The organism is Pseudoxanthomonas sp. X-1 (genome assembly GCF_020042665.1).
GTDB lineage: Bacteria > Pseudomonadota > Gammaproteobacteria > Xanthomonadales > Xanthomonadaceae > Pseudoxanthomonas_A > Pseudoxanthomonas_A spadix_A.
On sequence record NZ_CP083376.1, the window covers coordinates 1320613 to 1377276 of the forward strand.

General features: G+C 65.8%; 51 protein-coding genes, 1 tRNA gene and 1 pseudogene (2 of these 53 cut by a window edge). 11 read left to right on the plus strand and 42 right to left on the minus strand.

Annotated features, from left to right (window positions below; genetic code table 11):
* Positions 1-504: the 5' portion of a glutathione S-transferase gene (locus tag LAJ50_RS05790; protein WP_138652309.1), read on the minus strand. The gene continues 204 nt to the left of window position 1, outside the view; only the first 504 of its 708 coding nucleotides appear in the window; its start codon is at positions 502-504; the stop codon falls past the left edge of the window.
* Between the two features lie 73 nt (positions 505-577).
* Complete coding sequence (locus LAJ50_RS05795) at positions 578-841, minus strand: GIY-YIG nuclease family protein (protein ID WP_130550958.1); 264 nt, start codon at positions 839-841, stop codon at positions 578-580.
* Positions 842-969: 128 nt separating this feature from the next.
* Here LAJ50_RS05795 and clpB point away from each other — a divergent pair, with 128 nt between their 5' ends.
* Positions 970-3555, plus strand: a complete 2586-nt coding sequence (clpB, locus tag LAJ50_RS05800; RefSeq protein WP_138652307.1) for an ATP-dependent chaperone ClpB — start codon at positions 970-972, stop codon at positions 3553-3555.
* Positions 3556-3695: 140 nt separating this feature from the next.
* The gene (locus LAJ50_RS05805; RefSeq protein WP_138652305.1) at positions 3696-4988 is read left to right on the plus strand and encodes an O-acetylhomoserine aminocarboxypropyltransferase/cysteine synthase family protein; all 1293 of its coding nucleotides are present in this window, start codon (positions 3696-3698) and stop codon (positions 4986-4988) included.
* Between the two features lie 97 nt (positions 4989-5085).
* Here LAJ50_RS05805 and LAJ50_RS05810 read toward each other — a convergent pair whose 3' ends face one another.
* Positions 5086-5835: a glucose 1-dehydrogenase gene (locus tag LAJ50_RS05810; RefSeq protein WP_138652303.1), complete on the minus strand. Its 750-nt coding sequence runs from the start codon at positions 5833-5835 to the stop codon at positions 5086-5088.
* A gap of 97 nt (positions 5836-5932) precedes the next feature.
* On the opposite strand from LAJ50_RS05810, the gene LAJ50_RS05815 reads away from it, so the two are divergent.
* Both LAJ50_RS05815 and LAJ50_RS05820 read left to right on the plus strand, forming a co-directional pair.
* Positions 5933-6307 (plus strand): helix-turn-helix domain-containing protein, encoded by a 375-nt coding sequence (locus LAJ50_RS05815; RefSeq protein ID WP_130550962.1) that lies wholly within the window; start codon positions 5933-5935, stop codon positions 6305-6307.
* Between the two features lie 125 nt (positions 6308-6432).
* The gene (locus tag LAJ50_RS05820) at positions 6433-7533 is read left to right on the plus strand and encodes a sterol desaturase family protein (protein WP_138652301.1); all 1101 of its coding nucleotides are present in this window, start codon (positions 6433-6435) and stop codon (positions 7531-7533) included.
* A gap of 35 nt (positions 7534-7568) precedes the next feature.
* On the opposite strand, the gene ybaL is transcribed toward LAJ50_RS05820, so the two are convergent.
* Complete coding sequence (gene ybaL, locus LAJ50_RS05825) at positions 7569-9296, minus strand: YbaL family putative K(+) efflux transporter (RefSeq protein WP_138652299.1); 1728 nt, start codon at positions 9294-9296, stop codon at positions 7569-7571.
* A 238-nt stretch (positions 9297-9534) separates the two neighbouring features.
* Complete coding sequence (locus tag LAJ50_RS05830; RefSeq protein ID WP_130550965.1) at positions 9535-10446, minus strand: oxidoreductase; 912 nt, start codon at positions 10444-10446, stop codon at positions 9535-9537.
* Between the two features lie 79 nt (positions 10447-10525).
* Between LAJ50_RS05830 and LAJ50_RS05835 the strand changes: the two genes are divergently transcribed.
* Positions 10526-11140 (plus strand): TetR/AcrR family transcriptional regulator, encoded by a 615-nt coding sequence (locus LAJ50_RS05835; protein ID WP_138652297.1) that lies wholly within the window; start codon positions 10526-10528, stop codon positions 11138-11140.
* 493 nt (positions 11141-11633) lie between these two features.
* On the opposite strand, the gene LAJ50_RS05840 is transcribed toward LAJ50_RS05835, so the two are convergent.
* The 26 genes from LAJ50_RS05840 to LAJ50_RS05965 form a co-directional block, all read right to left on the minus strand.
* On the minus strand, positions 11634-11894 hold the full coding sequence (locus tag LAJ50_RS05840; RefSeq protein WP_074546736.1) for a DUF2274 domain-containing protein: 261 nt from the start codon (positions 11892-11894) through the stop codon (positions 11634-11636).
* On the minus strand, positions 11891-13174 hold the full coding sequence (locus tag LAJ50_RS05845) for a TrbI/VirB10 family protein (protein ID WP_074546735.1): 1284 nt from the start codon (positions 13172-13174) through the stop codon (positions 11891-11893). Before LAJ50_RS05845 ends, LAJ50_RS05840 begins: the two co-directional genes overlap by 4 nt.
* Positions 13175-13176: 2 nt before the next feature.
* The gene (gene trbG, locus LAJ50_RS05850) at positions 13177-14163 is read right to left on the minus strand and encodes a P-type conjugative transfer protein TrbG (protein WP_074546734.1); all 987 of its coding nucleotides are present in this window, start codon (positions 14161-14163) and stop codon (positions 13177-13179) included.
* The gene (gene trbF, locus LAJ50_RS05855; protein ID WP_062737838.1) at positions 14160-14864 is read right to left on the minus strand and encodes a conjugal transfer protein TrbF; all 705 of its coding nucleotides are present in this window, start codon (positions 14862-14864) and stop codon (positions 14160-14162) included. Before trbF ends, trbG begins: the two co-directional genes overlap by 4 nt.
* A gap of 12 nt (positions 14865-14876) precedes the next feature.
* A complete protein-coding gene (gene trbL, locus LAJ50_RS05860) occupies positions 14877-16235 on the minus strand; it encodes a P-type conjugative transfer protein TrbL (protein ID WP_074546733.1) in 1359 nt (452 codons plus the stop codon).
* The gene (locus LAJ50_RS05865) at positions 16232-16525 is read right to left on the minus strand and encodes a hypothetical protein (RefSeq protein ID WP_074546732.1); all 294 of its coding nucleotides are present in this window, start codon (positions 16523-16525) and stop codon (positions 16232-16234) included. Before LAJ50_RS05865 ends, trbL begins: the two co-directional genes overlap by 4 nt.
* Before the next feature lie 11 nt (positions 16526-16536).
* Positions 16537-17265: a P-type conjugative transfer protein TrbJ gene (gene trbJ, locus LAJ50_RS05870; RefSeq protein WP_074546731.1), complete on the minus strand. Its 729-nt coding sequence runs from the start codon at positions 17263-17265 to the stop codon at positions 16537-16539.
* Positions 17262-19712: a conjugal transfer protein TrbE gene (gene trbE, locus LAJ50_RS05875; RefSeq protein ID WP_074546730.1), complete on the minus strand. Its 2451-nt coding sequence runs from the start codon at positions 19710-19712 to the stop codon at positions 17262-17264. The genes trbJ and trbE overlap by 4 nt, the downstream gene beginning before the upstream one ends.
* A 12-nt stretch (positions 19713-19724) precedes the next feature.
* On the minus strand, positions 19725-19994 hold the full coding sequence (locus LAJ50_RS05880) for a VirB3 family type IV secretion system protein (RefSeq protein WP_074546729.1): 270 nt from the start codon (positions 19992-19994) through the stop codon (positions 19725-19727).
* Positions 19991-20374 (minus strand): TrbC/VirB2 family protein, encoded by a 384-nt coding sequence (locus tag LAJ50_RS05885; protein ID WP_074546728.1) that lies wholly within the window; start codon positions 20372-20374, stop codon positions 19991-19993. Before LAJ50_RS05885 ends, LAJ50_RS05880 begins: the two co-directional genes overlap by 4 nt.
* Positions 20371-21396 (minus strand): P-type conjugative transfer ATPase TrbB, encoded by a 1026-nt coding sequence (gene trbB, locus LAJ50_RS05890; protein ID WP_074546727.1) that lies wholly within the window; start codon positions 21394-21396, stop codon positions 20371-20373. The genes LAJ50_RS05885 and trbB overlap by 4 nt, the downstream gene beginning before the upstream one ends.
* Complete coding sequence (locus LAJ50_RS05895; protein ID WP_074546726.1) at positions 21393-21857, minus strand: ribbon-helix-helix protein, CopG family; 465 nt, start codon at positions 21855-21857, stop codon at positions 21393-21395. The genes trbB and LAJ50_RS05895 overlap by 4 nt, the downstream gene beginning before the upstream one ends.
* Positions 21854-23857, minus strand: coding sequence for a conjugal transfer protein TraG (locus LAJ50_RS05900; RefSeq protein ID WP_138652295.1), 2004 nt, complete (start codon positions 23855-23857; stop codon positions 21854-21856). Before LAJ50_RS05900 ends, LAJ50_RS05895 begins: the two co-directional genes overlap by 4 nt.
* Before the next feature lie 221 nt (positions 23858-24078).
* Positions 24079-24354, minus strand: coding sequence for an EexN family lipoprotein (locus tag LAJ50_RS05905; RefSeq protein ID WP_074546724.1), 276 nt, complete (start codon positions 24352-24354; stop codon positions 24079-24081).
* The gene (locus LAJ50_RS05910) at positions 24351-25280 is read right to left on the minus strand and encodes a LysR substrate-binding domain-containing protein (RefSeq protein WP_074546723.1); all 930 of its coding nucleotides are present in this window, start codon (positions 25278-25280) and stop codon (positions 24351-24353) included. Before LAJ50_RS05910 ends, LAJ50_RS05905 begins: the two co-directional genes overlap by 4 nt.
* 96 nt (positions 25281-25376) lie before the next feature.
* Positions 25377-26306: a copper homeostasis membrane protein CopD gene (gene copD / locus LAJ50_RS05915; RefSeq protein WP_110301525.1), complete on the minus strand. Its 930-nt coding sequence runs from the start codon at positions 26304-26306 to the stop codon at positions 25377-25379.
* A gap of 4 nt (positions 26307-26310) precedes the next feature.
* Complete coding sequence (gene copC, locus LAJ50_RS05920; protein ID WP_074546722.1) at positions 26311-26697, minus strand: copper homeostasis periplasmic binding protein CopC; 387 nt, start codon at positions 26695-26697, stop codon at positions 26311-26313.
* A 134-nt stretch (positions 26698-26831) separates the two neighbouring features.
* The gene (locus LAJ50_RS05925) at positions 26832-29318 is read right to left on the minus strand and encodes a heavy metal translocating P-type ATPase (RefSeq protein WP_074546721.1); all 2487 of its coding nucleotides are present in this window, start codon (positions 29316-29318) and stop codon (positions 26832-26834) included.
* A 276-nt stretch (positions 29319-29594) separates the two neighbouring features.
* Positions 29595-32771: a CusA/CzcA family heavy metal efflux RND transporter gene (locus tag LAJ50_RS05930; RefSeq protein WP_138652293.1), complete on the minus strand. Its 3177-nt coding sequence runs from the start codon at positions 32769-32771 to the stop codon at positions 29595-29597.
* Positions 32768-34069 carry an efflux RND transporter periplasmic adaptor subunit gene (locus LAJ50_RS05935; RefSeq protein ID WP_138652291.1) on the minus strand — a complete coding sequence of 434 codons (1302 nt, stop codon included), beginning with the start codon at positions 34067-34069 and terminating at the stop codon, positions 32768-32770. The genes LAJ50_RS05930 and LAJ50_RS05935 overlap by 4 nt, the downstream gene beginning before the upstream one ends.
* Positions 34066-35337: a TolC family protein gene (locus tag LAJ50_RS05940; RefSeq protein ID WP_138652289.1), complete on the minus strand. Its 1272-nt coding sequence runs from the start codon at positions 35335-35337 to the stop codon at positions 34066-34068. The genes LAJ50_RS05935 and LAJ50_RS05940 overlap by 4 nt, the downstream gene beginning before the upstream one ends.
* Before the next feature lie 80 nt (positions 35338-35417).
* Complete coding sequence (locus LAJ50_RS05945) at positions 35418-35837, minus strand: hypothetical protein (RefSeq protein ID WP_074546968.1); 420 nt, start codon at positions 35835-35837, stop codon at positions 35418-35420.
* Between the two features lie 185 nt (positions 35838-36022).
* On the minus strand, positions 36023-38065 hold the full coding sequence (locus LAJ50_RS05950) for a DUF4396 domain-containing protein (RefSeq protein ID WP_138652287.1): 2043 nt from the start codon (positions 38063-38065) through the stop codon (positions 36023-36025).
* A gap of 123 nt (positions 38066-38188) precedes the next feature.
* Positions 38189-39307, minus strand: coding sequence for a c-type cytochrome (locus tag LAJ50_RS05955; protein ID WP_130531513.1), 1119 nt, complete (start codon positions 39305-39307; stop codon positions 38189-38191).
* 11 nt (positions 39308-39318) lie between these two features.
* Entirely contained in the window at positions 39319-40602 is a 1284-nt protein-coding gene (locus LAJ50_RS05960; RefSeq protein ID WP_224096492.1) for a copper resistance protein B, read from the minus strand.
* Positions 40599-42371: a copper resistance system multicopper oxidase gene (locus LAJ50_RS05965; RefSeq protein ID WP_138652285.1), complete on the minus strand. Its 1773-nt coding sequence runs from the start codon at positions 42369-42371 to the stop codon at positions 40599-40601. The genes LAJ50_RS05960 and LAJ50_RS05965 overlap by 4 nt, the downstream gene beginning before the upstream one ends.
* A 260-nt stretch (positions 42372-42631) precedes the next feature.
* On the opposite strand from LAJ50_RS05965, the gene LAJ50_RS05970 reads away from it, so the two are divergent.
* Both LAJ50_RS05970 and LAJ50_RS05975 read left to right on the plus strand, forming a co-directional pair.
* Positions 42632-43315, plus strand: a complete 684-nt coding sequence (locus LAJ50_RS05970; RefSeq protein WP_074546714.1) for a heavy metal response regulator transcription factor — start codon at positions 42632-42634, stop codon at positions 43313-43315.
* Entirely contained in the window at positions 43305-44741 is a 1437-nt protein-coding gene (locus tag LAJ50_RS05975) for a Cu(+)/Ag(+) sensor histidine kinase (protein WP_130552206.1), read from the plus strand. Before LAJ50_RS05970 ends, LAJ50_RS05975 begins: the two co-directional genes overlap by 11 nt.
* Positions 44742-45037: 296 nt before the next feature.
* Here LAJ50_RS05975 and LAJ50_RS05980 read toward each other — a convergent pair whose 3' ends face one another.
* The 9 genes and pseudogenes from LAJ50_RS05980 to LAJ50_RS06020 all read right to left on the minus strand — a co-directional run.
* Positions 45038-46999, minus strand: coding sequence for a relaxase/mobilization nuclease and DUF3363 domain-containing protein (locus tag LAJ50_RS05980; protein ID WP_130531515.1), 1962 nt, complete (start codon positions 46997-46999; stop codon positions 45038-45040).
* A gap of 436 nt (positions 47000-47435) precedes the next feature.
* The gene (locus LAJ50_RS05985; RefSeq protein ID WP_130531517.1) at positions 47436-48023 is read right to left on the minus strand and encodes a S26 family signal peptidase; all 588 of its coding nucleotides are present in this window, start codon (positions 48021-48023) and stop codon (positions 47436-47438) included.
* Positions 48020-48553, minus strand: a complete 534-nt coding sequence (locus LAJ50_RS05990; protein ID WP_130531518.1) for a DUF2840 domain-containing protein — start codon at positions 48551-48553, stop codon at positions 48020-48022. Before LAJ50_RS05990 ends, LAJ50_RS05985 begins: the two co-directional genes overlap by 4 nt.
* Entirely contained in the window at positions 48550-48801 is a 252-nt protein-coding gene (locus LAJ50_RS05995; RefSeq protein WP_074546966.1) for a chromosome partitioning protein ParB, read from the minus strand. The genes LAJ50_RS05990 and LAJ50_RS05995 overlap by 4 nt, the downstream gene beginning before the upstream one ends.
* Positions 48798-49454, minus strand: a complete 657-nt coding sequence (parA, locus tag LAJ50_RS06000) for a ParA family partition ATPase (protein ID WP_138652281.1) — start codon at positions 49452-49454, stop codon at positions 48798-48800. The genes LAJ50_RS05995 and parA overlap by 4 nt, the downstream gene beginning before the upstream one ends.
* Positions 49455-49707: 253 nt before the next feature.
* Complete coding sequence (locus tag LAJ50_RS06005; protein WP_171044563.1) at positions 49708-50544, minus strand: replication initiator protein A; 837 nt, start codon at positions 50542-50544, stop codon at positions 49708-49710.
* A gap of 26 nt (positions 50545-50570) precedes the next feature.
* Entirely contained in the window at positions 50571-50852 is a 282-nt protein-coding gene (locus LAJ50_RS06010) for a helix-turn-helix domain-containing protein (RefSeq protein WP_199535268.1), read from the minus strand.
* 125 nt (positions 50853-50977) lie between these two features.
* Positions 50978-51730, minus strand: a complete 753-nt coding sequence (locus tag LAJ50_RS06015) for a DUF2285 domain-containing protein (RefSeq protein WP_138652277.1) — start codon at positions 51728-51730, stop codon at positions 50978-50980.
* A 323-nt stretch (positions 51731-52053) separates the two neighbouring features.
* Positions 52054-52188, minus strand: a pseudogene (locus LAJ50_RS06020) (DUF2958 domain-containing protein); the annotation flags it as partial.
* A 128-nt stretch (positions 52189-52316) separates the two neighbouring features.
* Here LAJ50_RS06020 and LAJ50_RS06025 point away from each other — a divergent pair.
* Complete coding sequence (locus tag LAJ50_RS06025) at positions 52317-52868, plus strand: 3'-5' exoribonuclease (protein ID WP_130531477.1); 552 nt, start codon at positions 52317-52319, stop codon at positions 52866-52868.
* A gap of 92 nt (positions 52869-52960) precedes the next feature.
* A tRNA-Ile gene (locus LAJ50_RS06030) sits at positions 52961-53063 on the plus strand.
* 3 nt (positions 53064-53066) lie between these two features.
* Here LAJ50_RS06030 and LAJ50_RS06035 read toward each other — a convergent pair.
* The gene (locus LAJ50_RS06035; protein ID WP_138652275.1) at positions 53067-53693 is read right to left on the minus strand and encodes an SEC-C domain-containing protein; all 627 of its coding nucleotides are present in this window, start codon (positions 53691-53693) and stop codon (positions 53067-53069) included.
* A gap of 42 nt (positions 53694-53735) precedes the next feature.
* Positions 53736-54788 carry a DNA-binding protein gene (locus LAJ50_RS06040; protein ID WP_138652273.1) on the minus strand — a complete coding sequence of 351 codons (1053 nt, stop codon included), beginning with the start codon at positions 54786-54788 and terminating at the stop codon, positions 53736-53738.
* A 274-nt stretch (positions 54789-55062) separates the two neighbouring features.
* On the opposite strand from LAJ50_RS06040, the gene LAJ50_RS06045 reads away from it, so the two are divergent.
* Complete coding sequence (locus LAJ50_RS06045) at positions 55063-56643, plus strand: AAA family ATPase (protein WP_130531480.1); 1581 nt, start codon at positions 55063-55065, stop codon at positions 56641-56643.
* On the plus strand, positions 56621-56664 hold the 5' end (the start) of the coding sequence (locus LAJ50_RS06050) for a UvrD-helicase domain-containing protein (RefSeq protein ID WP_130531481.1). The gene runs 1054 nt beyond the window's last position; 44 of the gene's 1098 nt are visible here — the first part of the coding sequence; it begins with the start codon at positions 56621-56623; its stop codon lies off the right edge, out of view. Before LAJ50_RS06045 ends, LAJ50_RS06050 begins: the two co-directional genes overlap by 23 nt.

Consider the following 56664-nt stretch of genomic DNA (forward strand, 5'->3'; position numbering starts at 1 on the left):
CAGGTCGACATAGGAATGCTGGCGCAGCGCATGCCGGCCATCGGCCTGCGCGAGCACCTGTTCGAAGTAGCCCAGGAACTTGGGCAGGCGCTGCGCGCGCAGGTCCGCGGCGCGCCGCTGCGCCTCGGCCTGCTGGTCCTGGTAGTACAGCGAGGAGGCGATGGGGTGGTGGGTGTCGTGCACCTCGGCGACCAGGTCGGCGATGGTCAGCTGCAGCTGCAGGGCCTGCAGGCGGCGCGACTCGGCCTCGGGTACCAGTTCCAGCGTCGGGCCGAGGTGATGCAGGATCGCGCTCACCTGGGCCAGCACCAGGCGCCCGGCCTTGAGGAAGGGCGGCGCGAACGGCCGCGCGCCGTCATGCTGGCCGGACAGGAACGGCTCCATCGCCGCATCGCCCTGTTCGCGCACCACGTCGGTGTAGTCGGCGCCGGCATCCTCCAGCGCCAGCCGCACGAATTCGCCGCGCCCCTGAATGCCGCTCCAGTAGTACAGCTCGTAATGCATCGCATGCGCTCCTGTCTGGCCTCGACCTTCAAGCCTAAGCGGAGGCGGGCGAGGATCGGGTGAGTCGCCGTGCCTAAAGGCCGGCCTGCTCCAGCCAGGCCCGCTTGCGCGCGCGCGGCAGCTGCTTGACCTGCCACTCGGCGCGCGCGGCGCTGGCGCGGTCGGGATAGGCGCGGCTGGCCAGGATGCGCAGCGGCGGATGGGCGCGGGTGTAGCGCGCGCCGCGGCCCTGCTGGTGGGCGGCGAAGCGCGCGGGCACATCGGTGGTGATGCCGCAGTAGTAGCTGCCGTTGCGGCATTCGAGCAGATAGACGAACCAGGGCGCGGGCGCAGGCATCGGCGCCGATTATGCCGTGCCCACCGGCGCCTGAGCGCCACGTCTCAGCGCCCTTGAAACACGCTGCCTGAACGCCATGTGGAAGACATTGCCGGCCTCGCCGGCCCCGATTCCCGAGAGGATTTCCCATGCGAATGGACAAGCTCACTTCGCGCTTCCAGCAGGCCCTGGCGGACGCGCAGTCGCTGGCCGTGGGCCGCGACCACAACTTCATCGAGCCGGTGCACCTGATGGTGGCGCTGATCGACCAGAACGGCGGCAGCACCAGGGCGCTGCTGCAGCAGGCCGGTGTCAATGTGCCGCTGCTGCGCGAGCGGCTCGGCGAGGCGCTCGACGCGCTGCCCAAGGTCACCGGGCAAGCCGGCAACCTGTCGGTCGGCAACGACCTGGGCCGCCTGTTGAACGTCACCGACAAGCTGGCCCAGCAGCATGGCGATGCCTTCATCGCCAGCGAGTGGTTCGTCCTGGCCGCGGTCGAGGACAGCGGCCCGCTGGGCCTGATGCTGCGCAACGCCGGCGCCGACAAGGCGCGGATCAGCGCGGCGATCGACAAGATCCGTGGCGGGGAAAGCGTGCAGAGCGAGAACGCCGAGGACCAGCGCCAGGCGCTGGAGAAGTACACCATCGACCTGACCGCGCGCGCCGAGTCCGGCAAGCTCGATCCGGTGATCGGCCGCGACGAGGAGGTGCGCCGCACCATCCAGGTCCTGCAGCGCCGCACCAAGAACAATCCGGTGCTGATCGGCGAGCCCGGCGTCGGCAAGACCGCCATCGTCGAGGGCCTGGCCCAGCGCATCGTCAACGGCGAGGTGCCCGAGAACCTGCGCAACAAGCGCGTGCTGAGCCTGGACATGGGCGCGCTGATCGCCGGCGCCAAGTTCCGCGGCGAGTTCGAGGAGCGCCTCAAGGGCGTACTCAACGACCTGGCCAAGAGCGAAGGCCAGATCATCCTGTTCATCGATGAGCTGCACACCATGGTCGGGGCCGGCAAGGCCGACGGTGCGATGGACGCGGGCAACATGCTCAAGCCGGCGCTGGCGCGCGGCGAGCTGCACTGCATCGGCGCCACCACGCTGGACGAGTACCGCAAGTACATCGAGAAGGACGCCGCGCTGGAGCGCCGCTTCCAGAAGGTCTACGTGGGCGAGCCCAGCGTCGAGGACACCATCGCCATCCTGCGCGGGCTCAAGGAGCGCTACGCGCTGCATCACGGCGTGGAGATCACCGACCCGGCCATCGTCGCGGCCGCCACGCTGTCCAACCGCTACATCACCGACCGCCAGCTGCCCGACAAGGCCATCGACCTGATGGACGAGGCGGCCAGCCGCATCCGCATGGAGATCGATTCCAAGCCGGAGGAGCTGGACCGCATGGAGCGCCGGCTGATCCAGCTCAAGATCCAGCGCGAGATGCTGAAGAAGGAGAAGGACGAGGCCTCGCGCAAGCGCCTGGCCGACCTGGAGAGCGACATCGAGGCGCTGGAGCGCGAATTCTCCGACCTGGAGGAGATCTGGAAGTCGGAGAAGGCCGCGCTGCAGGGCACGACCAAGATCAAGGAGCAGATCGAGCAGGCCAAGCTGGACCTGGAAGCCGCCCAGCGCCGCCAGGACTACGCCAAGATGAGCGAGATCCAGTACGGCCTGCTGCCGCAGCTGGAGAAGCAGCTGGCCGCCGCCGACGCCGCCGAGCGCACCGAGTTCAAGCTGGTCCAGGATCGCGTCACCGCCGAGGAGATCGCCGAGGTGGTCAGCCGCTGGACCGGCATCCCGGTCAACCGCATGCTCGAGGGCGAGCGCGAGAAGCTGCTGCGCATGGAGGACGTGCTGCACCAGCGCGTGGTCGGCCAGGAAGAGGCCATCCGCGTGGTGTCCGATGCGGTGCGCCGCTCGCGCGCCGGCCTGGCCGATCCGGACAAGCCCAGCGGTTCGTTCCTGTTCCTGGGGCCGACCGGCGTGGGCAAGACCGAGCTGTGCAAGGCGCTGGCCGAGTTCCTGTTCGACAGTTCCGATGCCATGGTGCGCATCGACATGAGCGAGTTCATGGAGAAGCACGCCGTGGCGCGGCTGGTCGGCGCGCCTCCGGGCTATGTGGGCTATGAGGAAGGCGGCTACCTGACCGAGGCCGTGCGCCGCCGGCCGTATTCGCTGATCCTGCTGGACGAGGTCGAGAAGGCCCATCCGGACGTGTTCAACATCCTGCTGCAGGTGCTCGACGACGGCCGCCTGACCGATGGCCAGGGCCGCACCGTGGACTTCCGCAACACCGTCATCGTGATGACCTCCAACCTGGGCTCGCACCAGATCCAGGAGCTGTCCGGCGACGATTCGCCGGAGGCCTACACGCAGATGAAGGCGGCGGTGATGGGCGTGGTGCAGGCGCACTTCCGCCCGGAGTTCATCAACCGGCTGGACGACATCGTCGTGTTCCATCCGCTGGACAAGGCGCAGATCAAGCAGATCGCGCGCATCCAGATGAGCGGGCTGGAGAAGCGCCTGGCCGAGCGCGGCCTGAAGCTGGAGGTGTCGGACAAGGCGTTCGAGCTGCTCGGCAATGTCGGCTTCGACCCGGTCTACGGCGCGCGCCCGCTGCGCCGCGCGATCCAGGCGCAACTGGAGAACCCGCTGGCTTCGAGGATCCTGTCCGGCGAGTTCGCCAGCGGCGACACCATCCAGGTCGACGCCCAGGGCGGCCACCTGGTCTTCAGCAAGGGCTGAGGCCGACGACGCGGGGGCGGGCACATGCCGCCCTCGCATCGGCTGATGACGCAAGGTGATGACGGCGGCCGCGCATGCGCGGCCGTTGTCGTGCCGCCTGCACTATCTTGCGCGGCACATCGACCCACGCGAGCCACGCCATGCCCGAGCAGAACCCCCACTGGAAGCCGGAAACCCTGGCCGTCCACGCCGGCTGGTCGCCGGACCCGACCACCCACGCGGTGGCGGTGCCGATCTACCAGACCGTGGCCTACGCCTTCGACAGCGCCCAGCATGGCGCCGACCTGTTCGACCTCAAGGTGCCGGGCAACATCTACACCCGGATCATGAATCCCACCACCGACGTGCTGGAAAAGCGCGTGGCGGCGCTGGAAGGCGGCCTGGCCGCGCTGGCCGTGGCCTCGGGATCGGCGGCGATCACCTATGCCATCCAGACCATCGCCGAGGCCGGTGACAACATCGTCTCGTCCGGCGCGCTGTATGGCGGCACCTACAACCTGTTCGCGCATACGCTGCCGCAGTTCGGCATCCAGGTGCGCTTCGCCGACTACCGCGATCCGGCGGCGTTCGAGCGGCTGATCGACGGCAGGACCAAGGCGGTGTTCGTCGAATCGGTCGGCAACCCGCTGGGCAACATCACCGACCTCGAGGCCATCGCCCGGGTCGCCCACGCGCACGGCGTGCCGCTGATCGTGGACAACACCGTGCCCTCGCCCTACCTGCTGCGGCCGATCGACCATGGCGCCGACATCGTGGTGCATTCGTTGACCAAGTACCTGGGCGGGCACGGCAACAGCCTGGGGGGCGCGATCGTGGACAGCGGGCGCTTCCCCTGGGCCGAGCACGCCGCGCGCTTCCCGCGCCTCAACGAGCCCGATGTGAGCTACCACGGCGTGGTCTACACCCAGGCGCTGGGGCCGGCGGCCTATATCGGCCGCGCCCGCGTGGTGCCGCTGCGCAACACCGGCGCGGCGCTCTCGCCGTTCAACGCCTTCCTGATCCTGCAGGGCATCGAGACGCTGGCCCTGCGCATGGACCGGATCAGCGCCAATGCGCTGGCGGTGGCCGACTACCTGCGGCGGCATCCCAAGGTGTCCTGGGTGCGCTACGCCGGCCTGGCCGATGATCCCGAGCACGCCCTGGCGCGGAAGTACCTGCCCAGGGGCGCCTCGGGCCTGCTGACCTTCGGCCTGCCGGGCGGCCGCGAGGCCGGCGCCGCCTTCCTCGATGCGCTGCAGCTGTTCACCCGCCTGGTGAACATCGGCGATGCCCGTTCGCTGGCCACCCATCCGGCGTCCACCACCCACCGCCAGCTCTCGCCCGAGGAGCTGGCGCAGGCCGGCGTGGGGCTGGACACGGTGCGCCTGTGCGTGGGCATCGAACACCTCGACGACCTGCTGGCCGACCTGGAGCAGGCGCTGGCGCAGGCCTGAGCATGCGCGCCACGGGCGCATCAGGGAGCGCCAGGCGCCGTCCAGGTCCGGCGCGCCCGGCGCCACGCGTGCGCCGCCGGGCGCGGCGGTCGCGCGCTCAGGCCTGGGCGAAGCCGCCGTCGACGAACACCTCGCTGCCGGTCATGAAGCTGCTCTCGTCCGAGGCCAGGAACAGCGCGGTCGCCGCGACTTCCTCCACGCGCCCGATGCGGCCCAGCGGCAGCTGCGCGGTCATGCTCTCCATGATCGCGTCCTGCTGGCCGGTGGTGGACAGGGCCTGGTCCAGCCCCGGGGTCGCGATCGGACCGGGCGAGAGCACGTTGACGCGGATGCCCGTGCCTTTCAGGTCCAGCGCCCAGCTGCGCGCGAAGTTGCGCAGGGCGGCCTTGGTGGCGCTGTAGACGCTGAACGCCGGGGTGCCCATGACGCCGGCGGTGGAGCCGGTCAGGACGATCGAGCCGCCGTCGCGCATCAGCGGCAGGGCCTTCTGCACGGTGAACAGCGTGCCCTTGACGTTGACGCCGAAGGTGCGGTCGAACGAGTCCTCGGTGATCGACCCGAGTGGCTCGAAGTCTCCCGCGCCGGCGTTGGCGAACAGGACATCGATCCGCCCCTTGCGCGCCTTGATCTGATCGAAGACGCGGTCCAGGTCCTCCAGCCTGGAGATATCGCCCTGCAGCGCGATGGCGTCGCCGCCGATCAGGCCCAGGGCCTTGTCCAGCTCCTCCTGGCGACGTCCGACGATGACGACGCTGGCGCCTTCAGCCGCGAAACGGATGGCGCTGGCCAGTCCGATGCCGCTGTTGCCGCCGGTTACCACTGCGATCTTGCCGTTGAGCCTGCTCATGATCCTGTCCACGAATGAGGGAGGCGCGACTGTAGATCCGGGATATTTTTTTGAATAGTATGCACCTTTAGGTAAGTACCTTCGGAGCAGCATCCTCATGGCCGACAACGGCAGCTTCACCTGTGGACTCGAGGCCGCGCTGGCCATGGTCAGCGGCAAATGGAAGCCCCTGGTGCTGTACCACCTGGCCAAGGACGTGCACCGCTACGGCGAACTGCGCCGCGCGATCGGCGGCGTCACCGACAAGGTGCTGATCCAGCACCTCAAGGAGCTGGAGCGCGACGAAATCGTCGAGCGGCGCGATTTCCAGGAAATCCCGCCGCGGGTCGAGTATTCGCTCACCCCGTTCGGCCAGTCCCTGGCCACCGCGCTGGTCGGCCTGTGCGTCTGGGGCACCGAGCACATGGCGACGGTCGAGCGCATCAGCGGACGCCGCGCAGCGGCTGGCGCGCGGGCAAGCGCGACGGGCTGAGCGTCCGGAGCGGCCCGCGCGGGTCGCGGCCTGGATCACGTCGGGTCCGGCGTTGCGGACAGCTGGGTGAAAGCCAGCGGCGGGATGCTGTGGCGCCGGCCGTCGCGCCCCATCGCCGTCTCCGCATGTCCGTTCCCGTCCTGTTTTCGTCCGTCGCCCACGCCTGGTCCACGCTGGTCGATCTGCTGGCCCGCCAGGCCGTGGCGCCGCTGCTGTCCGCGCTGCATCTGGCCGGGCTCAGCGACGATCCGCACGACATCGCCGCCTCGCTGCTGATCGCCTGCCTGCAGCTGGCCGTCATCGGCCTGGTCTTCCGCCCGCTGGAGCGCCTGTGGCCGGCCGAGCGCTGGAAGCACCGGCGGCTGGCGCGGATCGACTTCCACTACACCTGGGTGATGCTGGTCGGGGTCTTCCCGCTGTTCTCGTTCCTGGTGCTGACGCCGCTGGCCAACCTGGCCGGCGGCGGCGTGGACGCCGGCACCCCCGGCCACGGCCTGCGCGACGCCTGGCCCTGGCTGGACCGCCATCCGGCGGTGCTGTTCGTCGCGTACTACGTGGTCTACGACTTCACCTACTATTGGATGCACCGCGTGCAGCACTGGATGCCGTGGTGGTGGGCGATGCATTCCATGCACCACAGCCAGCGCCAGCTCAGCTGCTGGGCCAACGACCGCAGCCACTATCTGGACGGCGCGCTGCAGTCCTTCGTGCTGGCCGGCGTGGGCGTGGCCTTCGGCATCCGCGCCGACGAGTTCGCCTGGATGATGCTGCTGGGCGAACTGGTGCAGAACTTCTCCCACGCCAACGTGCGCATCGGCTTCGGCCCGGTGCTGGAGAAGGTGCTCGTCGATCCGAAGTTCCACCGCCTGCACCACATGGTCGTGGACCCGCAGCGGCCCGACCTGCACAACTGCAACTTCGGCCAGGTGCTGGCTGTATGGGACGTGCTGTTCGGCACCGCGCTGTACGGCGAGCCGGTGCGGCCCACCGGCGTGGCCGATCCGATGGTCGACCGCGACAACGAGCTGGGCCTGGTGGCGATGCAGTGGGAGACACTCAAGCGCTTCTGGGGCGCGGTGCGCTGCCGCGCCGGCTGGACGCCGGGGGAGGTGGCCTTCGACCAGGACTATCGGCCGGTGCCGGTGCGCCACGAGGCGCATGCGCCCGCGCCGGCGCAGGGCGCGGAAGACGTGCCGGTGCTGGAGGGCGAGCGCGTCCGCTGCTGATCCGGCCCGCGGTGTCGGGCGGAGGCGCCGCCGCCTCAGGCAGGCGGCGCGGCCGGCGTGGCGGCGGGCGGGCGCCCCTGCCGGTACGGCGGCATGGCCATGATCATCTCGGCCAGCGAGAACGCCAGTTCGCGCTCGGCCAGCACGGCGGCATCGGCGCCGTGTTCGAGCAGGTGTTCGACCTCGGCCTCGCTGTGCGCGCGCGCCAGCACGGTCAGCTCGGGATTGAGCGCGCGCAGCTTGGCGATGGCCTCGCCGGCCTCCAGCGGCTGCGGGATGGCCAGCACCGCGATGCGCGCCTTGTCCGGTTGGGCCTCGGCCAGCACCGCGTCGGCCGCCGCGCTGCCGCGGATGGCGGGGATGCCGGCCGCGTGCGCCTTGTCGACGTTGTCGCGGCTGTCGTCGATCACCACCACCGGCACGCCGCGCTCGTGCAGCACGTGCACCAGGTTGCTGCCCACGCGGCCGTAGCCGATCACGATGGCGTGCTCGCCGGCGCGTAGGGGCGGGCCCGGCAGCGGTTCGGGTTCGGCCGCCTGCGCGCCGGGCGTGTCCTCGGCGTGGCGCCGCAGCCAACGGTCCAGCGCGGCGAACAGGAAGGGATTGGCCACGATCGAGAGCAGCGCGCCGGCCAGGATCAGGTCGTGACCCTCCTGCGGCAGGATCTTCAGCGCCAGGCCCAGGCCGGCCAGGATGAAGGAGAACTCGCCGATCTGCGCCAGGCTGGCCGAGATGGTCAGCGCCGTGCCCTTGGGATGGCCGAAGGCGCGCACGATCGCGTAGGCGGCCAGCGACTTGCCGACCACGATGATCAGGAAGGTCGCCACCAGCTGCAGCGGATACTTCACCACGATGGTCGGGTCGAACAGCATGCCGACCGAGACGAAGAACAGCACCGCGAACGCATCGCGCAGCGGCAGCGAATCGTTGGCCGCCTTGTGGCTCAGCTCGGACTCGTTGAGCAGCATGCCGGCGAAGAACGCGCCCAGCGCGAAGCTCACGCCGAACAGCTTGGCCGAGCCGAACGCCACGCCCAGCGCGATGGCCAGCACCGACAGGGTGAACAGCTCGCGCGAGCCGGTGGCGGCGACCCGTTCCAGCGTCCAGGGGATCACACGGCGCCCGACCAGCAGCATCACCGCCACGAACGCGGCCACCTGCAGCAGGGTGGCGCCCATGGCCTTGGCGATCTCCACCCACGCGCCGCCGCCGGCCCTGGCGCCGGCCTCGCCTTCGCCCAGCGCGCCGGCCAGCGCCGGCAGCAGCACCAGCGCCAGGACCATCGCCAGGTCCTCCACGATCAGCCAGCCGACCGCGATGCGGCCGCGGCTGGTGTCGAGCATGCGCCGCTCTTCCATCGCCCGCAGCAGCACCACCGTGCTGGCCACCGACAGTGCCAGGCCGAACACGAAGCCCTGGATCGGGTTCCAGCCCATCCACCAGGCCAGGCCGAAGCCCAGCAGCGTGGCCACGGTGATCTGCACGACCGCACCGGGGATGGCGATCTTCTTGACCGACATCAGGTCTTCGAGCGAGAAGTGCAGGCCCACGCCGAACATCAGCAGCATCACGCCCAGTTCGGACAACTGCGTGGCCAGATCCTGGTCGGCGACGAAGCCGGGGGTGAACGGCCCGACGATCATGCCGGCCACCAGATAGCCCACCAGCGGCGAGAGCTTGAGCTTGTTGGCCAGCGCGCCCAGCAGGAAGGCCACGGCCAGGCCGACGGCGATGATGTCGATCAGGCTGGTGTCGTGATGCATGGGCGTCCTTCGTGTTGCGCTCGATCCGTCATTCGAGTTTCGCTCAGCATGAACAGGCTGCGCAAATCGAAAATGACCAAACGGTTCATGCGGCCTATCGATGATGACCGAACCGACAGCTGTGATGCCCCGACCTTACGCCGATCGGGCGAGCCCGGATGTCGCGGTCTCGGGCGTGCAGACGGCCAAGGCACTCCGCGATGCGGGGCGGCTGCGATGGCGCGCACCCTGCATTGGGTCAGAACGTCGTTCCTGTCAGCGCCTCGGACGTCGACCACAGCCGCGCCGCCGTCGTCGCATCCAGCGCCTGCGGGGGAATGACGGCGGTGGCTGGATAGCCCCGCGTCTCGCTGAGCCTGCCCGGGCCGTAATAGGCCCCGCCATGCGCCTGCGGCGACGTCGCCGCGAACAGCGTCGGCAACGCGCCCTGCGCCGCGGGCTGGAACAGGAACCACATGAAACGGCGCAGCATGCCGGGCACGCTCCATGCCCCGGCGCCATTGGGCAGCAGATCGGTACGCGAGATGCCCGGATGGGCCGCGATGCTCTGGATTCCCCAGCCGGCGGCATCGCTGCGACGCTGCAGCTCGAGGGCGAACATCAGGCAGGCCAGTTTGGACTGGCCATAAGCCTGCATCGGCTTGTAGCCCTGCCGGGCTTCCAGATCGTTGAAGTCGATGGCCGCGGCGCGCGCGGCAATGCTGGAGAGGGTGACCACGCGCGCCTGGCTGCTCTTGCGGAGCAAAGGCAGCAGCAGGGCGGTCAAGGCGAAGTGCCCCAGGTAGTTCGTGCCGAGCTGCAACTCGAAGCCGTCGGCGGTGGACTGACGCTGAGGCGGCGACATCACCGCGGCGTTGTTGATCAGCAGATCCAGGCTGTTCCGCGAACTGCGCAGGCCTTCGACGAACGACCGGATGGAAGTCAGGTTGGCCAAGTCGACGAGGCCAAACTCCACGCGTGCGCCTGGAACGTCCTGGCGGATCCGATCCACGGCCACGTTTCCCTTGGAGGGATTCCGCCCCGCGATGATCACGTTCGCACCCGCGCGGGCGAGCGCCAGCGCCGTCTGGAATCCCAGGCCGCCGGTGCCGGTGACGACCGCCGTGCGACCGCGCTGGGAAGGAATGTCGGACGCTGTCCAATGGCGCATGGTGCTGCCTCAACGAAGGGTGGGATACACTGGGTGTCAAAAATAATGCACTAAGTGCAATTTTTCAATGGGTAGTGGAATGCCAGGAAAATCGAATGCCGAGGGAGCAGCCCCGCCGTCGGGGGGGCTGCGGGAACGCAAGCAGCGCGAGACCCGGCAGCGCATCGCGGAGGCCGCCCTGCGCCTGTTCCTGAGCGAGGGCTACGAGCGCACCACGCTGGACGCGATCGCGGCCGCCGCCGGTATCTCCCGCCGCACGTTCTTCTCTTACTTCAAGTCCAAGGACGACATCATCCTGTTCGGAATGGAGGCCGATTGGGCCGAGCTGATCGTCGAGCTGCTCAAGACATCGCCCGACGTGCCGCCGCTGGATGCGGTCCAGGACGTGATGGTCAGGCGGATCGCGCGCTATACGACCGAGGAGATGGCGGCCATCGACCATCTCATGCTGTCGAGCGCGTCGCTGCTCGCACGCAAGCAGGCGTCCTACGCGAAGCAGGAGCAGGCGCTGTTTCTCGCGCTGTGCGAAGTCTGGCGGCAGCCCGAGCGGCAAACCGCGCTGCGGATGGTGGCCATGGCGTCCATCGGCGCCATGCGGCTGGCATTGCAGGCCTGGCGGGAGCAGACCGGCCGGCGAAAGCCACCGGCGCAGTTCCTGCGCGACGCGTTCGAAAGTCTCCGCGCGGGGCTTTGATCGCGCCTCGCTGCGGCCGGCAAGGCAGGCCCGGACATCGGCGAATCCGGCGCTCATTGCCTCCGAATGGACCGTACGGGCGCGAACCAGCTGATGCGTGCGAGGCCGGTAAACCCCACTTCGCCGACCAGCCTCAGCCCGGCCGGACCACTGCCCCTTCGAAGGCGAAGAACGCCCACGCGCAAAACCAGATTCCTTGATCGGGAGAAGCACAAAAAAAGGCCGATGTCAAGCACTCCAAAAACGGCGGCGCATCGGCTGAAGTCTAAGTATGACAAGGGTTTGGGCGGTTGCGCCAACTCCTCGGCCAATCCGGCTCTTGGAGGCTAGGAGCCACATAGGAGCAACGCGGCTGCGAGTCTGAGCCTACCCGAGCGAGCCTCTGACAAGGCTTGTTCGAATGGTACGACAAGGCTATCGCAAACCATAGCCTAAAACGCGAAAGCGCAGGTCGGTGGCCTGCGCTTTCGTGGCTGTGGCAGCTGTGGCCCGCCTACGTGGGGGGCGTATCCCGCCGGGGCGCTGTCGGCGCTTTCGCAGTCGAGCCCTTCCTGAATCCTCGATCCCGTGCGATGAATGCTTCCAGCATGTGCGGGATCAGCGCCAGCGCATCGACTGGCTCACCGTAGGTCTGCGCGTGCACCGCTGCGTAGCGATCGAGGTCGGCCTTGAGCGTGGCCGGGCACGCGAAGGTCAGCTTGACGCTCTCGGTCCTGGGCAGCGGCCCGAGCCGCAGCTTGCGCGGCGCGCTCATCGTGAAGCCCCTCGGTTGAAGAACAGCGGCTGATACGGCCGTAGCACCAAGTCGCGGTTGACGATGATGCGCACCGGCAGGCCCGGCCGCTCGGTCAGCGTCGGCTGAATGTTGAGGTTGCGCCGGGTCATTTCTTGCCCGACCTGGTTCACGCTGTCCTGCAAGCTGTCGCGCCCGGCGATGATGACGCGATTACCATTCTGGCGGTTCTCCGGCGCAGCCAGCTCGGCGCCGACACCCAGCAGCGTCGTCATCGCCGCACCAGCGAACAAGCGGCTCCAATGGTAGTCCACGTCGTCCTCCAGCCCGGCATAGCCGGCCGGGTCGGCGCCGGCAAGGTTGTCCAGCGTCAGCGAGGACGTGTCGGGCAGGATGATGCGGTTCCAGACGACTTGAACCCGGCTCTGTCCATAGGCGACTTGGCTGTTGTATTTGCCGAAGATGCGTGAACCCTGCGGGATCAGCAGGTAGCGGCCGGTTGCGGTGTCGTATACCGGCTCCGTCACGGTACCGATGACGTCGCCCGGCAAGTCGGACTTGATGCCCGTGACCAGCGCCGCCGCGATCACCGTCCCGGCCATCACCTGATACGGCGAGGTCGGCATTTGCAGGTTGCCGGAATTACGGGTTTCCGTAGCTCCAGCTTTCTGGAACGCCTCTTTTTGGTCCTGCCGGTTCTGCACGGCGGTCGGATCGGCGGGCTGGGCCGCCGTGGAGGCCGGCCCGGCGGCTTGCGGGTCGAAGCCCGCGAGGCCAGACGGCGGTGTAGCCGAAGCGGTCTGCGCGGGCACAGCCGCGGTGTGCTGATTACTGGAGCGAAAGAACACCGACGAACCCGCCGCCGCCTCGGCCTCCTTGCGCAGCGCATCGCGTTCGGCCGCCGCCGCATCCTGGCCGGGCGGCGTGTAGCTGGCCACCACCGGCGGCTGCGACTTCACGATGGCCGGCCCCAAGTCTCCCGGCAGCGGCGGCCCCAGTTCCGGCACCTTCGTCGGCAGCTTGGAATAGTCGGCGGGAAGCTGGTTAAGTTCTTCGGACTTCGAGACGCGATCGACGTTGTAAAGCTCGGTCGCATCGTTGCCGCTGCGCGGGTGTTTCGGTTGCAGTGACCAAAGCGTGGCGCCCAACACGGCGACGCCAAGGCCGCCGGTCAGGAGCGCCAGCGTGCGCCGGTTCAGGCGCGTCACCGGGCGCGGCTGCGCGCGCAGCGCCACGTTCTCCGGCGCGACCTTCGGCGCCGCGTCGGGAATGGGTACGTCCGGGGTGTCGTCCTGGCTCATGGTCAGTTCCCCCGCGTGCCATCCGTGCGCTCGATGCGCACCACGTCGCCCTTGTCGCCGCCCAAGCGCAGTTCGGCCGCGCCGAACAGCCGATCCACGATGTAGTACGGCGAGCGGAAGCGGTAGTTGACGAGTTGGCCGTCACCCTGCGCGCCGATGACGAACAGCGGCGGCAGCTCGCCTTGGGCGATGCCCGGCGGGAACTGGATGTAGACCTTCTCGCCGTCGTCGAAGGCGCGCAGCGGCTTCCACGGCGGATTGTTGCCGCTGATCGCGTAGCGGAAGCGGATCTTCTCCAGTGACAGTCCGGTATCGACCGGCGCGGCGGCTTGTGCGGCCCGATCCTGACGCTGCAACGCGAGCATCTGGTCTTTCGGGTACTCCCAAGACACCGACGCCATCCACGCCTTGTCCGTCGAGGTCAGCTCGATCAGGTAGGTGCGCCGGCTGGTGGTGATGACCAGGTTCGTCTTGAGGCTCGAACGGATGGGCTTCACCAGCACGCTCACGCGCAGCGCGTCCCCGGCGCCGCTGGACGTATCGCCGACGATCCAGCGCACGGTGTCGCCGGCGGCAACCGTCACCAGCTCCTCGCCGGGCTGGAGCGAAATCACGGTCACGCGCCCCGGCGCGGCATAGACCTGATACAGCGCGCCATCGGTGAAGGGCCAGACCTGGATCGCGTTGACGTAGCCCTCGCGCGTGGGCGCGATGCGCGCCTCGGCGTTGGCGCGCGAGACGCGCACAGTTTCATCGGCGGGTTCGGGTGCGGGCTTGACGTCGTCCGCCTCCGGCAGCGGCTTCATCTGCGCCGGCATCGGTAGCACCTTCGGCACCTCCACCACTGCGACCGGCTTGGGCGGCTCGGGTTGCGACTGCGCCTGCACCGGCTCGTCGAGCGAGATGCGCGGCGGCTTGCCCTGCGTGGCGCAGCCCGCCAGGGCCGCCAAGGTCAGCACGGAAGCGTAAAAGCGGAAAGACGGGTTCATGGCTTGGCTCCTTCGGACGCATCCAGCTCGCGGCTCCACGACAGGCCGTTGACGTAGATACCCAGTGGGTTCTTGCGCAGCCGCTGCTCGGTGCGCGGGGTTTGCAAGACGATGGACACCACGGCGTTCCAGCGCTCGGTGCCTGCCGGCGCGCCGTTGACGAACCGCTGCTCCGTCCAGCGCACGTTGAACGACGCGTCGCTGGCGCGCGTGACGCTCGTGATCTGCACCGTCACCGACTCCTTGCCGACGCGGGCGAAGGGATCGTTCTTGCTGGCGTAGTCGTTGAGCACGACTGCGCCCTTGTCGGTGGTGTAGTCGTAGGCGTCGAGCCAGTTCTGCCGCACCACGATCGGGTCGATGGAAAGCGAACGAACCAACGTGATGAAGTGCGCGAGGTGGTAGGCGATCTGCGCATCGGCCGGCCGGTACGGCGTGGCGGCTTCGCCGACAGCGCGTACCTGGCCGGTCTTGTCCACCTCCACCACGTAGGGCGTGACGATGGACTGCGCCGAACGCCAGACTAGGCCGCCCGCCATCAGCAGCGCGAGCACGAGGCAGCCGAAGGCCATCAGCCGCCAGTTCTTCGCCTGCACGCGCGCCGAGCCGATGCGCTCGTCCCACGCCTGCGCGGCGGCTTGGTACGGGGTGGCAGGCTGCGGCGTGTCGGCGTAGCGCACCTGCGGTCGCTTGAATCGCATGGCTCGTTCTCCTTAAGAATCGGAATCGCCCAGGCGTGGGCCTTGCGCCGAGCCGCCGCCGTCACCGCCGCGCAGCGTATGCGCAGCGGTGGTGGCGGCATGCGCGATCTGCTGGCGGCGATGCAGACGCTTGGCCCAGGCGGGTTGCTTTTGATCGGCGGAGGACGGGCCAGCTTCGGATGCGCCGGTTTGGGCAGACGCACCAGCGGCCGTGCCATCCCCACCACGGAATGCACCGGCAACCCGCTCGCCAAACGCGCGTGCGCCGGCGGCGACTTTCTGCCCAGCGGCCTGTGCGCCAGCTCTGGCGACATTGCCCATCCCCGCGGCAGCACCCTTGAAGCCACCGCCCGCCGCCGCGGAGCCAGCTTGGAACGCCGACCGCGCGCTAGTGGCGGTCGAAGCAGCGGCACGCGCTCCGCTGCCGATGGCGCCAGCGGCTGCGGGCGCCATACGAGCGCCGGCGGCGACGGCGCCACCGACGCCGGTGGCGGCAGCACCGATCGCGACGGCGGTTCCCGCCGCGCCCAATGCCGCGCCAGCCATCGCACCGGCCCCGAGCTGAGGCCCGCCGGAAATCAGTCCGGTGGCGATGCCTGGCCCAAAGATGCCGAGCGCGAGCATGGCGAGTGAGGCCAGCATCACGACCAGCGCATGGTCGATGGAAGGCTCGTCGGGCGTTACCGGGAACTCGGCGAACAATCCCGTTCCGATGCCGACGATGACGGCCAGCACCAGTACCTTGACGCCAGACGACACCACGTTGCCGAGTACCTTTTCGGCGAGGAACGCGGTCTTGTTCCAGAGTGCGAACGGCACCAACACGAAGCCGGCGAGCGTGGTCAGCTTGAACTCGATCAGCGTGATGAAAAGTTGCACCGCCAGCACGAAGAAGCAGACGATGACGGTCAGCCAGGCGAGGAACATCACGACGATGGGCGTGATGTTGATGAACACCTCGGGAAAGCCGGCCATCTCGCTGATCTGTTCGAGGATCGGCATACCGGCGTCGATGCCGGTCTTGGCGAGATGTCCCGGTTGCAGGAACGTCTCCATACTCACGGCCGAGCCGGTGGCCGTCAGTCCGAGGCCCGCGAACGAGCGGAACACGATGCCGGCCAGCAGGTTGAAGTTGCCGATGATGTAGGCGAAGGCGCCGACATAGAGCACTTTGCGGATGAGCTTCGCCATCACGTCTTCGCCTTGGCCGGTCGCGTGGCCGAGCGCCCAATACAGCCCAGCGAGCGTCATGTCGATCGCCACCAGCGTCGCAGTCAGGAACGCGACTTCGCCGCGCAGCAGGCCGAAGCCAGAGTCGATGTAAGTCGAGAAGACGTTGAGGAAGTGGTCAATGATCGAAACATCGTTCATGGCCGTTCCTCCGTCGGCACATCGGGGCCGTCGAAGCTGGCCGGGATAGAAGGCAGGTCCGCCAGCGTTTGGTATTCGTCGGGTCCGGACTGCCCTGAGAGGAACCGGCGTAGGTCCGCTTGGTTCACACGCGCGCAGAACGCGCCGTCGTGTTCGCCGCTGCGGCACTGCGTGCGCAGCGCATGCAGCTGTACCGGATCGGCGGCCAGTGCATCGACCGAAAGCGCCAGCGGCCGATCGCAGCCGGCCAGCAGGCACGCGAAGGCGAACAGGACGGACGCGCGTTTCATGGCCGTGCCGATCAGTTGCCGTAGAAGTTCACTGGCTGCGGCGTGTACGCCGTGCCGGTGCCGAGAAAGCGTTGCGTCACCTCGCGGCCACGTTCGACGGCGGCGGCCTGGCGCGCGAGTTCCAGCGACACGGCGCGTCCTTGCGTGAGTTGGAGCTGCTGACCCTGGATGGACTGCTTCGCCTGCAAGGCGAGAAGCTGGTTAGTTGCTTGCATCGCCTGCAGAGCGCCGGTGGCCGACTGACTCCGACCGACAAGATCGGTCAGCACGCTCTCGTCCTCGGTCACGTTCTGCGAGACCTGTGCTTGCATCCGCATCGCGGTCTGCAAGCCTTCGAGCGTGTTCTGCCATCGCTGATGCGCGTCCTGATACATCTGATTGCCGCTCACGGTCGCGGCGTACTGCTCGGGGTACAGGCGCGCGAACTGCTGATCCATGTTCTGCACCTGGAACGCGAGCCCTTGCGCCTGCGCAATGAGCTGCTGAGTGGTCGCCAGGTTCGTGCGCAACTGGCTGACCACGTTGAACGGCAGGCTCTCCAAATTGCGCGCCTGATTGATCAGCGACTGCGCCTGGTTCTGGAGTTGCCGGACTTGGTTGTTGATCTGCTCCAGCGTGCGAACGGCCGTCAGCGTGTTCTGCACGAGATTGGTCGGATCGACGACGACCCATTGCGCGTGCGCAGCGGGCATAACGCCGATGAACGCAGCAACAGCAAGGGCGAGAAGGCGAATCTTCATAGCGAAATCTCCTGTGGTTGTGAAGCAAGGAAGGACGCGGCGGATGGCGCGGACGGCAGCAGGTCGGCCGCCCAATCGAGGCCGCGGTGGCGCAGCCAGGCGCCGGCGAAGCCCGGTGCTCCAGCGTCGTTCAGCACGCGGTCAATGGCGCGCTGGTCTTGGGGCGTCGAGGCGCCGGCGAACGCGAGCGCGACCGGCCCCAGGTCGAGGTCGAACAGGCGATTGCCTGCGCGGGATTGGTAGTAGTAGTCGCGCTTGGGCTCCGCGGTGGCGACGATCTCGATCTGTCGGCTGTTGAGGCCGAAGCCTTCGTAGATCGCGCGAATCTGCGGCTCGGTCGCCTGCGGGTTCGGCAGGAAGATGCGGCCGGCGCAACTCTCGATGATCGCCGGCGCGATGCTCGAATCCTTGATGTCGGCGAGCGACTGCGTGGCGAAGATGACGCTGACGTTCTTCTTGCGCAGCGTCTTGAGCCACTGGCGGATGCGCGCCGCGAACACCGGGTCATCGAGGAACAGCCAGGATTCGTCGAGGATCAACAGCGTCGGCGCACCGTCGAAACGCGCCTCGAAGCGCGCGAACAGATAACCCAGCACGGCCAGCACCGCGGCCTTGCTGTGCATCAGTTCTTCCATCTCGAAGCACTGCACGTCGGCCATGCCGAGCCGGTCGTGGTCGGCGTCGAGCAGCTTGCCGTGCGCGCCACCGAGCACATACGGCGCAAGCGCCTGGCGCAGCGCGTTCGATTGCAGCAGTACCGACAGGCCCGTGAGCGTGCGTTGTTCGAGCGGCGCACCGGCGAGACTGCCGAGCGCCGACCAGATGGCCGCCTTCTCGTCGGGGCCGACCGCGACGCCTTCGTGCGTCAGGCGGCCTTCGACCCATTCGGCGGCCCAGGTGCGATAGCCCTCCTGGTCGATGCGCGCGAGCGGCTGGAACGCGATCGCGCCATCCGCACCGAGGTCGTAATACTCGCCGCCCAGGCCCAGCGCCGTGGCCCGCATCGAGCGACCCATGTCGAAGGCGAAGATGCGCGAGCCGGGATAACGCCGGAACTGCATCGCCAGCGTGGCGAGCAGGACGGACTTACCCATGCCGGTCGGGCCAGCGATCAGCGTGTGGCCCACGTCGCCGATGTGGGTCACGAGCCGGAACGGCGTCGCGCCTTCGGTTCGGGTGACGATCAGTGGCGGACCGTCGAGGTGGTCGTTCTTCTCCGGCCCGGCCCACACTGCCGACACCGGCATCAGATGTGCCAAGTTCAGTGTCGAAACGATGGGCTGGCGCACGTTGGCATAGGCGCTGCCAGGGATCGACGACAGCCACGCCTCCACCGAATTGAGGGTCTCGGGAATGGTGACGAAGCCCCGGCCCTGGATGACGCGCTCCACCATGCGCAGCTTCTCGTCGGCCGTGTCGGCATCGTCATCGAGCACCGTCACGGTGGCGGTGACAAAGCCGAAGGCAACTTGATCGCTGCCCAGCTCCTGCATCGCGGCGTCCGCGTCGGCCGCCTTGTTGCTCGCGTCGGTATCGACCAGCGGGCTTTCCTGCTGGAAGATCGTTTCGCGCAGCAAGGCGAGGACGTTCTTGCGCTTGGCGAACCACTGGCGCCGCAGCCGGCCGAGTTCTTTTTCGGCCTCGGCCTTGTCCATGCAGAGGAAGCGCGTGCTCCAGCGGTACGCGAAGCCGAGCCGGTTGAGGTCGTCCAGAATCCCCGGCCAGGTCGAGGTCGGAAAGCCGCGCACGGTCACGACTCGCAGGTACGCATCGCCCAACATCGGCGCAAGGCCGCCGATCAGCGGCATGTCGGCCAGCAGCGCATCGAGGTGGAACGGCACCGCCGGTACGCCGATGCGGTAGCGCCTTGTCGAGACGGTTGCGTGCAGGTAGGTCAGCGTTTCGGCGTCATCGAGCCAGTCGATCTCCGGCATAACGCCATCGAGCAAATCGAAGATGCGTCCGGTTTCCGCAATAAACGCGGTCAGGCGTTCGCGCCAGTCAACGCCGGCGGTCGGCGTGTTCTCGTACAGCAGCTTGGCCGCGCGGGCGCGAGATTCCTCCGGCGGCAAGTATTGCAGCGTGAGGTGATAGCGGCTCTCGAAGTGATTGCCGGCTTCCTCGAAGGTCGCACGGCGTTCTTCGTCCACCAGCCACGACAGCGGCTCGGGAAAATCCGAGTGCGGATAGTCCGCCGCCGGCCGTCGTTCGGCTTCGACGAACAGCGCCCAGCCGGCGCCGAGCCTACGCAGCGCGTTGTTCAGGCGTGCGGTGGTGGCGATCAGCTCGCCTTGGGTTGCGCTATCGAGGTCGGGGCCGCGGAATCGGGCCGTGCGTTGGAAACTGCCGTCCTTGTTGAGCACGACGCCGGGCGCAACGAGGCCCGCCCACGGCAGCCAGTCGGCGAGCAGGGCCGGACGCTGGCGATATTCGGCGAGGTTGAGCATCGCGTTCTCCCGTCACACGTCCAGCAGCGGCTTGTGCTTGAGGTGTTTGGCGAACACCTGCATGAACTGCGGATCGACGCGCGCTCCCCACACGGCCAGCGAATGGCCGACGATCCAGAGCACGACGCCGGGAATCCAGAGCTGCAGGCCCAAGCCCACGGCAGCGGCGAGCGTGCCGTTGGCGATCGCCACGGTGCGCGGCGCGCCGCCCAGCAGGATCGGCTCGGTCAACGAGCGATGCAGCGGCACCTCGAAGCCCGGCAAGTCGCTGGCCGCGCTCATACGACGGCGCCGCCGGAGAAGCTGAAGAACGACAGGAAGAAGCTCGACGCCGCGAACGCGATGGACAGGCCGAACACGATCTGGATGAGCTTGCGGAAGCCGCCCGACGTGTCGCCGAAGGCCAGTGCGAGGCCGGTGGCGATGATGATGATGACCGCGACGATGCGCGCGACCGGCCCTTGGATGGATTCGAGGATGGATTGCAGCGGCCCTTCCCAGGGCATCGAGGAACCGGCAGCCTGCGCTGTGCCGGCCGTCATCAGCATGACGGCTGCCGACAACAGGCCGTGGTGCGCCGGCCCGATCAGGCGGCGCAGGCGTGTGGGGATGGAAACCGGATTTACGGAGAAGCGGAAATCAGGGGCATGTGTCTGCGTCATGACAGTTCTCCAGGGTGGTTAGGGGACGAGGAAGACAGCGGCAGTTCGGGAGGCGACGGCTCCAGCGCATCCGCCAGGCGATAGCCGCCGCGGTCGAAGCCGACGACGCGGGCGATGCTCTCGATGCGACGCCGCTGGCCGCGGCCAGCGATGTGGATGACGACGTTGACGGCCTCGGCGACGAGCGCACGCGGCGGGTTCACGGCCACTTCGAGAATCAGTTGCTCCAGGCGCAGCAGTGCGCCGAGCGCGGAACCGGCGTGGATCGTGGCGATGCCGCCGGGATGGCCGGTGCCCCACACCTTGATGAGATCCAGCGCCTCGCCGCCGCGCACTTCGCCGACGATCACGCGGTCGGGGCGCAGGCGCATCGTGGCGCGCACCAGCTCGGTCATCGACACGACGCCGGCGCGCGTGCGCAGCGGTACGTGGTCGCGCGCCGCGCATTGCAGCTCCACCGTGTCTTCGAGTACCAGCACGCGGTCGCCGGTGGCTGCAATCTCCGCGAGCAAGGCATTGGCGAGCGTGGTCTTGCCGGTACTGGTGCCGCCGGCGATGAGGATGTTCTGCCGATCGCGTACAGCGACGCGCAGGAACGCGGCCTGTTCGACGGTCATCATCCCGTCGGTGATGTAGCGATCCAGCGGAATCACGCCGACCGCACGCTTGCGCAGCGCGAAGGCCGGACCCGGCGCGGCCGGCGGCAGGATGCCCTCGAAGCGCTCGCCGGTTTCCGGCAGCTCGGCCGTCAACAGTGGCTGGCCGCGATGCACTTCTGCGCCGACGTGCGCCGCGACCAGGCGGATGATGCGTTCGCCGTCTTCCTCGGACAGCTCCGCGCCCATCGGTGCGCGGCCCGACGATAGGCGATCCACCCATAGTGTGCGGTCGGGGTTGAGCATGATTTCCACCACGTCCGGGTCTTCGAGCGCGGCGGCGATCAGCGGTCCCATCGCCGTGCGCAACATGCGGATGCGCCGGTCGAGCGACGTGGTGGCGAAGGACTGCGGTTGCGCGCTCATGAGGAACGCTCCTGCGCTTCGGCCAATGCCGCCGCGTCATCCAGTCGTGCGGTGTCGGGGTTCAGTTCCTCCACCACGTCGCGCACCAAGCTGCGTCCGCGCATCAGGTGGCGGCCGAGCTGTTCGACGAACTGCTGGAAGCGAGCTTTGCCCTGCGCGCGGGCGGCCTCCTGGTGGGCTTCGGGAACCGGCGTGCTCACCGTCAGGAAGTAGCGGACGAACAGCGCCAGCGTTTCGATCTCGATGTTTTGGTCGCGCTCCAGCTTCTCGAACTGGCGGGTCAGCCGGTCGAGCCGCTTGGCGATGGCGGCCTCGCGCTGGTCGCCCGCGTCGGGCGAGAGCCAGGACGCGAGTGCCGCCGCGACGATGGAGGACTTGGACACGCCCTTCTTCGCGGCCAACTCATCGAGCCGCTTGGCGTGCTCGTGCGGAATGAACAGGTTGAGTCGGTACTGGCTCATAGCTCGATCCCGTCGTGTTGGTCGAGGGACGCCAGCCGGGCTGTGCGCTGCATGGCCGGATCGAGTTGGCGGGGAAGCGGCAACGGAAGATCGTCGTCATCGAGCAGCGCCAGATCGTTGTCCGCCGGCTGTTCTTCGGGGCTGTAGGCGGCGGCTTCGGACAGCTCCGGCTGCCGGCGCGGGCCGCCGTCATCGGAAGTGCCGATGTCGTCGTCCAGCAGGCTCGCAGCGGCGGGCGCAGCAGGAACAGCGGGGACCGCCAGTGCGCTCCAGTCGTCGGGCCGTATGGGCGGTGCGTCGGCATAGCTCCCGGCAGCGAGCGTGGGCGGACGCAACACGCGGCGCCTGAAATTCGCGTCGGCGTAGTAGCGCAGCTTCTTGGCCCTGATCGGCGCGACGCTGGAAACCATCACCACGGCGTCGTCCGGTGGTAGCTGCATCACTTCACCGGGCGTCAAGAGGGGGCGTGCCGTTTCCTGGCGAGACACCATCAGGTGTCCGAGCCACGGCGCGAGCCGGTGGCCGGCGTAGTTGCGCTGCGCGCGCAGTTCGGTTGCGGTGCCGAGCGTGTCGGAGATGCGCTTGGCGGTACGTTCGTCGTTGGTGGCGAACGTCACGCGCACATGGCAGTTGTCGAGGATGGAATGGTTCTGGCCGTAGGCTTTGTCGATCTGGTTGAGCGACTGCGCGATGAGGAAGCTGCGGATGCCGTAGCCGGCCATGAACGCCAGCGCCGTCTCGAAGAAGTCAAGCCGGCCCAGCGCTGGGAACTCGTCGAGCATCAGCAGCAGCTTGTGACGGCGCGTGATGCCGTCGCTGCCGTCGAGCGATTCGGTGAGGCGTCGGCCGATCTGGTTGAGGATCAGGCGCACCAGCGGCTTCGTGCGGCTGATGTCCGAAGGCGGCACGACCAGGTACAGCGAGACGGGGTGTTCGGATGCGATGAGGTCGGCGATGCGCCAGTCGCAGCGCGAGGTGACTTCGGCCACCGTGGGGTCGCGGTACAGGCCGAGGAACGACATGGCCGTGGACAGCACGCCTGACCGCTCGTTGTCTGACTTGTTCAACACCTCGCGCGCCGCGGACGCGACGACGGGATGCGGCACGTCGCCGAGATGCCGCGTCGTCATCATCCGGTGCAGCGTCAGCTCGAACGGGCACGCGGGATCGGAGAGGAAATTGGCGACACCGCGCAGCGTCTTGTCTTCGCCCGCATACAGCACGTGCAAGATGGCGCCGACCAGCAGCGCGTGCGAAGTCTTCTCCCAATGATTGCGGCGTTCGAGCGCGCCTTCGGGATCGACCAGGATGTCCGCGATGTTCTGTACGTCGCGCACTTCATGCGCGCCACGCCGGACCTCCAGCAGCGGGTTGTACGCGGCCGACTTCGGATCGGTCGGGTTGAACAGCAGGCAGTGCGAGAAGCGCGAACGCCAGCCGGCCGTGATCTGCCAGTTCTCGCCCTTGATGTCGTGGATGACGGCGGACGCCGGCCAGCTCAACAGCGTGGGCACCACCAGGCCGACGCCTTTGCCGGAGCGCGTCGGCGCGAAGGTCAGGACGTGTTCCGGGCCTTCGTGCCGCAGGTATTGGCCGCGATGCAGGCCGAGGAACACGCCGACGGGCTTGTCGAGACCGGCCTTGCGAATGTCGGCAGCTTCGGCCCAGCGTGCCGAGCCGTAGGTCGTGACCAGCTTCGACTGCCGCGAGCGCCATACCGACATGGCGATGGCGACCAGCACCGCGACCAGGCCACTGCCGCCCGCAATGGCGCCGCCCTTGTCGAAGATGCGCGGGGCATAGCCGTCGTAGAGGAACCACCACTCGAACAGCCGCCAAGGGTGGTACACCGGCGTGTGAAGGAAGTCGAACCAGGGCGAGCCAAGGCGTACTTGGTAGCCAAGGGCGGCTGCTGTCCATTGTGTGGCGGCCCACACGCCGGCAAACACGATGCCGAATACCACGGCAATCTGTCCGAACAGCACGCCTTGACCTTGCATCTCGGCCTCCGATTTCTCCTGTGCAACACGCGGCACAAGGGCGTGCCGCACACGCGAGGATCGGAGTCAGGTCGAGGGCCGGTCAAAGACCGTTATCGGAAGAAATATCGAGGAAAAAGCAAGATTTCGCGCAGGGGCGGACCAACGAGAAACGCCGCAAGCGAGGGCGCATTGCGGCGTATGGAGTTAGGAAATGGAAGTTTCGTGCGAATCGGCAACAATCAGAACTTCGGCGCTTCCTTGGGCGGGTTATAGGGGGTCTTGCCGTCGCCGAAGAAGCGCCGATTCGTCGCCTGGGCTACGCGGTTGCACAGTTCGTCGCCCAGCTTGGCACGGTCAGTTTTGCACTGCTCGCGCAGCGCCTTCAACCGCTCGGGGTTGGCAGCGAGAGATTCCACCGTTTCGGTTGACGAGGACGTAGGCGCCGTTCCGGTCTGCTCTGTTTTTCCACAGGCGACCAATGTCGCAGCAACTGCGAGTGGCACAAGAATCTTCATGGATCGGTCTCCTCTAGTGCATCGGGGCGCGGCAGTACGACGGGCGGCCCGATGGTTCTGGCTCTCTCGATAAAGCGCGCCAACGTCTCCGAAGGCTCACTGTCCGGACGAAGTAGATAGGTGGTGAGCATAGTCGTTCGCCCAGCCAGCGGGCGTGCCACGACGCCCGGTTCGCGGCTGGCTGAGATCTGCGAACCGCCGGCCAGGCCCAACGCGTAGCCCGCCGCCACGAGGGCCATCATGAGATCGATGGATGCCACTCGTTCGGCGATCAACGGCTCTTGATCGACCCGTCGCAGCACGCGCTCGATCTGCTTCGCATAGCCTTCGCAAGCATGAGGGTCGCCAAGCACCAGGGGATAGCGCAGCACCTCATCGAGTGGAATGCGTTTGAATGTCAGCAGTGGATGCCGCGCTGGCACGGCCACCATCAACGGGTCGTTCCAAATGGCTTCAGCAATGAAGCCATCGGAGACCTCGTCCGACCGAGCAAACCCTACGTCGTACAGGTCGTCGTGAAGACCTTTGAGTTGCTGCGCCAGCGGAACCTCGGACAGACGTATCTCGATTTCGGGTTCCTCTTGGCGGCACAACGCCAAGAAGGTCGAAAAGCGCGACGGCGGGATGCCGTCCGACAACGCGACCCGCAACTGGCTGTGAAAGCCGTTGACGGCAGCCTTCACACTGTCGCGCGCCTGCTCCAAGGCAGTGAAGACACGCGGGACGTGCTCCAGAAATAGTTTGCCTGCGCGAGTCAGGCGAGTGCTGCGGGTAGTGCGCGCGAAAAGCTGGGTGCCCAAGTCCTCTTCCAGCTCCTTTATGGCACGCGATAAAGGCGATTGCTCGATATGCAGCCGCTCCGCCGCGCGCGCGAAGTGAAGCTCCTCTGCTACTGCCAGGAAACAACGCAGATGACGAAGCTCCACTAGCTTATCTCCTATGGGCTTTTCTACCCAGCTACGTTTCAACCGACTACAGTTGCTGACGTGCTCTTAGCCTCCGCAATGAAGGTGTTGAAAACCTCATGGCGCGGCAGGGTCCAGAATCCCGAGCCACGCGACGCACGCCAGGACCACCACCGCCAAGGCGATCTCGGCGAACAGGCTGCGGCGTAAGATCTCGACAGCCTCGGCGTGCTCCCCACCAGTCGCCAATGCCGCTTCCAGGCGCGGACTCAGCCGATAACGGTTTGCGGCTGCCAGCACGAGCATTCCCGCTAACAACGCGAGTTTCCCCAACAGCAATCGGCCGTAGAACGTCGTGACGATGGGGGAAAGCGAAGGACCCGCGATCAGCACGTAGTTGACGGCACCGCTAAGCGTCAGCGTTGCGACGATCACAGTTCCGATTCGAGCAAATCCGTTCGACGTTCTGCTCAGGATTTCGATCGAACTGCGAGTGTCGTCCGGCTTGATAGCAGAAAGCATCAAGAAAGCGAGCAACGCCCCGGACCAAGTACCGGCCGCCCATAAATGAGCGATGTCCGCTGTGAGATGCATGTAGCCGCGCACACCGTCGTCCATCGCCCCGTGTCCCGACCACGCGAGCGTGGCGAGAGCTATACCGCTTGCAGTGGTTAGTCCGACGAAGCGGGAAGTCATGTTCCGCTTCGTCGTAGCAAGCACGACGCAAGCCGCCAAGGCAAATATGCGCACTATCCAAGCGACACCCATGTGGGTACCCGTCAGCATCATGCTGAAGATGTCGCTCGACAATTCACCATAGCTCTGCGCGCCAGACATGGTCTTGGCCAGAACGGCCATGCTCAATAGCGACAACACGATGCTGATGGCGGCCGCGCACCCGATCACGGCTCGAAAGCGGCGCGCGATCGGTGAAGATCGCTCGCTTCCGTGCAAGGCGTAGACGCCGAACGCGGCGACGCCGAACGGCGTCGCCATGTTCGCATAGAGCGCGAAGCGCAATGCGATATTCAGCCAGTCATCGACCACCGGTTCATTTCACCTGGAAAGTGAAGTTGCCGGTGATCGTATGAGTGTCCGACGAGACGGCGCGCCACTCCACGCGATAGGCACCTGGCTGCAACGGTTGCGCCGGCGTGATGACCATGGTCTTTCCATCGCTGGCGCCCGACACGTTCACACTGACCTTCATGGGTCCGTGATCGGCCATGCCAGGCATGCTTGTCATGACGAGACTCGCGGCAGAGAGCTTCGTAACGAGAGTTTCGGAGAACTTCAGCTCAATGTTCGACGGCGCGGCAACTTCGGACTTGTCCGCTGGCGTCGAGGAAAGCAGCTTGGGATGGGCAAATGCTGCCGTGGCGAGCAGTGCTGCACTGAGGAATACGGCGACTTTGGATATGAAACGTGGCATGGACATGGTGGCTCCTTTGCGTGACTTGAACTGCTGAGTGAGTGTGGTGGGCCAATACAAAACCTGACGGCGATTTAGCTTCGATTTGCGATGTGCGACTTCAATGCGGAACTCCTCTGTTTAGGCGAAGGGATGATTTTTCACGGCCTGTCGCGCCGCAGCCGAAGCGCGTTGCCGACGACCGAAGCCGAACTCAGGCTCATCGCCAATGCGGCGATCAAAGGCGACAACAACCAGCCCGTGACCGGATACAAAACACCGGCAGCGATAGGGATGCCCAGCGCGTTGTAGAAGAACGCGAACACGAGGTTTTGCTTCATGTTGCGTACCGTGCTCACGGAGAGCGCACGCGCAACGACGATCCCGCGCAGATCGCCCTTGACGAGCGTCACTTGCGCGCTGTTCATCGCCACGTCGGTCCCAGTGCCCATCGCGATACCGACGTCCGCCTTGGCGAGAGCCGGCGCATCATTGATGCCGTCGCCGGCCATGGCGACGATGCGACCTTCTTTCTGAAGGCGTTCGATCAGCAAGAGTTTGTCTGCCGGCTTGACCTCGCCATGCACGTCGTCGATGTCGAGCCGCGCACCTACCGCCTTGGCGGTGGTCTTGCCATCGCCAGTCGCCATGATGACGCGCAGGCCCGCTGCCTTTAGCGCAGCAAGAGCTTCGGGCGTGCTGGCCTTGACCGGATCGGACACCGAAAGCAGGCCGGCGAGCTGGCCGTCTACGGCCAAGTACATGACACTGGCGCCCTCGGTGCGAAGCGTCTCGGCCTGCGGAACAAGCGGTGCGACCGACACGCCCACTTGCTCCATCAACACCGTATTGCCTAGCGCCAGTTGCTGGTGTTCCACGTTGCCACGCACGCCCAGGCCGGAACCCGACTCGAAGGTCTGAGGCTTGACGAGAGTCAAGCCTTGGGCACGTGCGGCCTGCACGATGGCTTCAGCCAGCGGATGCTCACTGCCTTGATCGAGGCTGGCAGCAAGGCGCAGCACCTCCTCGGCTGCGAAGCCGGCGGCCGGTATCACGCAGTTAAAGACGGGCCGCCCTTCGGTCAACGTGCCGGTTTTGTCGATAACCAGCGTGTCAACCTTGCGAAGATTCTCAATAGCCGCCGCGTCGCGGAAAAGAACACCCTGTGTTGCGGCACGGCCGGTTGCGACCATGATCGACATGGGTGTCGCGAGTCCTAGCGCGCAGGGGCAGGCAATGATCAACACAGCTACGGCATTGATCAGTCCGTAAACCCAAGAGGGTTGTGGCCCGAAAAATCCCCAGACGAAGAAAGTTGTGATGGCAATAGCAACGACAGTCGCCACGAAGTATCCGGCAACGATGTCCGCCATGCGCTGCATCGGCGCCTTGGAGCGCTGGGCCTGCGCAACCATCTGGACGATCTGCGACAACACGGTTTCCGATCCGATCCGCTCCGACCGCATGACAAGCGAACCATGGGTGTTGAGCGTCGCCCCGATGACCTTGTCTCCTTCGCGCTTGCTGACTGGCAGCGGCTCGCCCGTCAGCATGGATTCGTCCACCGAGCTGGTGCCCTCGAAGACCACTCCATCGACGGGGACTTTCTCACCTGGCCGAATGCGCAGCAGGTCGCCGACGTGGACATGGCTAAGCGGTATGTCCTCCTCGCCACCGTCAGCGCGGATGCGGCGCGCAGTCTTCGGGGCGAGCCCAAGCAAGGACTTGATTGCGGCGGAGGTCTGCGAGCGGGCTTTGAGTTCCAACACTTGGCCCAGCAGGGTGAGCGAAATGATGACGGCTGCGGCCTCGAAATAAACGCCCACGCGACCCATGGACATGAAGGACTTCGGAAACACCTCCGGCGCGACCGTTGCGACCACGCTGTAGATGAAAGCCGCGCCCGTGCCGAGGCCGATGAGTGTCCACATGTTCGGACTGCGATTGATTACGGACAGCCACCCGCGCGCGAAGAATGGCCATCCGGCCCACAGAACGATCGGCAACGACAGCACCAGCTCGACCCAGCTCTGCACCGTCATGTCCATGAGATGCAGGCGCTCGCCCAGCATTGCCAAGGCCAGGACCACCAGCGTCAGGGGCAGCGTCCACCAAAAGCGCCGTGAAAAGTCGCGTAGCTCCGGGTTATCGTCGTCGAGTTCGGGCAGTAGCGGCTCTAGGGTCATGCCGCATTTGGGGCAGGTGCCCGGATGATCCTGGCGGATCTCGGGATGCATCGGGCAGGTATAGACCGTCCCAGGTGCCACGACCGATGGCTGTTGAGCGGTTGGACTGGATTGATGGCAGCTGTGAGTGAGGGTGTCGTTTCCGGCGGTGCTAGAAATGTCGCTGACGTACCGTGCTGGATCGGCGTCGAACTTGCGCTTGCAGCCCGCGCTGCAAAAGAGGTGCGTGTGTCCGCGATGAATGGATCGGTGCGCCGACTGTGCAGTAACCGTCATGCCACAAACCGGGTCACGCCGCGTCGTATCAGTCGGCAATGCGGAATCGGATTGAGGCAGGCCATCGCCTTGTACGGGCACGCCGCCATCAGGGCTGTGGCTCCCAGGTGTCCCGAGGGCTGCAGCACTCAGGGGCACACCCTCTTGCGAATGAGCGTGTTTCGATGGCTTGCCAGGGTGGTTCATAGGGATGCTCCCAACCTTTTGGATGGACCAATGCCTACGCCCAGCCGCCGGCCAAGCGATGGCCGGCAGATAGAGGCGGCAGCCGAATGCCAGAAATGCCGGTCCCAATGAAATTCGTCATCGGGAAACTGTAGGTAGCGGCTGCTGTCGGGCGAATGACCTCCCCGTTACCTTTCTGTAATCGTTATGTCATTCAATTGGGCGCGCCGGCCGGCGATCCTGATACGTAGGCGTAGTCACGCCGCCGAACGTCAGGGCTTTACGGGCGCGATCGCGTCAGGACTGCTCCCGATAGGCACTGGGCTTCGGGCTCGACTGCTTGGCCCTGTGCAGCCGGTGCCGCATCAGAAGCTGGAACGCTGCGGGCAGCACGAGCATGGACAGCAGGGGCGCGGTAAGCATGCCGCCGACCATCGGCGCAGCGATGCGCTGCATCACTTCCGAACCGGCCCCGTGGCCGAGCAGGATTGGCAGCAGACCGGCCAGGATGACGGCGACGGTCATGGCCTTCGGCCGGACCCGCTGCACCGCACCTTCGCGGATCGCCTCGTCCAGTTCGGCCAAGCCCGCGTGCGGATCGGTGGCCATCCGGCGATCCCACGCGTGGCGCAGGTACAGCATCATCACGACGCCGAATTCGGCGGCGACCCCGGCCAGCGCGATGAAGCCGATCATCGTCGCCACCGACACCGCATGGCCGAGCAGCCAGATCAGCCACAGTCCGCCCACCAGCGCCAGTGGCACGCTGGCCATGATCAGCATTGCCTCGCTGGCTCGACGAAACACGACGTAGATCAATACCAACACGATCAACAATACGACCGGCACCACCAAGGTCAGTCGCTGCATTGCCTGCGCCAGATACTCAAACTGACCCGACCACGACAGCGTGACGCCTGGCGGCAGGCGCACCTCGCGGGCCACGGTCCGCTGTAGATCGGCCACCACCGCACCGAGGTCTCGGCCGGCGGTATCGACGTAGACATAGGTTGCCAGTTGACCGTTCTCGCTCTTCAGCATCGGCGGCCCGCCGACGACCTCAATATCGGCTACTTGGCCCAGCGTCAGCTGCGCGCCGTTTGCTGCGACGATCGGCAACTGCGCCAGCGCGGCCAGCGAGTCGCGCGCCGCGCGTGGATAGCGCAGTACGATCGGATAGCGCTCGCGCCCCGCGACCACCTGGTCGATCGGGTCGCCGCCAACCACCGTCGCCACCAGCTGCTGCACCTGCTGCTGGCTCAGTCCGTAGCGAGCCGCTTCGGCGCGGCGGACTCGCACGTCGATGTAGCGTCCGCTGGCGGCGCGTTCGGCAATCGCCGAGCCCATACCGGGTACGTTACGCGCGACCGCCTCGATCCGGTCGGCCACCGCTTGCAGGCTAGCCACGTCGCTGCCTAGCACCTTGATCCCGATCGGGCTCTTGATTCCGGTGGCCAGCATGTCAATTCGGTTGCGCAACGGCGGCACGAACAGGTTGGTCAGACCCGGCACGTGCACCGCTTGATTCAGCTCCATCTTGAGCTTGTCCATCGTCATGCCGGGACGCCACTGCGCTTTCGGCTTGAACGTGATCGTGGTTTCGAACATCTCTATCGGTGCTGGATCGGTGGCCGTGTCGGCACGGCCGGCCTTGCCGAACACATGCTCGACCTCAGGCACGGTCTTGATCATGCGATCGGTGAGCTGCAACAGTTGCGCGGCCTTGCCCGAGGACAGGCCCGGCAGCGCGGTAGGCATGTACAGCAACGTGCCCTCGTCCATCGCAGGCATGAACTCGCTGCCGAGCCGGCTAATAGGCAGCAGTGCGGTAAGCAGCAACAGTCCGGCCAGCGTAAGAGTCGTCTTCGGATAACGCAGCACCGCTTCCAGGATCGGCCGGTACAAAGCGATCAGGCCGCGGTTGAGCGGGTTGGCGTGCTCGGGCCGGATGCGCCCGCGGATCAGGTAGCCCATCAGCACCGGCACCAGTGTCACCGCCAGCCCGGCCGCTGCCGCCATCGCGTAGGTCTTGGTGAACGCCAACGGCTTGAACAACTTGCCCTCCTGCCCGGTCAGCGCAAACACCGGGATGAAGGACAGTGCGATGATCAGCAGGCTGACGAACAGCGCAGGACCCACTTCTGCCGCAGCCTCGGCGAGCAGCGACCAGCGCACCTGGCCCCGCGGTTCGTCGCCGCCGTGCGCGTCGCGCCAGTGCTCCAGATGTTTGTGCGCGTTCTCGATCATCACCACTGCGGCGTCGACCATCGCACCGATCGCGATGGCGATGCCGCCGAGCGACATCAGGTTCGCGGTCACGCCCTGCAGGTGCAGCGCGATGAAGGCGGCGAGCACGCCCAGCGGCAGGCTGACCACCGCCACCAGCGCCGAGCGCAGGTGGCCGAGGAACAGCAGGCAGACCAACGCGACCACCAGGAACTCTTCCAGCAGCTTGTCCCAAAGGTTCTCCACCGCTGCGTCGATCAACTGTGAGCGGTCGTAAGTCGGCACGATCTCGACGCCGGCCGGCAGGCTGCGCTTAAGTTCGGTGAATCTCGCCTTGACCGCCTCGATCGCGGCCTTCGCGTTCTTGCCCGAGCGCAGCACGACGATGCCGCCGGCCACTTCACCCTGGCCGTCCAGTTCGGCGACGCCGCGCCGGAAGCTCGGCCCACGCTGTACCGTGGCGACCTCGCGCAACAGCACCGGTACGCCGTTTGCACCGGTGGTGACGGGTACATTCTCGAAGTCCGTGCGGCTGCGCAGGTAGCCTTCACTGCGCACCATCAGCTCCGCCTCGCCTTGCTCGACCACCGAGCCGCCGCTGGCACCATTGGCCGCGCGCACCGCATCCACCAGTTGTGCAATCGTGATGCCGCGTGCGGCCAGCGCCTGCGGATCCGGCACGATCTGCCAGGCGCGCTCCATGCCGCCCAGGCTGGCCACCTCGGCCACGTCCGGAACGGTCTTCAGTTGGTAGCGTAGGAACCAGTCCTGCAGCGCACGCAACTCGCCGAGATCGTGCTGGCCGGTACGATCGACCAGGGCGTATTCGTAAATCCAACCCAAACCGGTGGCATCGGGCCCCAGCGACGGGTTGACCCCGGCCGGCAGGCGGTCGCGCACCTGGCTCAGGTACTCCAGCACGCGCGAGCGGGCCCAGTACAAATCCGTGCTGTTGTCGAACAGCACATAGACGTAAGAATCGCCGAAGAACGAGTACGCACGCACTGTGCGGGCGCCAGGCACCGACAGCATCGTGGTGGCCAGCGGATAGGTGACCTGATCCTCCACCACCTGCGGCGATTGCCCGGCCCAACTGGTGCGGATGATTACTTGGGTATCGGATAAGTCCGGCAAAGCGTCCAGCGGCGTGCGCACGACCGAGAACACGCCGACCGCGGCGAGCGCCAGCGCGGCCAGCAGTACGAAAACGCGGTTCGCGATCGCCGCGCGGATGATGGCGGCGATCATGGGTGATCTCCCGGATGCGCGGGACGGGACGTGGCGTGATCCACGTCGCCTGAGGCCGGTACCGGCGATCCTCGTTCGTCACCCAAGCGTTCCAGCGCGCCGGACAGACTGGCCTCCGAATCGATCAGGAACTGGCCCGACACGACGACCTTCTCGCCACCGTGGAGGCCGGTCAAAATCTCCGTGAAGCCATCAGCCGATCGACCCGTGCGCACGGCGAGCGGGCGGAAATGGCCGTCTGCTTCCACCACGATCACCCGCGTCTGCTGGCCGGTTGCGATCAGTGCGTCGTCGGGCACCACTGGCAGCGCCTCGCCATCGGCCGGACGCAGTTGCACGACAACGAACATGCCCGGACTCAGCCGGCCATCCGGGTTTGCGAGTACGATGCGCGCTCGCTGAGTCCGCGTGACGTTATCGACATCCGGCAAAAGCGCCTCAACGCGGCCGTGAAACTCCTGACCGGGCAGTGCGTCGGCCGTGACGGTGACGGATGTACCGCCGCGCACGGCGCCTGCGACCGCCTGTGGCAGCGCCGCTTCGACCCAGACCGTAGCCAAGTCGCTCAACGTCATCAGCGTTTGCCCGGCGCTCACCCGCTGTCCCTCGCGCACATCCAGCGTGGTGACAACGCCCCTCCGAGGCGCATGCAGCGTGATCGCCGCTCCCGCACCGCCGCGTGCTGCGCGGATGTCCGCGGAATCCAGGCCCAGCACCTGTAGCCGCTCGCGCGCGGCGGCGCGCAGAGATTGCGCATCGGCTGACTGTGCGCCCTGCAGCGCGTCGTACTCGGCCAGCGCGCTGCTCCATTGGGGCGCCAGCAGCTCAGCCAGTGATTCGCCCTCCGACACTTGCGTGTACGGCGCACGTACCCGCAGTTTGCTGACCACCGCATCGACGCGGGCGCTGACCGTGACCGTCTCGCGGGAGTTCCACGCTACGGTGCCGGGGACTTTCACCACTGCGGACAGCACCCGGCGTTCGACCGGCGCGATGCGCACGCCCAGATTCTGCACGACGGCGGGATCGATGCGCACCACGCTCGGGTCCGTCGCGGCATCGGCATACTTCGGCACCATTTCCATGCCCATCGGCGACAGGCCCGGCTTGTCGAAATGTTGTTCCGGCACCATCGGGTCGTACCAGTACAGCACCTTGCGGGCAGCCGCCGACACAGGCGCCGACGGATGGGCCGTCATGGGCGCGGTGGTGGCCTGACGACGGCCACCGAAATAGCCGAGCACGAGCAATACGGCGGCCGCGATGACGGCGGCAAAGATGATCAACGGACGCTTCATGGCGTCACCTCCGCAGGAAACAGGTAGGCAAGCGAGGCCCACAACCGTGCGCGTGATGCCAGCGCGTCAGCGTAGTTCAGGCGCAGCTCGATCTCGGCGCGGCGTGCATCCAGCCACGGTTGCAGCGAACTTCCGGCGCGGTAGCCGGCCAGCGCGGTTCGCGCGCGGTCGCGCGCGAGCGGCAGCAGGGTTTGCTGGTAGCGCTCGATCTGCCCATCCCAGCCTTGCCAGCTGGCAATCGCCCGCGTCACCGCTTCGCGCTGGGCGCGGCGCGCGTCTTCGTGATCGGCTTGCACGGCGTCGCGTTGCGCCTGGCGGGCGCTGATGCCGCGGTCTTGCCGGTCGTGCGTGAACAGCGGCAGGCTGACGCCTACCTCCAGCATCACCATGTCCGACATGCCAGGGGCGCGCTTGCCGTAGCTGGCACTCACGCTCCAGTCTGGGTGTTTCGCTGCGCGAGCCTGGTCAAGCGCCGCCTGCGCGAGTTGCTCACGCGCGGCCCACGCTTGAAGCGGCGCCTGTTGATCGACGCTGGACACCAGGCGATCGGCGGTGACCGGCAGCCGGCTGAAGTCCTGCGTCGCGGCAAGCACGCCGGGCGGCACCCCCAGCCATCGTTGCAGGCCGGCTTGCGCAGCCGCCAGATCGGCGTCGGTCGCTTCCAGTCGATTGTCCAGCGCAGCGAGTTCGGCTTGCGCCGCCAGCGCATCGACGGCGCTGCCTTCGCCGCCGCGCAGGCGCGCTTGTGTGATCCGTACAGCCAGCGCCGCCTCGTCGTGCAGGTCGAGCAGCAGTCCACGTCGCTGCTCGATCGCCCACACGTCGATCCACGTATCGGCGATGCGTTCGCGCACGTTTTGCTCGACGGCCACGCGCTCGGCCTCCGCCGCGTCTACCTGCGCGGTGGCCAGCGACCGCTCGGCCGTGCGCGCTGCACGCGATGGGATCGCCTGCGTCACGCCGATGGTGCGCATGGTCATTCCGTCCGATCGCAAGCTGAATGCGCCCGGTTCGGTGACGGGAAAGTTGGAAAGCCCGAACTTCAGGGTGGGATCCGGCAACCGGCCAGCCCGCACGGCTTCCTCGTGCGCAGCCGCGGTGTCGCTGGCGCGCGCCTCTATTTGCGGCGCCCGCGCCAAGCCCTGCCGCACTGCCGCCTCCAGCGTCAGCGGTGGTTCGGCGGCCTGCGCGATCGCAGCTGCCGCTCCCCACACGAACAAAGCCAAGGCCGTCACCCTCGGGTGACGGACGAAATGAATGGACAACATGGGTGAACACTCCGTTGATCTGCAATTCGCGCCGTGCCGTGCGGCATGGCGCCCGTCGGTGGATGCCGCGACGCGTCAGATCAAATGAGGAGTGAGCAGAACAACAATCGGGGGGGTACGAGTGGCGGCGCGCAGAAGCGGTTGCGTCGAATCAGGCTTCGCTCCGACGGCAACGCCACGATGGCTATGGACAGCACTTCCGGTGGCAACATGGCCAGCGTGCTGAACGGTACCGAGGCGGTGCGCATGTCCGCCTGCGTGGCATGGTCGGGCTGGCAGTGTGGGCGACAGAGCGGATCGGCCGCCGGCGCTGCCATACCCTCGCAGCCGTCGCCCATCCTCGCCATTGCAGACGTGTGCGCCGCCGCCGCGGCCGCGCCAACCGCTGCCGGCACGGCCCCACACGCGTAGGCTGCCATCGCTACTTGCTGCCATAACAACAGCAAGGCCACCAGCCACGACAGGCGGCGACGAGTACGAGGGCGGAATGCGCGTTTCATGCCCGAGTCACGATAGTGCATTCCCGTCGGGTGCGTCATTGATCCAAGTCAAACGGACAGCGCGGCGCAACCGATGTGCGGCGTGCGCTCGTCCTCGCGGCCCATGGCTCGCAAAGACCAGTATCGGGCCATCGCAGCCGAGCAACACTACATCGTAGCGTTCGGGCGTACCCATCTTCGTGATCCTACAGTGCAGGCAGCGGCAGCGAGCGGCCGTTGGCGTCAAGCACGTCGAGCACCATCATCAATCCGCCTCCGCCTTGCTGTTCTTGGTTGTTGTTGGTCGTGTGATGCGGGATATGGCAGTGCACCAGCCAGCGACCTGGCTTGCGCGCGGTCCAGATGACGTCGTACCGCTGGCCGGGGCCGACATTCACGGTGTCGGCCTGGAACTGGGCATCCGGCGGCAGATCCACCCCATCGCGGGCGACCACGGTGAACGGGCCACCATGAATATGCATCGGGTGCACGAAATTGGTGTTGCTACCGACGAAACGTATCTTGATCGTTTCGCCGAGGCGCATCTTTACCGTGTCGGTGGACGGATAAGCCTTGCCGTTGATCGTGAAATAGTTGGGCAGACCACCTTCCATGTTCATTGCCGGATAAGTGATGCCGTCACGCACGAGCCATTCCTGCAGCAAGAGGGTGTACTCGTGATCGGCTTTCACTTCTTTCGCTGGATCAGCCGCAGCCGTTGCCTCTTCGGATGGCAGATTCAATGCGGCGAGACGCTTGAGGTTGTCCGGGTTATGGGTGGGGTGCACGATCAGTGCACCATATAGGCCGAGGCTCTGCTGGCGATCCGGGTGATCGTGCGAGTGATAAAAGTAGGTGCCCACCTGCGCGACCACATAGTCGTACGTGAAGGTGGCGCCGGGCGCGATCGGCTTCTGCGTGACCACGGCCGGACCGTCCATCGTGTTGGGCACAATCAGTCCATGCCAATGCAGCGTGGTCGATTCGGGCAAGTGGTTGGTGACTACGAAACGAACGTGATCGCCTTGTTCAAGTTCGATGCGCGGACCGGGCACCTGGCGATTGACCGCGTAGGCGTTTACCGGTCGATCGGCGAGGATGCTCCACTGGATCACTTCGAGATCGAGGTGAAACACCTTTACCCCGTCAACGATCCGTGGTTGCAGCGGGCGATCGCCCTGCGCATCCACTGCGGCGGTGTACACGCTATCGCGCGGGTCGATGGCTGCCATGTCGCGCATGGTCGCGGCCGGCGTCTCCTGCGTGGTGATCATGCCCGGCGGCATGATCAGCTTGCCGACTTCGTGAGCGGAAAGCCGCATGTTGAAGAAGGCTGAGGGTAACGTCGTGCCCGCGATCAGCATCAAACTGGTGAAGGCAGTGACCGCCACCAGCTGTGCGCGTGTCGGCTTCTTATCTCCGCCGTGCATGCTGTGGTCCGAGGGAGCCCCGCGCTTGTCGTCATCGTTTCCCATGGTCGCTGACATCGTCATGTGGCCGGCGTCCGTCGAGGCCATCGCCCCATGATCGTGTGACGCGTCTTTCGACATCTGAGATGGCTCATCGGGTCGTGCACTGGCCTGGGGGCGTACCGTCATCAGCCCATGCTTCATGCCGCGCGCCACCAGCCACACGTTGACCGGATAGCACAACGCGTAACCGGCCGTGACGCCGAGCGACATCACGAACCAGAACAGCGGTTCGCCCGGCCACATCGCCCGCATGTCGCGTCCCATCATGAGAATCACCATGACCGGTGCCATACCGGCCATCATCGCGTTCATCGAAATGAACTCAGGCATGAAGGACTTGCGCACGTTCTCCACGTACGAACCGCCCATCATCTTTCGCATGAACAGCGACTGGAAAATCAGCAAGCCGAACAGGAAGCCGGCCGCGTATTCGATAATCAGATCGACCCACATCGGCAAGCCGATCAGCGACACCACAACGGCCGCCAAGATGATGCCGGTGGCGTCGCCGGCGACGCAGTGCACGGCCGAGCCCACACCCTGCTTCCACAGTGGCCGCACGAACGCTTCGTGCGCGCCCGGCGTCGGCTCCTTGTCCGCCATCACGTAGAGCAGCAAGCCGATCGGCCCCATGTACAGCGTCACCAACACGAAGCCCCACTTCATCACGGTGGGTTCGGGATTACCGCGGAACTGATCCCATGCGACGTATGCAGCGGAAAGCACCGCTATTGCGAGCCACGCATAGACGAAAACATCAATCGGTTGGATCAGCATGTCGGCATCCTAGATTCTGCGCGCCGGAGGCACCCGTTCCCATCGTGGCTAGCACCGCCATACATCAAAGTCGACCAACCTTGCCGGAGCGCGGGAATGCGCGGGAAAGCCATTGCTTTATGATCATTCCCCCGACACCGATGTGGATTGCCACTGGATCGAAACGATCTTCCAGCTCTTGCCGTCCTTCTTGAGGCTGAGCACTTCGCGGCTGCGCAACGTGGTCGGCTTGCCCTTGAGCGTGGTCTGGATGTCACTCTCGCTGCCGACCATCGCGGTACCGCCCATGGGCATGGAACCGAGCGTGACAGGCGTGATTTTCGCGTTCTTCAGGAATGCGATGTCCTCGCCGAGGTGGCCATTGGCGTAGTCGTCACGCGTCTGGATACGGCCGCCCTCACTGATGGTGGCGTTGGCTGCTAGCAGCGCGAGTGCGCCTGCGCGGTCGCCGTTCTGCAGGGCCTCGTGGAACGCCTTGGCCACGGCCTCTGCCTCCGGCACCGCCTTCGGTTTCATACCGTCCAGCGACAACGGTGCTTCGGCTGCTGGCGCAGCGGCTGCCGTGTGACCGTGCCCGTCTTCTGCTGCCGCTTTATCGTTGTGATCAGCGTCGCCGGACATGTCCATTCCCTGCATGTCTGGTGCTGCGGCATGAGCGCCCTCGTCGGCGTGGCCGCCATGACTGTGGGCATGATCGCCCTCGTCGTCCATATCCATGTCTTCATCCGGCGGCGCCTTGGCCACGATGGCTTTGTATTCGGCCGGCGTCATGCCAGGCAGCTTCTCCAGAAAGGCCACCATGCTCCAGATGGTCGGGTCGTCGTGGCCGGCCTTGCCCCATGCCGGCATCGCGCTCATCTTGATGCCGTGCTTGATCACCCAGAAGGCGTCCTTCGGATCGACGTGCACCTTGGAGAGGTTGGGAGGCTGCGGGTACATGCCCACCCGCAGCTCGGAGTCGTTCACACCGGGCGAAAGATGGCAGCCCGTGCACATCGCCGCGTACTGGCCGGCGCCCTTCAGGATCAGTTGCGGGTCTTCGAGGTTGGGTACGCTCAGATCGTTCGAGTGCAGGTGGATCGAGCGGTTGCGCAGGGTTTGCAGCACGGCGAACACCGGCTTGGTGTGATGGTCGTCCGCGCCGATGTTATAGAGGCCGGAATAGACGAAGGCGCCGGCACCGACGGCCAGGACCCCCAAGGTGACGGCGACCGTGATGAGGTATGCGCTGTGCTTTTTCATAGGTCAATCCCTCAGAACCAGAAGCGGATGCCGGCCACGATCTGCCGGTCGAGTACGGGTTCGTGATCCTGCCGAGCGTAGTCGGCCGTGGTGCCGACACGGCGGACCCAGCTCACGCCGATGTACGGAGCAAACTGGCGGTGGATCTCGTAGCGCAAGCGCAGGCCGAACTGCACATCGGATACGCCACTGCCGATGCGTCGTAGCGGGTCGTCCTTGCCGTACAGGTTGATCTCGGCTTCCGGCTGCAGGATCAGCCGCTGGGTGAACAGCAGTTCGTATTCGGCACGCAGGCGCGCTGCTGTGCGACCGCCGGCGCCCACGTAAGCGGTGGCCTCCAGCTCGAACCAGTACGGCGCCAACCCCTGCACACCGAACGCGGCCCATGTCCGCTTCGGACCCTCGCCGAAATCCTGGCGCGCGCCGAGCTGGGTGCCCCAATAGGTGGCAATGCTGTGATTCCAAAAGGCTTCCAGCCCACCATCGTCCAGCTTTCCGCGGCTGCGTTCGCCTTCCGTACGAATCCACAGCTTGTTCGTGTCGTTGCCGTACCAGCCTTCGGCTTCCCAGGCTTGACCATTCGCGTCGCGGCCGTGGAAAGCCTCCAACTGGTCGATCAGCAACATGCCCAGCGGCGTGTTGTCGGCCATGTCCATGCCCTGCATGGAGCCGTAGCCCACACCGTCGGAATAGTCGGGACTACGCGCATCAGGGGGCGGACTGCCACCTTGCATGGGGCCCATCGTCATTCCCGACATCGCGCCCATGCCGGCCATGCCGCTCTGGTCCTTCTGCGACATCGCACCATGATCCATGCCGGCCATGCCAGCGTGATCCATTCCTTTCATCGCCTCCGGACTCATGCCGGTCATCGACCCGTGATCCATCCCCGACATGTCGCCGGTCGTTGTCGTCGATGCAGCAGGGTTGGCGGGTTTCTGCATGCCCTGCATGCTGTCGTGATCCATGCCGGGCATGGCGCTGTGGTCCATACCATCCGCGCCGTTCATGGGGCTGGGAGCGGAGGTCGCCGGAGCGGGAACGGGTTTCTTCTTAGCCTTCTTGACGGGCGTTTTCGTCGCCGGTTTTGCCGTACTGCTCGGGGTTGCGGGCGTCGTCATGCCGGACATGCTGCCGTGTTCCATGCCGGGCATGGAACTCATGTCCGTGGACGAGGTACCGCTCGCAGGCGGTGCGCTCTGCGCCATGACCGCCAGAGGAAACGCCAGCAACAGCGCGGCCAGCAGCGCCGAACGATGCGGAACAATTAGGTCGTCGCGACGAGGCATGTTCATGACACCACCACCTCGCGGAACATGCCCGCTTCCATGTGATACAGCATGTGGCAGTGATAGGCCCAGCGACCGAGGTTGTCGGCGCTCACTCCGTAGGTAATGCGCTGCGCGGGTTGCACGTTGATGGTGTGCTTGCGCACCTGGAATTTACCGTCCGGGCTTTCCAGCTCGCTCCACATGCCGTGCAGGTGGATCGGGTGGTTCATCATGGTGTCGTTGACCAGCACCACGCGCAGTCGCTCGCCGCTGCGGAAGTGCACTGGCGTGGCGTCGGAGAACTTCACGCCGTCGAACGACCACATGTAGCGCTCCATGTTGCCGGTGAGGTGCAACTCGATCTCGCGGCTGGGTTCCCGTTTGTCGATGGAGCCGCCAAGGGTGTGCAGGTCGGCGTAGGTGAGCACGCGGCGGCCGTTGTCGCGCAAGCCCGTGCCCGGATCGTCGAGGTTGGTACGCGGCATGTCGACGTGCATGTCGACGCCGGGATTGTGGTATTCGGTACGGGCATGGCGCACCACCGGTGCGGCCGCCGCTGCCATGCCGCTCATGTCCATGCCGGGCATGTCCTGCATCCCGGTCATGCCCGACATCCCTTGCATATCGCCGTGTCCGGCGCTGCCCTGCGCCATCGCGCCCATCATGTCCACCATGCTCACGGGCATGCGCGGATCCATTGCCGGCACGGTCGCTTCCATGCCGATTCTCGGTGCCAACATGCCGCGTGCGTAGCCTGTGCGGTCGATCGACTGGGCGAAGATCGTGAACGCCCGGTCTTCCTGCGGCTCGACGAGCACGTCGTAGGTCTCGGCCACTGAAATGCGGAACTCGTCGACTGGCACCGGCGCCACGTCCTGGCCGTCGGCGGAGATCACCGTCATCTTCAGGCCGGGAATTCGCACGTCGAAAATCGTCATCGCCGAGCCGTTGATGAAGCGCAGCCGGACCTTTTCACCGGGCTTGAACAGGCCGGTCCAGTTGCCCGCCGGGGCGGTGCCGTTCATCAGGTAGGTATAGGTGTAACCCGAGACGTCGCTGAGATCCGTCGGATTCATGCGCATCTGATTCCACATCTTGCGCTCGGCCAGCGCCTGACGAAGCCCCCGATCGCGTACGTCGCGGAAGAACTCGGGTGCGGTGGGCTGCGCGAAGTTGTAGTAATCGCTCTGGCGCTTCAGCGTGGCGAAGATGTGCTCGGGGCTGGCGTCGCTCCAGTCGTTGAGCATCACAACGTAGTCGCGGTCACTCGGGTTGCGCTCCGGTCCGGCCGGGTCGATCACCAGCGAACCGTACAGGCCGGTCTGTTCCTGGAATCGCGAATGCGAGTGGTACCAGTAGGTGCCGCTCTGGCGCACCGGGAAGCGATAGGTGAAGGTTTCGCCCGGCGCAATGCCGGGGAAGCTGATGCCCGGTACGCCATCCTCGCGGAAGGGCAGGATGATGCCGTGCCAGTGAATGGACGTGGGTACCCGCAGTCGGTTGGTCACCCGCAGCGTGACGGTGGTGCCTTCCTTCCAGCGCAAGGTCGGCCCTGGAATGCCGCCATTGACCGTGGTGGCGACCCGTGGCCGGCCGGTGTAGTTGACCATCGTCTCGGAGATATCGAGCGCAAAGTCGGTCCCGCTCAGGGTGGCGGGTTGACCCGCGCTGGCCAGCGCCCAGGCTTTTGACGGGCGCAGCAGACCAAGTGCGGCGACCGTGCCGCCGAGGGCGAGACCATGGACGAAACGACGCCGCGACAAGTCCATCGGGGGCGGGTAAAGGGATTTCATGCGGCTCCTCTAGAGTCATCGCTTTGACTTAGCTGTGGGTCCGCCGCGAAGCTGGGTGCAGAAAGGCGCGGTCTAACACCACCGGTCAATCGTAGGTAGCGGCTCCTGTCGAACCAGTGACGCGATGATTACATTGATGTAATACTTTCGTCATGTTGGCGGCAGGAGCGCTAAGCTAGCTTCCACGCGAATGGACAAAAATCCCAACGTGACTTGCGAAGTTCGAAGACGCGAGCACGACAAACCGGTGTGAGTGTGCGATGAAGCTGCTGGTCGTCGAGGACGAGAACAAAACTGCGGACTACGTCCGCCAAGGCTTGGCCGAAGCCGGTTTTACCGTTGACCTTGCCCGCAACGGGCTCGATGGCCACCACATGGCCATGAACGAGCACTACAACCTCGTCATTCTGGACGTCATGTTGTCTGGAATGGACGGATGGCAAATCCTTCGGGAGATCAGAGCCTCCGGCAGCCAGGTCCCCGTGTTGTTTCTCACTGCGCGCAGCAACGTGGACGATCGTGTCCAGGGCTTGGAACTCGGCGCAGACGATTACCTCGTCAAACCGTTCGCATTTTCCGAGCTGCTGGCTCGCGTACGCACCCTGCTGCGCAGGGGCATTGCACCCATGCACCATGATCGTATCCAGATAGCAAATCTTGAGCTGGATTTGGCGCGCCGGCGTGCCACGAGAGCAGGACGCAGGATCAATCTGACGAACAAGGAGTTTGCGTTGCTTGAGCTGTTGGCGCGGCGTCAGGGTGAGGTGCTCCCTCGTTCCCTGATCGCTTCTCAAATCTGGGACATGAATTTCGACAGTGACACCAACGTGATCGATGTTGCCATTCGCCGGCTACGCGCAAAGATCGACGACAACTTCGAGCCGAAGCTCATCCAGACCGTGCGGGGAATGGGCTACATGTTGGATGTTCACGATGACGGCTAGGCTCGCCATTTTCCGTCGTCCTGCCTCGCTGGCATTGCGCGTGACCACGCTCGTCGGGGTGGCCATGACGGTCGTATTCCTGGCCTTCAATTGGGTCAGCGACCAGTCCCTCAGACAGCACTTTGCAGAAATGGATGGCGACGAGTTGAACGTCGTATTCAACTCCGTCGTCCGGGCGTTGCGCGAAGTGGATTCTGACGCCGATAAAACCGCTCTCCAGCGTGCCGTGAGAGGACATCACGGGGTTTATTACTACGTGGCAGATGCGAACGGCAATACGGTTTATGCGGAAGACATTGGTCCGGACCTGTCACGGTTGGTCGCGATCAGCAAACCTGTCGATCATGTAGACAATCGGAACCTGAAGGTCTGGCAGGAGGGCGGGAAGTCCTACCGCGGAGCCGTTGTTCGTGTGGAAGCGAATGCCGACCATAGAGCCTATCTCGTAGCCGTTGCGGCAGACATCGGCATACATCTTGTCTTTCTCAAAAGTTTCGAACGGATGCAGATATGGGCGGTTTTCATCGTCATGTGCATCGCGATACTGGTCGCATGGCTCGCGGTGCAATGGGGACATCTTCCGATACGAAAGACGAATGCGGAGATCCGCAAAATTAGCTCGTCAAAGCTGGATATGAGGCTGAACCCCAAGGACGTCCCGATCGAACTTGAGGAATTGGTCATCTCGTTCAACGACGTGCTGGGTCGGATTGAAGATGGTTTCGCGCGGTTGGCGAATTTTTCCGCCGATATCGCCCACGAATTGCGGACCCCGACGACCAATTTGACGACGCAGACCGAAGTGGCGCTTAGGCAAGGCCGGTCCACCGCGGAATACCGTGAAATCCTTTACTCAAACCTGGAAGAGTTGAACCGCATGAGTCGAATGATCAGCGATATGCTGTTCCTCGCTCAGACGGAGAACGATCCGCGGAATCTCCATCTGACGGATGTGGATTTGGCGCAACTGGTCAAAGGGATATTCGAGTATTTCGAGGCATGGGCGGAAGATCGAGAAGTGTTGTTGCAACTTTACGGATGGGCTGCGCCGATTCGAGCAAACCGAGAAATGTTGCTTCGCGCACTGAGCAATCTCTTGTCGAACGCGATTCGTTATACGCCGCGAGGTGCATCGGTGACGGTGAGACTGGTCCAAGGTGTATCCGCCACCACCGTCACGGTCGAGAATCCTGGCGATAAGCTTCCTCCAGAAGTCTTGCCACGACTTTTCGACCGCTTCTATCGCGCCGATCCCTCGCGTCAACGTAAAGGAGAGGGAGCTGGCTTGGGGCTTGCCATTGTCAAATCAATCGTTGAAGCACATGGAGGCAAGGTGCTCGTAACGTCTGACGATGCGATGACTAAGTTCCAGGTTACGTTACCCCATATCGCAGCGACCATTCGTCCGGCGTCAGGAAGGCTCTAGCCGATACATTTTCATTGTGCGTCAAGAGATGGTCGGCCCACGTTGCCGACCGATCTCTGAGTTTGTCGTACCAGCGCCTTCCGTCGCTTATGAAAGGCAAATCCACCGCCCCTTAAAAGCGTGTCGGCTCGGTTCCGATCTCGGGCACCGATTCTAAGGCCGCCTCTTCAAAGAGGCGGTTTTCTTCTTGTGCGCTTGGTCGCTCGGCCGCGCTGGACTCCTCGATCCCAATCAGGGGGCATCGATATACCTTCGACGGCAACGAAAGGGACACCGCCATGCTGGTGTTCGCTGGCTCAATTGATGGAGGGTCCGCGACTTCGACCGAACTCCCAAGATACGTTGCTGCCCCTTACCGTCGCGGCAAGCTGCTGTCCCAGCCTCTGCTCGATTACCGGCTTCCACGGCACCAAGCTGAATCCCTTGCCGTCATCGAGCATCGCGTAGCGCCCGCTGGCGAGCGTGAGACTGCGGCGGTAGATGCCCGCCGCGCGCTCGCCGTCGGCCAGCGGCCGATGTGTCAAGCCAGTTTCGGTCGCGATTTCCTGCGCGACCTTCGCTAGCTCGCGGCCGCGCAACGTCGCCAACAGGTTCCGCGCCAGGATCACCCTCTGCCCGCGATGCTCGGCTAATCCCTGTTCGGCCAGGAAGTCGGCGCGCTGGCGCAGCGCGTCCTTGACCTCGGCGCCGAAGCCCAAGTCGCCCAGCCCCTTGCCACCGCCGACCAACTGCTGGTCGAGCCAGGTGGCACCGATCACGCGCGCCTGCCGTTCGATCGGCAGGTGCGATTTCAGCTCCACCGCCACGCCGCCGCCAAGACGCTGCGCGTCGTACTGGCGGCCCCGTTCGGCCAAGTCGCCGGGGACGCGCCAGACGCCTTCGGCCTCGCGCTCCACGATGCCGGCGCGGCGCAGGGCTTCGAGACGGCGCACATGGGCGGCCACCACTTCGCGCGGGTCGCGGTCGGACGTGGCCTGGCCTTGGGCGATGGCCAGGTGAAGATCGGTGCGGTACACGCCATCAACGGCCAGCGCAGCAATGTTGCGGTCGGCCGCCCGTACATCTGCCGCACCTTTCACCTCCACCACGGCGCCGGTCGGGTACTGCTCCAGCTCCGACCGCGGCGGCAGCGCGACGTAGTGCGCCTTGCCGTCGGTGCCATCGACGATCAGATAGCCCTTGTCGTACAGCTCGTCGGCCAGCCCCTTGCCGGCGACTCGGCCGACAAGCGTGCGGCCGTCGTTGGTCGGTTCGAACACGGCCAGCTCGCGAGACTTGCCACTCATCGCTCGCTGCATGGTGCGGATGATGTCGCCGCGCTCGCCCATCGCCCGCAAGGTCGGTTCGGCCTCGGCATGGATGGTCCACACTCCGGGCTGCGGCTCGGTCGCCAGACCCATGCGCTGCAAGCGTTGCAGGCGGCCGATCAGCACTTGCCGCTGGCGTTGCAGACGAGGTTCGGCGAAGCGTTCGACGCGCACCAGGCCGTCGTCGCCGGCCTCGCGCTGCAAGGTGCGATCCAGCCCCGTCCATCGCTCCTGTTCCACCTCGCGCTGCATGGCGCGCTGCATCTCCAGCTCGGTACGCGGCCCCAGCCATTCGGTCGCCAGCTCCGACGCCCGCCGGCGCATCCCCTCGGCGATGTAGTCGCGCGAAATGATGAGGTCTTTGCCGGTGTCGTCCTTGCCGCGCAGGACGACATGCGTGTGCGGGTTGTCCGTGTTCCAGTGATCGACCGCCACCCATTCCAGCCGCGTGCCCAGGTCGGCCTCCAGGCGCGCCATTAAGTGCCGAGTGTAGGTGCGCAGGTCGTCGAGCTGTTCGGCATCCTCCGGCGAGACGATGAACCGGAACTGGTGGCGATCATCGGCGCCGCGCTCTTTGAACGCTTCGAGGTCGGCATCGTCAGTCGTCGGCCCGTAGGCACGGCCCGGCCCGCCCTGGCGATCGACGCCTCCGCGCTCGATGTAGCGTAGGTGCGCAGCGGTCGAACGCGGCCCAGCCTGCGCCAGATTCACCAGCCGGGCCTTGATCGTCACGCGCCGCGCATTTACCCCAAGTCCCCGCCCGGCGAAGCGCGCCGCGACGTGGCCGCGGCCCAGCCGGGAACCGGGTCGTTGACCGATCCTGCCGGCCGTTTTGCCGAGCTTCGCGCCGGCCTTGTTGGCCTGCCGCAGCACCTTGTTGACGAACGCATCGCCGCGATGCTTGGGCGCACCAGGTCGAACGCGGAAACGATCATCGTCGCGGCTGCTCATGCGGCGGCTCCATCCAAGGCCGTCGCAGTCCAGCGGAAGAAGCACGCGGCTTCGCCCATGCGAATGCGGCATTGCGCACCTTCGCGGCACGCTGCCGCCCCCTGGCGCGTGCCGCGCCACCCCCATGTGCAGACACGGTTTTCAAGCGGCCATGTGCCGCGACCTTTTATCTTGCCTTCCGCCTTCGCCCTGCGCTGACGCTCCGGGCATCGGCGGCCCGGCGGCGCTGCGCTGCTTGCAGCCAGCGCGCCGACGAACGCGGCCACGGCCGCAGGCCGGGCGCGTCTGAGGCAAGATGCCTGCACGTGGGGACGCCGCGCCGGATGTTGCGCGAAGTGCGGCGCGGATGCGTTCGCACGCCACGCGCTACGACACGGCGACGGCCAGCGGACCGACACGCCGGATGGCACGATGAAGCGCAGCGAATCGGCGGCCATCATCGGCGTGTCTCCAGCCAGAGCGGATGCGCGACGCCGAGCACGGCGGATGCGGGTATCGGGCCGAAGTAGCGGCTGTCGAACGACGCCGGGTTGGTCACGCTCAACAGGAACAGCTCGCCCGATTCGAGGCGGCGGCATTGCTGCCAGGATGGCAGCGGCCGCCCCATGCGGTCGGAGGGCAAGACGGCGGCCACCGGCACGCCGTCGATGCGCACGCTGCGACCGACGATGCACACCTGCTGCGGCGCGACCGCACCGATGCGTTTGAGCAGCGGTACGCGCGTCGGCAAGTAGCCGCGCTGCGCGGCCAGCGCTGCAGCGGCGGCCGGCAGCGGGACGAGCACGATGCTGTCCACGGACAGCGGACGTGGCAGCGCGTCGGTGCGATGTTCGAGCGGATCGACGCGATACCAGCCGACCGCCACGCTGTCGGATGGGTTGTAGGTCAAACGCGGCAGCGGCGACACGAAGGACGCCCAGGCCAGCGCAGCGAAGCCACAGGCGGACAGAGCCGCCAGCACGATGCGAGCGCGTCGGCGCGAGCGAGGATGCGGTGTGGTGCTGGATGGGGAAATGGCAGTCATGGCAGCGCCCTCCCTGCCAGCCAGGCGGCGTGCCGCTCGGCGGTGTATGCGGGCACCGGCAAGCGTGCAGCGAGCCGGTTGCCGAGCGTGCGCCAGTACGCGGGCGACACGTCGGCAGGCGCGATGCCCTGCACCTCGATGGCGTCGAGCTGTGCCAGCACCGCGCGCACGGCGGGTTCGCCCTCGGCGTGCAGCAGCAAGCGCGCGCCGGGCAACACGCCGGGGATACGCTGCGCCGCGTCCAGCGGCATGCAAGCCTGCATCACCATGAGCTGCCAGCGGGTCGTGCCGTAGTCGTTCGCCTGCCAGCGGATGCGGCAGAACATCGCACCCGGCAGGAACACCGCGACACGCCGCCAGCGGTCGAGCCGGACGATGCGCGCCGGCTCGCCGAAGCGCAGGTAGAGGTCGATACGCTGCTCAACGTAGGCGAGCGATACGCGAGTCAGCGGCGCGACGCCGGCCTGGCCGGCGGGCAGCGCGGGCGACGGCGGCGGCGCAGCCGTGGCCGCCAGAGCGGATGCTTTCATGAGGTCTTCTCCGGGAACTCGCGTTCCAGCAGCGCGCGCAGCAGCTCGGCGACGGTCACGCCTTGCGTGAACGCCGACACCTTGATGCGTGCGCGCATCGCGGGCGTGATGTCGAGGGTCAGGCGTGCGGTGTAGAGGTCGCCTTTCTGGAGGCCGTCGGCGTCGCCTTGGCGAACCCACGCCTCGGCGTGCGGGTTCGCCGGCGGACGTGCGCCGATGGCGATGCGTTTGCCGTTGCGCTGGTTCATGTCGGCCACCGCAGCAGCTCGTCGGTCAGCGCGGCGATCTCGCGCGCGGCGGCGCTGTCGGGCGCGGCGGCGCTGTCGGGCGCCGTCTCGCGTGCGAGCCGGCCAGCGGCCACGCTGTCGGCGAACACGATGCGCTGATGCACTTCCGAACGAAGCGCCGGCAGCGGCTGCTCGGCGAGCGCGCCGCGTGCCTCGCGACCGATGATGGTGGTGCTGACACGCCGATTGACGACAAAGGCCGCGCGCAGCGCCGGCCGGAACACTTGCGCTTCGCGGATCAGCGCGACCATCTCGGCAGAGGCCCACAGGTCGTAGGGGCTGGGCTGCACGGGAATCAGCACGCGCTCGGCCGCCAGCAGCGCGGAGCGCGCAAGCGCGGCGATGCGCGGCGGGCCGTCGATGACGACGTGGTCGGCGCGGCGGGCCAGCTCCGGCGCTTCCTGGTGCAGCGTCTCGCGGGCGAGGCCCACGGCGCTGAACAAGCGCGGCAAGCCCTGCTGGCTTCTGCGCTGCGTCCAGTCCAGTGCGGAGCCTTGCGGGTCGGCATCGAGCAGGACGACGTGCTGACCGCGCATCGCTAGCTCGCCGGCGATGTGCGTGGCGAGCGTGGTCTTGCCGACGCCGCCTTTCTGGTTGAGCAAGGCGACGATCATGGCGCGGCCCTCCGTGTTGGAAAGCCGGGCTTTCGCGGCTGCGCTGCGTGCCGTTTTTCGGTTGTCCACCGAAACGGCGCGTTCTTACCAAAAGTTAGAGTCTTTAAGTTAGGGAAGTTAGAGCACGCCGAAACCCGCGCCAGCATTGGCTTTCCGGCGATTTCGCACGCCTGATAGCACGAGTGGGACACGCCTGATAGCACGATACCCGGCACGCCTGATAGCACGAGGCCGTTCACAAGTTTTCCCCGAGTTATCCCCGTGCCGTGGACGGCACGGGTCGAAAGGTCAACAGTTCCTCGCGCGTATCCAGCGTCCTCTCGATGCCGAGCACATAGCCGGGCAGCGACTGCCGCGCGACCAGCGCTCGCAGGTCGCAGGCGAAGTCGTAGGGCTTCGCCGTACTCCCCGACTTGCGATGCAGGTGGCGGAAGTCGAATTGCCAGCCACCAGGCTGCTTGCCGCCGTGCTTGCGCACCAGGCGGTACAGCCATCGCTCGATGCCGCCGGTCAGCCGGAAATACGCCGGGTCGATGGTCAGCACGAGGGCGGCGTCGAGCACGCCGGCATAGAACCAGTCCGGCAGGATCAACTCGATGCCCAGCGGCGTGCCGCGGGCATCGGCCAGCTCCTTCCATTCGTTGATCCACGAGAAGCGATGCAGGCGCCGCCCGGTCGTCTCGCGGATGGAAGTCGCTACGGTCGTCGATTGCAGCCGGTCGAGCGCGGCCTTGAGGCGCTGGTAGTCGCGCAGCGACACGCCGCGTCCGATGAAGCGCAGGATCTCGTAAGGCGTCGCGTGCATAAGCCGCGACGGGCGCAGACCCGCGTCGCGCGCTTCCACGATCTGCGAAGCCGTCCAGATCAGCACGTCCGCATCCCAAATCGTAGCGATGCCATGTTCCTGCGTGCCCTCCACGCGCACGGTGACGCCGCCGGCGCGGAAGTCGATCGGCGCGGTGCGCCGCGACTTCGCCAGCGAGAAGAACGGAAAGGCCATCAAGTCCTGGCTGTCGCGCGGCGCCATGCCGTCGCCCGGCAAGGCGCGGAACAGGTCGAGCTGTTCCCGCTCCCGCGATGGGCTGGGCATGACGATGGCCACAGGCGAGCCACCGATCAGCGCGCACGGCTGTCGGCCGAGTGGTGCTCGGCGTATTCGGGGTCGGAGGTGGCCTCGAAGCTGCGCTGGTCGGCCCAGGCATCGAGGTCGGCCACCGCGTACATGACGCGGCGGCCGAACTTGCGGAACTTCGGCCCGCCGCCGATCACGCGCTGCTTTTCGAGCGTGCGCGGCGACAGCCGCAGGTACTCGGCGGCTTCGTCGTTGGTGAGGTAGCGCTGGGGTTGTGCGGGCGTGGTGGTGGCAGCGGCAGCAGGCCGCAAGGGTGCGGGTCGCATCGAGTGAACCTCCATCGGTCAGAAGCGCCGGCAGCACCAGCGCAGCCGGATGGAGGCAGTCTCAAGATAGCGATTCGTTGCGCGGAGGGTCGTCTTGCAGCGCAGGCAAAGCGACCCTCCCCAGGTCATTCGAGTTGCGCAAGGCGGCGGTAGCCGCCGCGCATCAGCGTTCGGCCGCGCCGCACGAGGTGGCGCACGCGCGAGCGCAGGCCGCCGTCGGCGTACCAGCCGGCGGTTACGGCTTCGGCGCCGAACAGTCCTTCGGCCGTTTCGCGCAAGGACGCGCCCGCGAGGGTCGCGTCGAGCGCCTGCAAGGTGTGCAGCTCCAGCAGCGCGGCCGGTGTGGGCCGGGAACGGGCCGTCGCTGCAGGTGCGTCGTCCGTTGTCGCCAGCTTGTCCAGCTCGGACGTGATCGTGCGGTAGCTCGCGCAAGGCGCGACGCACGCGCGGATGGCGTACAGGTAGGCCATGCCATCGGCCAGGCCCGGCGCCAGTGCGAGTCGCAGGCAACAGCCGGGCCAGCGCGCCGTCAGCACCAGACGCTTGCCGTCATGGAGCAGATGCTTGTGGCCGGGGATGCGCCAGAACTCGAAGGCGTCCGCCTGCGGCGGCGGGTCGGCATCCGGGTAGAGCTGGATCACGCCGGCGTGGTCGGGGAACCAGTCCGGATGTGCATCGCGTGCATCCAGCGCAGGGTCTTCCAGCAGGCGCAGCCCCCAGGCGTGCGCCGCCTCTGGCTGGCGGCGACGGCGTAGCCAGTCGCGCCGGTAGTCGGGATGGCGACGCAGGTACTCCCAGGCGAGCGCGGGACCGTCCAAGTGCAGCACGTAGAGATACGCGGCAGTCGGATACCAGGCTTCGGCGCTTCGATCGGCCATGATGCGACCTCCTATTCAACAGGAACGTCGCCACGGGCGTTGAACGCGGGAGCTAAGGCTTCAGCAGCATCGAAGTGGTATCAGGGAGGCGTAAACTGAAATTGTGAAAAGCGGTCGACACCGATTAGCTCCGAAGTTTGCATAAGTCGTCCGAGTGCGACGGCTGCGCCGCGTAGAAATGGCGCGCAACGCCACACACCCTGCCGAAAGCCACGTCGCGCACCATGTCTTTTTTGGTCAGGATCGCACCCGACTGGTGCAAGGACGCCGATCCAGACCTTGGCCGTCTTGAGCTAGATCGAAAAAGACACAATGCGCCCCGATTAGTCGGGGATTGAGCCATCGCGCTGCGCCAGCCTGACGTACTCCGAAAGCGGCCGTGCCGCGTGGAAATACAAGTCGCGCCGGACCGGCCGCTGCTGCGGCCCGACGATGCCCGCCAGGTCGGATAGCTTGATGAGGGTTGGCAGGGAATCGTTACGAACACGGCCAGATCTTCGCTAACCGATTGATGGATCGGTGAATTCTACCCTCGGCCGCCCTTCCGGGGGCGGCCCTTCCCAGGGAGCTGTGGCACCATTCAACCATGGCCACCACGTACTACTTCTTGGACACCGAGTGGGCCGATGTAACGGGCAGCGAGCTGGTGAGTTTGGCGCTGGTGAACGAAGGTGGAGACCGCCTTTTCTACGCTGAGCGAGCCAGCCTGCCCGAGGCTCCCACCGACTTCGTTCGTCAAAGCGTCTACCCACTGCTCGACCGCGGCGGCGCGGCCCTGCCGGATGCCGCCCTGACTACCAAACTGCGCGCCTTCCTCAGCGAGGCTGATGCGCCGGCGGTGATGGCGGATTTCCCGAACGATCTCCAGCTGCTGCGGTACGCCCTGGATGGATTTGAGCTCCCCGATGACCAGGTTGCTGTATGCGGACCCCGGCCGGCCCCGGTCATGACGCGCATGTCCAAGGAAGGCCTTCCGGGATTGCTGGTGGAAGATTGGTTCGCGGCCCATCCGGAACATAGGGCCAGGCGCCACCATGCGTTGGTGGACGCGCAGGCCTTGCGGATGGCCTGGCTGGTGGCGACCGACCGCATTCCCGCTCCCGCCTGGGCCCACTCGTACCGCCGTGCCCGGGGATAGCGGCATGGTGTCCATCCCCGGCATGCTTGCCCCATGAACCGCCTTAGCTCGCTCGACCCTCGAATACCGGCGTGATCGCATCGATCGATCACGCCCCTGTTGCTCATGTTGGTCAGAGCGCCGGCCTTATACCCCGGTGAGAGCACGCGCCAGATAAGCGCGTACACGTCGGTTCGATTCCGACCAGGGGCACCACCGTCAACGACGGAAGAATGCTTCTACTTGCGCGCCATGACAGCGCTTGTACTTGTTGCCGCTGCCGCACAAGCACGGTGCATGCTCGCGCAATCCCGCACCGAGTGACTGGCCCAAGAAATCCCTCGCCTGCAGCAGGGGCTGGATTTCATTGGCCGGAACGCTGACCTCGCCATACTGGGACGCTCGCTCGCCGCGGTTCATCACCTGGACAATCGCTTCGGACATCTGGATGAAGTGTTTGATCAGCAGGTCGTCGCGTAATGGCATGCGGACGTTGTCGATGGCAAGGCCCTCGTAACGTCTTCGCGGATCCGGCACGAAGAGAATGCGCTTCTCGCCTTCAGGCTTTGGCGTGATGTCGATCATTTCTCCTTCGGGGCTGACCCACACCGCGTGGAATTCCGCTTCCACCAGCACGTGCGGCCATTCCCACAGCTGCCACCCGCATAGCATCTGACCACCGTCGCGCGCGACCTTGGCCTGCACGTTGGGAAAGCATTCGTGCACGATCGCATCGGCTTCCGGCTGCACATCGAGGTACACCGGTTCTGCGCCGCGCACGACCGAATCGGTCAAGCGCCGCACCGCACGGCTGATTTCCGGGGGTGTGGTTGTGACTACGCTCATGACAAAGCTCCTTGCGATCGTGGCGGATGTTTCGCTCCTAGGCTATGACCCCGGCGTCTCTTCCGATGAGATCCGCTTGGCGCCTTTGCCGCCAGCACTGGCTGGCTGCAGCTGGGCCAGCAGCGGCTCCAAGGTGCTCAGGCGCACGGTGGCGCGCAGGGTCTCCGCCTCGGCGTGCTCGCGTCGTTCGCGCTCCTGGACCAGTTCGGACCGGGCTTTCGTGAGCTCTTGTCGAGCATCTTCCAAGGCCTGAGCGTCTTGGCCCCAGCGCACCTGCAGCGCCTGGTATTCGGCCGCCGTCAGGCGCAGCGCATCGAGCTCGTCCTGTTGCGTCTGGATGGTCTGGCGCAGCTGCGCCTCCTCCCTTTCCAGCCGGGTGTGGCGTTCCAGCCACTGGCCGTTTTCCCGGTTGAGCTGCACCAGGTCGTGGTTCTTGGCGGTCAGTGCTTCGTTGGCCTGGCGCAGGGCAACCTGCAGTTCCTGCACCTGGTGCTCGTGCCGGCGTTGCTCCTGCTCACGCTGGTCTTTGGCCGAGGTGCGGTAGTGCTCAAGGGCTTCCCTGGCATGCTCGTGCTTCTGCTCCAGGGAGCGTGCGTGGCTTTCGTGCTCTGCCAGCCGCGCCGTGAGGCCTGCAATGCGCTCCTCCAGCTGAGCCTGTTCGGTGGTGCGGCTGGCCAATTTGCCCCTGGCGGCTTCGCCTGCCTCGCGTTCTGTCTGCAGAGCTGTCTCGGTGCGCTGAAGCTGCACACTGAGGTCCCCGGCCTCTTGCCGGACCTGTTCCAAAGCTTGGGTGCGCCCATGCAGCTCGGCCTGGAACCGTTCCTGTGCCTGCGCGATCATCGTTTCGGCCTCGGCATGCAGCCGCTCGGCCAGACGAGCCACCAGGTCCTGCAGGGCGTCGCTGACGGCGATCTTGGCGCCTACGCCTTTCCCGTCCTCCTCTTCCAGCTCCTTCAGATAGCGATGGATGGTGGTTTTGGACCCGGTATTACCCAGCGCTACGCGTACCGCGTCCACCGAGGGGTTCTTGCCTTCGGCCCGGAGACTGTCCCGGGCGCGTTGCACATCGCTTTTGTACAAGCCAGACCGCGCCATTCGTCCTCTCCCGTGTATTTCGTAACGTATTACATACCGTGTAAATGCGTACTACTCAACAGCCGATTAAGCCGGCCGGACTGCTTAAATCTCAAGCGGGATAATATTGAATTATCCCGCGTAAGGCGGATTCTGACCCTTCCCGGCGTCCCAAGCAGTACGAAACCGCCCAGGGCCGGCGATCGCTGGGTAGTATGGCCCAGAGCGGAAAGGAGGCCAGCCAGGGTGCAGGCAGGCTCCGCCACCGAGCCCGTTGGCCATCAAAGGACTGTGCATGCCGATCGAACGTATCGTCATCGACAACTTCAAGTCGTTTCGCCATCTGGACCTGCCCCTCAATGCCCACATGAACCTGGTGGTGGGCGACAACGAGGTCGGTAAGTCCACCCTGCTGGAGGCCATCCACGCGGTGGTCACCGGCCAGCTGCATGGGCGCAATCTTGCCTACGAGCTCACGCCCTACCTGTTCCACCAGCCCACGGTGCAGGAGTACTTGGGAGCGCTTGCCACGGGCACGCCGGCCTCGCCGCCACGGATCTCCATTGAAGCCTATCTGGGCGCCGACGCCGCGCTGGCGTCGTTACGCGGCACCAACAACTCCCTGCGTCTGGATACCGCCGGCATCCGGCTGCTGGTCGAGCTCAACGACGACTACCGCGAGGAGTTCAACGCCTACCTGCAGCAGCACCAGGGCGCGGTCAGCCTGCCGGTGGAGTACTACACGGTGCGCTGGTACTCCTTCGCCAACAATGGCGTCACCGCCCGCAGTATTCCGTTCGACTCGACCATCATCGACACGCACGGCATCAAGACCTTGTCCGGTGCCGATCGCTATATCGCCGGCATCATCGAGCAGGCACTGACGCCTGCGCAGCGCGTCTCGCTGTCGCTGAGCTTCCGCCGCATGCGGCAGAGCTTTTCCGAAGAAGCGGATGTGGCAGCGATCAATGCCTACTTGACCGAGCACACCGGGGACATCAGCCACAGGGCATTGACGGTAGGCGTGGACACATCGCCGCGCTCAACGTGGGAAACCAGCTTGTCACCTTACCTGGATGAGCTCCCGTTCACCCAGGCCGGCAAGGGCGAGCAAAGCGCGGTGAAGATGAAGCTGGCGATGCACGCGGCCGGCGCGGCCCACGTGCTTCTGATCGAGGAGCCGGAGAACCATCTGTCCTATTCCAGCATGACCCAGCTGATCGACAAGATTGCGGCCCTCTCCACCGCCCAGCAGGTGATTATCGCCACCCACAGCAGCTTCGTGTTGAACAAGCTGGGCGTGGACAACGTGATCCTATTCAGCGCGCAGGGCCAGATGAAGCTGGACCAGCTGCCGAGCGATACGCACGACTATTTCATGAAGCTGCCGGGCCACGACACGCTGCGGTTGATCCTGGCCAAGCAGGCGATCCTGGTGGAAGGCCCTTCCGATGAGCTCATCGTGCAGCGCGCCTACAGCGACCACCACGGCGTGACACCGATGGCTCGCGGCGTAGACATCATTTCGGTCAAGTCGCTGGCATTTAAGCGCTTCTTGCAGATTGCAGAGCGGCTGAAAATCCAGGCCAAGGTGATCACCGACAACGACGGCGATATCGCCGTTGTGCAGGAACGCTATGCCGAGCACATCAACGCGATCTATTACGATTCCGACGAAAGCGCCCCATCGCTGGAAGAGCAGCTGATCAAAGCCAACTCGCTGGCCGAACTCAATACCGTGCTGGGCAAGACGTTTGCCGATGAGGTGGCGCTGCTCAAGTACATGAAGGGCCATAAGACCGATACGGCCTTGGCGATCTTCAACAGCCCGCACTCGATCAGGTTCCCGGACTATGTCCAGCGTGCCATCACCTAACCGGATCCTGCTCTCGGCGGC

Coding starts and splice junctions, on each gene's coding strand:
- LAJ50_RS06025 (WP_130531477.1), top strand. CDS start 52,317: ATGGCCACCACGTACTACTTCTTGGACACCGAGTGGGCCGATGTAACG.
- LAJ50_RS06005 (WP_171044563.1), bottom strand. CDS start 50,544: ATGCCCAGCCCATCGCGGGAGCGGGAACAGCTCGACCTGTTCCGCGCC.
- LAJ50_RS05835 (WP_138652297.1), top strand. CDS start 10,526: ATGCCAGGAAAATCGAATGCCGAGGGAGCAGCCCCGCCGTCGGGGGGG.
- copC (WP_074546722.1), bottom strand. CDS start 26,697: ATGTCCATGCCACGTTTCATATCCAAAGTCGCCGTATTCCTCAGTGCA.
- LAJ50_RS05990 (WP_130531518.1), bottom strand. CDS start 48,553: ATGAAAGCATCCGCTCTGGCGGCCACGGCTGCGCCGCCGCCGTCGCCC.
- LAJ50_RS05945 (WP_074546968.1), bottom strand. CDS start 35,837: ATGAAACGCGCATTCCGCCCTCGTACTCGTCGCCGCCTGTCGTGGCTG.
- trbJ (WP_074546731.1), bottom strand. CDS start 17,265: ATGAAGATTCGCCTTCTCGCCCTTGCTGTTGCTGCGTTCATCGGCGTT.
- LAJ50_RS05895 (WP_074546726.1), bottom strand. CDS start 21,857: ATGAGCCAGTACCGACTCAACCTGTTCATTCCGCACGAGCACGCCAAG.
- LAJ50_RS05985 (WP_130531517.1), bottom strand. CDS start 48,023: ATGACTGCCATTTCCCCATCCAGCACCACACCGCATCCTCGCTCGCGC.
- trbL (WP_074546733.1), bottom strand. CDS start 16,235: ATGAACGATGTTTCGATCATTGACCACTTCCTCAACGTCTTCTCGACT.
- LAJ50_RS05805 (WP_138652305.1), top strand. CDS start 3,696: ATGCCCGAGCAGAACCCCCACTGGAAGCCGGAAACCCTGGCCGTCCAC.
- LAJ50_RS06015 (WP_138652277.1), bottom strand. CDS start 51,730: ATGGCCGATCGAAGCGCCGAAGCCTGGTATCCGACTGCCGCGTATCTC.
- ybaL (WP_138652299.1), bottom strand. CDS start 9,296: ATGCATCACGACACCAGCCTGATCGACATCATCGCCGTCGGCCTGGCC.
- LAJ50_RS05840 (WP_074546736.1), bottom strand. CDS start 11,894: ATGAGCGCGCCGCGCAAGCTGCGGCTCGGGCCGCTGCCCAGGACCGAG.
- LAJ50_RS05795 (WP_130550958.1), bottom strand. CDS start 841: ATGCCTGCGCCCGCGCCCTGGTTCGTCTATCTGCTCGAATGCCGCAAC.
- LAJ50_RS06045 (WP_130531480.1), top strand. CDS start 55,063: ATGCCGATCGAACGTATCGTCATCGACAACTTCAAGTCGTTTCGCCAT.
- LAJ50_RS05975 (WP_130552206.1), top strand. CDS start 43,305: ATGACGGCTAGGCTCGCCATTTTCCGTCGTCCTGCCTCGCTGGCATTG.
- LAJ50_RS05955 (WP_130531513.1), bottom strand. CDS start 39,307: ATGAAAAAGCACAGCGCATACCTCATCACGGTCGCCGTCACCTTGGGG.
- LAJ50_RS05810 (WP_138652303.1), bottom strand. CDS start 5,835: ATGAGCAGGCTCAACGGCAAGATCGCAGTGGTAACCGGCGGCAACAGC.
- LAJ50_RS05925 (WP_074546721.1), bottom strand. CDS start 29,318: ATGAACCACCCTGGCAAGCCATCGAAACACGCTCATTCGCAAGAGGGT.
- LAJ50_RS05980 (WP_130531515.1), bottom strand. CDS start 46,999: ATGAGCAGCCGCGACGATGATCGTTTCCGCGTTCGACCTGGTGCGCCC.
- LAJ50_RS05940 (WP_138652289.1), bottom strand. CDS start 35,337: ATGTTGTCCATTCATTTCGTCCGTCACCCGAGGGTGACGGCCTTGGCT.
- trbE (WP_074546730.1), bottom strand. CDS start 19,712: ATGCTCAACCTCGCCGAATATCGCCAGCGTCCGGCCCTGCTCGCCGAC.
- LAJ50_RS05970 (WP_074546714.1), top strand. CDS start 42,632: ATGAAGCTGCTGGTCGTCGAGGACGAGAACAAAACTGCGGACTACGTC.
- LAJ50_RS06040 (WP_138652273.1), bottom strand. CDS start 54,788: ATGGCGCGGTCTGGCTTGTACAAAAGCGATGTGCAACGCGCCCGGGAC.
- LAJ50_RS05815 (WP_130550962.1), top strand. CDS start 5,933: ATGGCCGACAACGGCAGCTTCACCTGTGGACTCGAGGCCGCGCTGGCC.
- LAJ50_RS05865 (WP_074546732.1), bottom strand. CDS start 16,525: ATGAAACGCGCGTCCGTCCTGTTCGCCTTCGCGTGCCTGCTGGCCGGC.
- trbB (WP_074546727.1), bottom strand. CDS start 21,396: ATGAGCGCGCAACCGCAGTCCTTCGCCACCACGTCGCTCGACCGGCGC.
- LAJ50_RS05880 (WP_074546729.1), bottom strand. CDS start 19,994: ATGAGCGCGGCCAGCGACTTGCCGGGCTTCGAGGTGCCGCTGCATCGC.
- LAJ50_RS05845 (WP_074546735.1), bottom strand. CDS start 13,174: ATGAGCCAGGACGACACCCCGGACGTACCCATTCCCGACGCGGCGCCG.
- LAJ50_RS05950 (WP_138652287.1), bottom strand. CDS start 38,065: ATGCTGATCCAACCGATTGATGTTTTCGTCTATGCGTGGCTCGCAATA.
- LAJ50_RS05960 (WP_224096492.1), bottom strand. CDS start 40,602: ATGAACATGCCTCGTCGCGACGACCTAATTGTTCCGCATCGTTCGGCG.
- LAJ50_RS05930 (WP_138652293.1), bottom strand. CDS start 32,771: ATGATCGCCGCCATCATCCGCGCGGCGATCGCGAACCGCGTTTTCGTA.
- LAJ50_RS05995 (WP_074546966.1), bottom strand. CDS start 48,801: ATGAACCAGCGCAACGGCAAACGCATCGCCATCGGCGCACGTCCGCCG.
- trbG (WP_074546734.1), bottom strand. CDS start 14,163: ATGAACCCGTCTTTCCGCTTTTACGCTTCCGTGCTGACCTTGGCGGCC.
- LAJ50_RS06010 (WP_199535268.1), bottom strand. CDS start 50,852: ATGCGACCCGCACCCTTGCGGCCTGCTGCCGCTGCCACCACCACGCCC.
- LAJ50_RS05820 (WP_138652301.1), top strand. CDS start 6,433: ATGTCCGTTCCCGTCCTGTTTTCGTCCGTCGCCCACGCCTGGTCCACG.
- LAJ50_RS05885 (WP_074546728.1), bottom strand. CDS start 20,374: ATGACGCAGACACATGCCCCTGATTTCCGCTTCTCCGTAAATCCGGTT.
- LAJ50_RS06035 (WP_138652275.1), bottom strand. CDS start 53,693: ATGAGCGTAGTCACAACCACACCCCCGGAAATCAGCCGTGCGGTGCGG.
- LAJ50_RS05935 (WP_138652291.1), bottom strand. CDS start 34,069: ATGAAGCGTCCGTTGATCATCTTTGCCGCCGTCATCGCGGCCGCCGTA.
- LAJ50_RS05830 (WP_130550965.1), bottom strand. CDS start 10,446: ATGCGCCATTGGACAGCGTCCGACATTCCTTCCCAGCGCGGTCGCACG.
- parA (WP_138652281.1), bottom strand. CDS start 49,454: ATGATCGTCGCCTTGCTCAACCAGAAAGGCGGCGTCGGCAAGACCACG.
- LAJ50_RS05905 (WP_074546724.1), bottom strand. CDS start 24,354: ATGAAGATTCTTGTGCCACTCGCAGTTGCTGCGACATTGGTCGCCTGT.
- LAJ50_RS05965 (WP_138652285.1), bottom strand. CDS start 42,371: ATGAAATCCCTTTACCCGCCCCCGATGGACTTGTCGCGGCGTCGTTTC.
- clpB (WP_138652307.1), top strand. CDS start 970: ATGCGAATGGACAAGCTCACTTCGCGCTTCCAGCAGGCCCTGGCGGAC.
- trbF (WP_062737838.1), bottom strand. CDS start 14,864: ATGCGATTCAAGCGACCGCAGGTGCGCTACGCCGACACGCCGCAGCCT.
- LAJ50_RS05900 (WP_138652295.1), bottom strand. CDS start 23,857: ATGCAAGGTCAAGGCGTGCTGTTCGGACAGATTGCCGTGGTATTCGGC.